Here is a 56,916-nt window from a genome sequence, read left to right as displayed (position 1 = left end):
GGACGAGGCCTTCGACGAGGACGAGATCGTGGTCACCGCACCGCGTCCGGCCGAAGCGGCGACCGAGCTGTCCGAGCGCTGACGCTCCCAAGGCTGCTGTAGGAGCGACGTCAGTCGCGACCGCACGCCATCCATCGCGGGGAAAGCCGGCCGTTCTCTTTCCCGGACGCGCTGCGGCGCGTTCACCCTCTCGCATACGGCGCCGCTATCGGGGCGCGCTCGCGACTCACGTCGCTCCCACAGGGGACGTTGCACAATCGCGCATCCTTCAGGCGGCCACCTGCCCATGAGCACACCTGCCCCACCCGACGCATCTGCGGTCCCCGCCCCGCCGCCACGCCCGCGCGCCTCCGCCCCGGTGCTGGTGCTGGCCACGCTTGCCGTGGGCTACACGCTGTGGGCCGCGCAGGACCTCCTGCTGCCGGTGCTGCTGGCGATGTTCTTCGCCCTGGTCGGCAACCCGATCATCCGCGTGCTGCGCCGGCTGTACGTGCCCCGCTTCCTGGGCGCACTGATCGTGCTGCTCGGCGGCATGGCCGTGACCGGGCTGCTGGCGCAGAAGATGCTGCCGTCGGCGATGGAATGGGCGCAGCAGGCGCCGCGCGAGATGCGCCAGCTGGCGCCCAAGCTGCGCGAGCTGACCAAGCCGGTGCAGGACGCGAACAAGGCCGCCGAGAACTTCGCCCGCGCCGCCGCCGGTACCCAGACGGGCCGGCAGCCGCAGGTGGTGCAGGCCACGCCGGACGACCCGTACGGCAAGCTGCTGGCCACGCCGCGCGTGCTGGCCTCGCTGCTGGCGGTGGTGCTGTTGACGTTCTTCTTCATGGTGTACGGCGAGAACCTGCAACGCAACGCCATCGCGCTGCTGCCTGGGCGGCAGCAGAAGAAGTTCACCGTGGAGATCCTGCACTCCATCGAGCGCGAGGTGTCGCGCTACGTGCTGACCATCAGCATCATCAACACGGTGGTGGGTCTGGTGTTCGCCTGCGTGCTGTACCTGCTGGGGCTGCCGCTGGCCGAGGCGCTGCTGTGGGGCACCATGGCGGCGCTGCTGAATTTCGCGCCGTACGTGGGGCCGCTGATCGGGATGGTGGCGATGCTGCTGGTGGGCTTCATCAGTTTCGAGGAGCCGTTGCAGTCGATGCTGCCGGCGATCGCCTACCTGGTACTGCACACGATCGAGGGGCAGATCGTCACCCCCATCATCCTGGGCCGGCGGATGGCGCTGTCGCCGCTGGTGCTGATCCTGGCGCTGATGCTGTTCGGATGGCTGTGGGGCATCATCGGATTGTTGCTGGCGGTGCCGCTGCTGGTGTGCGTGAAACTGGTGCTGGCGCGGGTGGAAGGGATGGAAGGCTGGGCGCGGTTGTTGGAGTGAGCGCGTCTTGAGCGCCTCCCTGCGCGGGAAGAAGCCCCTCTCCCTGCGACGACCGAAGGAAGTCCCTGTGGGAGAGAGGGGTTGGGGTGAGGGGCAACGAAGACCGCATCTTCGATCTGCCCTGCTGGCACAACATCCACGATCACGCTTTGGTTTCATGGCGCCTTGCGGGATGGATCTTCTTTTTCACACATGGCGCCGCTCGCCGCGGAGGCCCTACTTTTCTTTGCTTGTGCAAAGAAAAGTAGGCAAAAGAAACACCCCCCGGCGGTCCGCCCGCCGCTGCGCGGCGGGTGCGCAGTCCCGGTGGGAATTTTCGGACGGGGCATCCTGCCCCGGCCGAAAACGGCGCACATCCTTGTGCGCCGCCCTCCGGGTTTTACCCGCCGGGACTGCCGGACCTAAAGGGCCCCAAAAGCAAACGCGCCCGCGATCTGCATGTGCTGTTGCTCGCGCCTTCGGGCCCCATGAGGCACGGCGAGTGGGCCGGGTCAAACCCGAAGGGCGCCGCCCCGGATGGGCGGCGTTTTCGTATGGCACAGGGATGTGCCTTACGAAAATTCCCGGACCGCTCGCGAACCCGGAGCGCGCAGCGCGGAGGGCGTGCCGCCTGGGGTGTGCTTTCTTTGGTTACTTTCTTTGCACAAGCAAAGAAAGTGACGCCCCCGCGGCCAGCGGCGCCATGCCGGGGCCAAGCGGTCTATTCCGCAAGGCCATAAAGCGGACGGGGCGACAACATGGGAAGCCTGGAGACAGGGGCTTCGTTGCCCTCACCCCAACCCCTCTCTCCCACAGGGACTTCCTTCGGTCGCCGCAGGGAGAGGGGCCTCCTCCTGGGGCAGATGAAAGGGCCCCTGCCTGCCGGGTGTAAAATCGCCCCGATGAGCTTCCCCGTCCGCGCCATCACCCTCGACCTCGACGACACCCTCTGGCCGTTCGCCCCCATCGGCGCCCGGATCGAGCGCGTCCTCGACGACTGGCTGCGCCAGCACACCCCCGCCACCGCCGCCATGTTCCCGGTCGAGCGCATGCGCGCCGTGCGCGAGCAGGTGTTCGCCGCGCACCCGCAGCACAAGCACGACCTCAGCATCCTGCGCCGGATGACGCTGGAACACGCCCTGCGCGAGAGCGGCGCCGACATGGCCCTGCTGGAGCCGGCCTACGAGACCTTCTACGCCGCACGCAACCAGGTCGAGTACTACCCGGATACGCTCGACGCGCTGGAACGCATCGCCGCACGCGTGCCGGTGGCCGCCGTGACCAACGGCAACGCCGACCTGCAGCGGATCGGGCTGGGGCACCTGTTCGTGCACCAGATCCACTCGCGCGAACACGGCGCCGCCAAGCCTGAAGCCAGCATCTTCCTGGCCGCCTGCGAACGGCTGGGCGTACCGCCGGCCGAGGTGCTGCACGTGGGCGACCACATCGAGATGGACGTGCTGGGCGCCGCACGCGCCGGCCTGCGCAGCTGCTGGATCAACCGGCCGGAAGACCACGACGGCCACCCCCGCGCCTGGACGCACGAAACGCTGCGTCCGGACCTGGAATTCCATACCCTGACCGCGCTGGCCGACTGGCTGGACGCCCACCCCGACTTCGCCACGGAACACGCCGCCGCATGAGCGCCGCCCTCGCCTACACCGATAGCTCCACCGCCGCGCATGCGCTGCACGTGCTGGACCGCACGCAACTGGCCGCCTGGCGCACGAACCAGACCGCCGCGGTCAATGCATGGATCGACGCGCAGGGGTTCGCCGCCGGTGCGGGTTCGCTGCTGTTGCTGCCTGGCGAGGATGGGCTGGCGGGCGCGGTCATCGGCATCGGCGATCCGCTGGATCCCTACAGCTACGCACACGCACCGTTCGCTCTGCCGGCCGGCGACTGGCGCCTGGCCAGCGACCTGTCCGCCGACGCGCGCACCGCGCTGCAGCTGGGCTGGGGCCTGGGCAGCTACAGGTTCGACCGCTACAAGCAGCCTGCGCGCAGGCCCGCGCGCCTAGTGCTGGCGCAGGCCGACGCCGAAGCGCTCGACCTGCTGGCGGCCAGCCTGCAGGTGCGCGACCTGGTCAACACCCCCACCGAGCACATGGGGCCGGACGAGTTGGAGGCCGCAGTGCGCGAGCTTGCCACGACGCATGGCGCGCAGGTGGAGGTGATCGCCGGCGACGCGCTGCTGGCGCAGAACTTCCCGGCCATCCATGCCGTGGGCCGCGCCTCCCACCGCGCGCCGCGCCTGATCGCGCTGCGCTGGGGCGATGCGTCGCAGCCGCACGTGGCGCTGGTCGGCAAGGGGGTGTGCTTCGACACCGGCGGCCTGGACATCAAGCCGGCCGACGGCATGCGCAACATGAAGAAGGACATGGGCGGCGCGGCGCATGCGATCGCGCTGGCGCGCCTGGTGATGGCGCGCCGGCTACCGGTACGGCTGACCCTGCTGGTGCCGGCGGTGGAGAACAGCATCGGTCCCAACGCCTTCCGCCCGGGCGAGGTGATCGCCACCCGCAAGGGCGTCAGCGTGGAGATCGACAACACCGACGCCGAAGGCCGCGTGATCCTGTGCGATGCGCTGGCCTACGCAGGCGAGCAGTCGCCCGACCTGCTGCTGGACTTCGCCACGCTGACCGGCGCGGCGCGCATCGCGCTGGGTCCGGACCTGCCGGCGCTGTTCGCCAACGACGATGCGGTGGCCAACGACTGGATCGCCGCTGGCGAACGCATGCGCGACCCGGTGTGGCGCATGCCGCTGTGGCGCCCGTACCTGCGCTACCTGACCAGCGGCATCGCCGACCTGGCCAATGCCGGCTCGCGCATGGCCGGCGCGGTCACCGCCGCGCTGTACCTGGAGCGCTTCGTGCCGGACGGCATGAAGTGGGCGCACCTGGACGTGTACGCGTGGAACGACAGCGACCGCGCCGGCCGCCCCGCCGGTGGCGAAGCCCTGGCCCTGCGCAGCGCCTACGCGATGCTGAAGGCGCGTTACGGCGGTTGACGTTGCCCTGCGTAGGAGCGACGTAAGTCGCGACCGCACGCGATCAGCGCTCCTGTAGTCCCGGATCATCGGATAGTGGACACGCAACGATTGTTGCCTGTCGGATGGGGAGGCTGCGCAGTCTCGGGTCTGCGGTCGCGACTGACGTCGCTCCTACAGAAAGGCACGACTACGTGATTACAACCACCCGCGCTGCCGCGCCAGCCGGTAGGCTTCGATGCGGTTGCCCACGCCGAGCTTGCCGATGGCTTCGGACAGATAATTGCGCACGGTGCCCTGCGAAAGATTGAGCTGCCGGGCGATGTCGCCGGCGGACTGGCCCTCGCCGGCCAGCCGCAGCACCTGGCGTTCGCGGTCGTTGAGCGGATCGGCGTCGGACCAGGCTTCCAGTGCGAGTTGCGGATCGATCGCGCGACCGCCGCGGTGCACCTTGCGCAGCGCCTCGGCCAGATCCTCGGCGGGCGCGTCCTTCAGCAGATAGCCGGACACGCCGGCCTCCAGCGCGCGGCGCAGGAACCCGCTGCGGGCGAAGGTGGTGACGATGACCACCTTGCACGGCAGCTCGTGCCGCTGGATGCGCTGCGCGAGCTCCAGGCCACTCAGGCCGGGCATCTCGATATCGGTAACCAGCAGGTCGGGCTTGAGCCGCTGCAGTTCGCGCCAGGCGGTCTCGCCGTCGGCCGCGCTGCCAACCACCTCGATGTCGCTTTCCATGCCCAGCAGCGCGGTGAGTGCGCCACGCACCATGGCCTGGTCTTCGGCAAGCAGGACGCGGATCATCGGATCGTCAGGGTGGGAAGGTGGGGCGACACGCTAGCAAATCACGCTCGTGAAGTGGACTGCCCATTGCAGGAGTGGTGCAGGCAAGTCTGCACCGGTAAGTCGCGACCGCACGGGTGGCGCAGCCATAGAAGCGAGCGAGGCGGCCTGCATCCGCGCACGTATGTCGAGATGAGGATGCGTCCGGCCTTGCAGTCGCGACTTACGTCGCTCCTACAGGGGCTTTCTCTGGTGCCGTCACGACATCGCCCCCCGACGGCAACGGCAGCATGATCTCCACGCAGGTGCCCTGGCGCAGGGTGGAATCGATGCGCAGGCGGCCACCGCGCGATTCGACGCGCTCGCGCATGCCGGCCAGGCCATTGCCGGGCACGGCAGCGCTACCGACGCCGTTGTCGCGGATGCGCAGGGCGACGTGTCCGGGCGTGGACGACAAGGCGACCTCGGCGAGCGTGGCGCGCGCATGGCGCTGGATGTTGGTCACCGCCTCGCGCAGGCTCAGGGCGAGCACGGTTTCCAGGTCGGCGGGCAGCGCGACTTCCTGCGCGTCGTAGCGCAGGGTGACGCCGTCCGATTCCAGCAGCAGGCGCGCGGAGGCGAGCTCGGCGGCCAGGCCGGCCGCGCGGATGCCGGTCACCGCACGCCGCACCTGCGCCAGCGCATCGCGGGCCACACGGCTGACTTCGTTGATCTCGTTGCGGGCGGCCTGCGGATCGCGGTCGATCAGGCGCCCGGCCAGGTCGGACTTCAGCGCCACCAGCGACAGCGTGTGGCCGAGCAGGTCGTGCAGGTCGCGGCCGATGCGTTCGCGTTCGGCCAGCGCGGCCAGCCGGCGCACTTCCTCGTGCGAGAGCTTCAGCTCGGCGCGCTTGCGCACGGTCTCCGACTGGAAGTAGTTGCCGGTGAATACGGCCACCGAGATGATCGCGGTCAGCACCGGCACGAACACCGGGAACCCCAGCCACATCGACAGGCCGTGATAGGCCCCCAGCAGCGCCGCCAGCACCGCCAGCCGCACCCACAGGGCGCCCGGCAGCAGCGCCACGAACGCCGCCGCGTAGATGATGTAGGTGTTGGAGAAGGCGTTGTACGCCATCAGCCCGCAGCCGAGCGCGGCGATGCCCAGCGTGCACAGCACCCGCGTCATCGCACTGCCGCGGTAGGCCAGGAAATACATCGGCAGGAACGCTGCGATCGACGCCAGCGTGGGCCACAGGTGCCACTGCAGGTTGCTGCCCCAGTCGCTCCCGGACGGCACCAGCACCGGCATGAACAGGAACACCAGGTAGCCCAGCAGGAAGAGGGGCATCCAGCCCAAACCCAGCGCCTCCGGCACCAGGGCGTCGCGCAGGCGGGTCAGCCGACGCAGCAGCGGAGAGGAAGACAGGTTCATCGGGGGCTCCTTGCTCGGCGGTCCGGTCACTGCACCAGGCGGCGGCGCGCCAGCACGAAGAACACCGCGGTGATGGCGGCCAGCACGGCCAGGTGCAGCCCCAGCGGACGCCCGGCACCGACACCGACGGCCTGCTGCGCGACCTGCGCCAGATGATACGCCGGCCATGCCGGCGCCAGCGTCTGCAGGAGCTTGGGCAGCATCGTCAGCGGCACCCACAGCCCCGACAGGAACGCCATTGGCAGGTAGACCAGGTTGATCAGCGCCGGCGCGCCGCGACCGCCGACCAGCGTGCCCAGCCACAGCCCCAGCGCGCTGAAGGGCAGCACACCGATCAGGCAGGTCGCCGCCCAGGCGCCCCACTGCGCGGCCGACAGTCGCACGTGCGCCACACCGGCCGCCAGCGCGGCGAGCAGCAACAGGATGATCGCGGCGAACAGCAGCGCCATCGCCATCTTCGCGACCAGGTACGCACCCGGCGGCATCGGCTGCGCACGCTTGAGCGTCAGCAGGCCCTGTTCGCGATCCAGCGCGACGGTCACGCCGAAGCCGAACAGCGCCACGCCGATCACACCGAACACGCCATAACCGGCCAGCAGGTACTGCGCCGCGACCGGTCCGCCCTTGCCGCCCAGCAGCACCCCGAACAGCAGGTAGAACACCGGCGGGAACAGCAGGCATGGCAGCGAGAACGAGGGCGTGCGCAACAGGCGGAGGAATTCGTAGCGCGCTTCCAGCAGGTAGGCGCGCGTGGAGGAGAACGGCAGCGGGACAGGGGTGTCCATCAGGCGGCTTCCTTGTGCAGGTCGGGGGCGTCGGCGTCGCGGGTCAGCGCGAGGAAGGCGTCGGCCAGGCCGGCGCGCTGCACTTCCAGCTCGGTGAGCGCGGGGTCTTCGGCCAGCAGGCGGCGGACAATGGGCTCGGCGATGTCGACGACAAGGTCCAGGCGCTCGCCGTCATGCTGGGCCAGCTGCACGCCCGGCCAGCCCTGCACCAGCGCCGCCGGCAAGGTGGTGCTGCAGCGGATGCGCCGCTGGGCGACATGCGCGCGGATCTGCGCCACCGTGCCTTCGGCGACGACACGCCCGTGGTTGACCACGACGACGCGGTCGGCCAGCGCTTCGGCTTCTTCCAGGTAATGCGTGGTCAACAGCACCGCGTAGCCCTGCGCACCCAGTTCGCGGATCGCCTTCCACAGCGTCTGCCGCGCATCGATGTCCAGGCCGGTGGTGGGTTCGTCGAGGAACAGCAGCTCGGGACGGCCGCAGAGGGCCAGCGCGAACTGCACGCGCCGCTGCTGCCCGCCGGACAGCTGGCCGTAACGGCGGTCCATCAGCCCGTCCAGCCCGGCCAATGCCATGCAGTCGGCGACGCTGCGTGGGCGCGGGTAGTAGCTGCGCGTGAGGTCGATCAGCTCGCGCACCTTCAGTGTGTCCGGCACGGCCGCCGTCTGCAGCATCACGCCGATGCGGCGGCGCGCAGCCAGGTCCTGCGGCGGCAGGCCGAACAGGTCCGCCTGTCCCGCCTGCGGACGCTGCAGGCCCAGCAGCAGGCCGATCGCGGTGGTCTTGCCGGCGCCGTTGGGGCCGAGCAGCGCCAGCACCTGACCGGCAGGCAGCGCCAGATCCAGGCCATCGAGCGCCAGCACACGGCCATACCGGTGGCGCACGCCCCGCAACCGGGCCAGTGCGGGGGAAGAGAGGGTCGCCATGTCCATGCCAGGGGCCTTGTCGGAAGATGGACACAGCCTGCGCCGTCGCCCCGCCCGTGATCAGTGGCGCCCCTCAGGCGAATCAGGTGACAGGTGTCACTGGGATGCGCGCGCCGGACCCTCGATGATGCCCACCATCCCGGCCCGCTGCCGTCCCGGACCGGCCGGTTCCTGCATGAAGTGACTTCCGGCAACTAGGCTTCCGTTACCCTTGCTGGTCACACTTCCCCGCATTCACCGTCTGGATACGCATGAACACCTCTGCCGACCTGCTGAAGGAGCTCCGCATCGATCGCAAGGCACCGCCGCCCGAGCCCACGTCGCGCCGCGGCCTGTGGATCGCACTGGGTGTGGTCGCCGCACTGCTGGCGCTGGCCGCGGCCGGCTGGGCGTTGTTCGGGCGCGAGAAGCCGATCGAAGTACGCACCGCGCCGACGGTGGCGATGGGCGACGGCGGCGCGGCCGCCTCGGTGCTGGACGCCTCCGGCTACGTGGTCGCGCGGCGCATGGCCACGGTGTCGGCCAAGATCACCGGCAAGGTGCGCGAGGTGCTGATCGAGGAAGGCATGAAGGTGGAAGCCGGCCAGGTGATGGCCACGCTCGACCCGGTGGATGCCGACGCCAGCCGTGCGCTGTCGCAGGCGCAGGTCGAGGCCGCGCGCTCGCAGGTGGCGAACGTGCAGGCGCAGCTGACCGAGGCCGAGGCGAATGCCCGACGCCTGTCCTCGCTGGTGCAGCAGCAGCTGGTCGCCCGCTCGCAGTATGACCAGGCGGTCGCCGCGCGCGATGCCCTGCGTGCGCAGCTGCAGGCCGCGCAGCGCAACGTCACCGTGGCCAGCCGCAGCCTGGCCATCTCCGACAATGGCGTGGACAACACCATCGTCCGCGCGCCCTTCGCCGGCGTGGTGATCGCCAAGGCCGCGCAGCCGGGCGAGATCGTCTCGCCGCTGGCCACCGGCGGGTTCACCCGCACCGGCATCGGCACCATCGTCGACATGGACTCGCTGGAGGTGGAAGTGGAGGTCAACGAGTCCTTCATCGGCCGCGTGCAGCCGAAGATGCCGATCCAGGCCACGCTGAACGCCTATCCCGACTGGCAGATCCCCGGCGAGGTGATCGCCATCATCCCCACCGCCGACCGCAGCAAGGCCACGGTGAAGGTGCGCGTGGCACTGGCGGTGAAGGATCCGCGCATCGTGCCGGACATGGGCGTGCGGGTGAGCTTCCTGGAAGCGGCCAGGCCACAGCAGGCCGCGCAGCCCAAGGGCGTGCGCGCGCCGGGCGCCGCCGTGGTCGAGCGCGATGGCGCGCAGGTGGCCTTCGTCGTCGGCGACGAGGACACCGTGCAGCAGCGCGCGCTGAAGGTCGCCGGCAAGCTGGGCGATGACGTGCACGTCACCGAGGGACTGGACGCGGGCGAGACCGTCGTCCTGGACCCGCCCGCCGAACTGAAGAGCGGTGCCAAGGTCGTGCTGGCCGAAGACACCGAGTAAGCCTGCAAGGCGCCGCGTGAGGATGTCCTCGCGGCGGCGAACCACCGAATACCGGGCGCCGTTCCACCGGCGCCTGTCGATCCCGGGCGACGCCCTCCGTCGTCCCACGGGCGCCCCGTGTCCTTCGAGGACGGGATCCGCCCTGTTTGAACCGCAGCATCGCCGTTCGCCTTTCCGTCTCCTACAAGGATCCTGCCGATGTCTTCCCTGGTTTCCATCCGCAACGTCACCAAGACCTACCAGCGCGGCCCCGAGAAGGTGCAGGTGCTGCATGGCATCGACCTGGACATTCCGCACGGCGATTTCGTCGCGCTGATGGGTCCGTCCGGTTCGGGCAAGACCACCCTGCTGAACCTGATCGGCGGCCTGGACACTCCCACCGGCGGCGAGATCGAGATCGAAGGCCAGCGCATCGACCGCATGAACGACGGCCAGCTGGCGCACTGGCGCAGCACGAACGTCGGCTTCGTGTTCCAGTTCTACAACCTGATGCCTACGCTGACGGCGCAGCGCAACGTCGAGCTGCCGCTGCTGTTGACCAAGCTGGGCGCGGCGCAGCGCAAGCGCAACGCGGAGATCGCGCTGCAGCTGGTGGGCCTGGCCGACCGCAAGTCGCACCGTCCCAACGAACTGTCCGGCGGCCAGCAGCAGCGCGTGGCGATCGCCCGCGCCATCGTCTCCGACCCGACCTTCCTGATCTGCGACGAACCCACCGGCGACCTGGACCGCCATTCGGCCGAAGAGATCCTCAACCTGCTGAAGATGCTCAACCGCGAGCACGGCAAGACCATCATCATGGTCACGCACGACCCGAAGGCGGCCGAGTACGCCACCCACACCATCCACCTGGACAAGGGCGAACTGGTCGACGCCCCGGCCGCCGCGCACTGACCCGGAGGCGGACATGAAATATTTCTCGTTGATCTGGTCGGCGCTGTTCCGCAGCAAGACGCGGACGCTGCTGACACTGCTGTCGGTGGTCGCGGCGTTCCTGCTGTTCGGCCTGCTGGATTCGGTGCGCGTGGCGTTCAACTCCGGCGGCAGCGTCGCCGGCGCGGATCGCCTGGTGGTGGCCTCGCGCCTGTCGATCACGCAGATGCTGCCGTACAGCCTGCTGACGCGCATCGAATCCACGCCCGGCGTGAAGAAGGCCACGTACGCGGCCTGGTTCGGCGGCATCTACAAGGACCCGAAGAACTTCTTCCCCAATTTCTCCGTCGGCCCGGGCTACCTGGACATGTACCCGGAGTACATCGTCGATCCCGCGCAGGTGAAGGCCTGGGAGGCCGACCGCACCGGCGCCATCGTCGGCGAGAACCTGGCCAAGCGTTTCGGCTGGAAGGTCGGCGACACCATCCCGCTGCAGGCGACGATCTTCCCGCAGAAGGACGGCAGCAATGCCTGGCCGCTGACGCTGCGCGGCACGTTCAAGCTGGCCGATTCCAAGCGCAAGGGCGAGGAGAACCAGTTGATCTTCCACTGGAAGTACTTCGATGAAGCCAACCAGTACGTCAACGGCCAGGTCGGCTGGTACATGGTGAAGCTGGACAACGTGAACCACGCCACCCGCGTGGCGAAGGCCATCGACGCGATCTCGGAGAATTCGGCGCACGAGACCAAGACCCAGACCGAGCAGGCGTTCAACCAGTCCTTCGCCAAGCAGTTCGCCGACATCGGCCTGATCGTCACCGCGATCATGGCGGCGGTGTTCTTCACCCTGCTGCTGCTGACCGGCAACACCATGGCGCAGGCGGTGCGCGAGCGCGTCCCGGAACTGGCGGTACTGAAGACGCTGGGCTTCACCAACGGCACCGTGCTGGTGCTGGTGCTGGTGGAGTCGGTGCTGCTGATCGTGCTGGGCGGCGTGCTGGGCATGGGCCTGGCGTCGGTGATGATTCCGGTGGTCAGCGGCGCCAGCAACGGCATGATCGCCCTGCCCACCATTCCCGCACAGACCTGGGCGTTGGGGCTGTCGCTGATGGTCGCCATCGGCCTGATCGTCGGCGCGCTGCCAGCGACGCGGGCGATGCGCCTGAAGATCGTCGACGCCCTGGCCGGCCGCTGAGAGGAGACACGATATGAAAAAGCAATGGTTGGGCAATCTCATCTCCATCGTGCTGCTGGTCGTGGGTCTGGTGGCCTGGATCATGTCGCCGTGGTTCGTCGTCGCCGGCCTGGCGGTGCTGCTGGCGCTGTGGCTGTTCCTCACCCGCAGTGGCCGGCTGTCGCTGGAAGCGGCCAGGATCGGCATCGCCAGCCTGCCGCAGCGCTGGGGCGCCTCGTCGGTGATCGTGGTCGGCATCGCCGGCGTGGTCGGCGTGCTGGTGGCGATGCTGGCGATGGGCGAAGGCTTTTCGGCCACGCTCAAGCAGACCGGCAGCGACGACACCGCCATCGTGCTGCGTGGCGGTTCGCAGGCGGAGACCAATTCGGTCATCACCCGCGACCAGGTGCCGCTGATCTCGACGCTGGCCGGCATCGCCAAGGACAAGGACGGCCGCGCCCTGCTCTCGCCGGAACTGTCGCAGATCGTCAACCTGCCGACCGCCGGCAGCGGCGAAGACGCCAATGCGCAGTTCCGCGGCGTCAGCGGGGCGGCGTGGGCGATCCGTCCGCACATCAAACTGATCGAAGGCCGCAAGTTCAACATCGGTGTGCGCGAGATCGTGGTCGGCCAGGGTGCCAAGGGCCAGTACCGCGGTCTGGAGATCGGCAAGACACTGCGCCTGGGCAACCAGGACTGGACCGTGGTCGGCGTGTTCGCCGCCGGCGACGCGCACGACTCGGAACTGTGGACCGACATCGATACGCTGTCGTCGGCCTATGACCGCCGCGCGTACCAGTCGGTCACCGTGCGCACGGCCGGCAAGCCGGGGTTCGAGCAGTTCAAGACGGCGATGGAGAACGACCCGCGCCTGAAGCTGGACGTGCTGACCACGCGCGACTACTACACCAAGCAGTCCACCGGCCTCACCACGCTGATCAAGGTGCTGGGCACGGTGATCGGCGCCATCATGGCCATCGGCGCGGTGTTCGGTGCGCTCAACACCATGTACGCCGCCGTCGCCGGCCGTGCGCGCGAGATCGCCACCATGCGTGCGATCGGCTTCCGCGGCCTGCCGGTGGTGATGGCGGTGATGCTGGAGACCATGCTGCTGGCCTTGCTGGGCGGCCTGCTGGGCGGCCTGATCGCCTGGGTGGTGTTCAACGGCTACAGCGTGGCCACGCTGGGCAGCAACTTCAGCCAGGTGGTGTTCCAGTTCAAGGTCACGCCCGGACTGTTGTGGAGCGGATTGAAGTGGGCCCTCGGCATCGGCCTGGTCGGCGGCCTGTTCCCGGCCCTGCGTGCGGCGCGCCTGCCGATCACCCAGGCCCTGCGCGCGATCTGAAGGCCTTCACGACGGGCGCCGGCCATGCCGGCGCCCTTCATTCGTCAGGGTGGATCCAGCCACCCCTTCGCCACCGCGACGGCGATGTCTTCCGGCGTGTCGATGTCGACACCGAGATCCGGCGCATCGCAGGCGATGACGCCGGCACCAGCGGCATTCAGCACATCGCGCAGACCGCGATCTCCCTGTAAGTCCCGTGCGGCGCGCAGCATCGTCGGCGCCACGACAGCAGGCACCCCCACGCGATCGCCGAAACGCGTGGCGGCACAATCCGATGGCGCATGGCGCGCGGCTTCCAACAGTGCCTGGAGATGCGTGACCTGGAGCGCCGGCTGGTCGCACGTCAGCAGCAGCGTCGCGTAATCATGCGCAGCGAGCGCATCCACGGCGACGCGCACGCTTCCCGCCAAGCCCTCGTTCCATCGCGGGTTGCCCAGGCACTCGACCGGCAGGTCGCGCACCGCAGCCACGACGTCGTCCGCCTGCGCACCGACGATCACCCGCACGCGTGCGGCGCCAGTTGCCAACGCCAGCCGCGCGGCACGGTGCACCAGCGTCTCGCCGTCGCGCGTCAGCAATTGCTTCGGCCGGCCCAGGCGCGTGCTGCCCCCCGCCGCCAGTACCACCGCGACATGCGGCACGGTCATGGCGTTTCGCCGTGCCGCCAGGCCTGCAACTGGGCGGCGATGCTCAGCGCGATGGCCTCGGGGCCTTGCCCGCCCAACCTGAGCCCCACGGGCGAGCGCAGGCGCGGCACCAGCAGCGCATGCGTCGGCGCTGGCAGTACGCGCAACAGGTCCTCGCGGCGACGCACCGGCCCCAGCAGGCCGATGAACGGGATGCGGGTATGCGCCAGCGCCTCCAGCGCCTCGCGGTCGTGTTCGAAGTGGTGGTGCATGACCAGGGCGGCATCGGGCGCGGGCTGCAGTGCGCGCAGCGCCTCGTCTGGCGCCTGCATCAGCCACGCGTCGGCGATGTCGGTATCCGGAATCCAACGCGCGCGCCGCTCCACCACGCTGACATGCCAGCCCAGCGTGCGCAGCCCCTGCACCAGCGACGGGGTTTCCGGTCCCGCACCGAAGATCGCCACGCGCGCGGGAGGTGGCACGCTGACATCGCCGGCCAGACTGACCGTCGGTGCCTCGGCATGGCGCGCCAGCGTCCAGTGCAGGCTCACCTCGCCCACCCGCACGTGTACGTCGCCATCGGCCGACAAGCTCAACGTCAGCGCGCCGCGGCCCGCCCACCACGCCTGCACGGCCGTTGCCCAGCCGGGCATGCGATCCAGCGGCAGCAGCACCAGCCGCAGACCGCCGCGACACCCGACAGCGGAGCCGGCGAACAGGTCCTCATCGTCACGGGTGTCGATCTCCATCGCACCCGCGGCACCCACGGCGGCGGCATGCCGCGCACGCCTGGCGATCTCCGGCTCCAGGCAGCCGCCGCTCAGCCAACCCACCTGCGTCTGGTCCGGACCGAACAGCGCCATGGCCCCCGCACGGACATACGTCGAACCTTCGGTGGCCATGACGACGGCCAGTGCACGGCCATCGGTGTCCTCACCGGCGTGGGCGGACGCGAGCAGCACATGAGCGGATGCGGTCATGGCACCACGATGGCGCAAGCCGCGGGGCGAAGGCAACGCCCGGCGCGCCCGTCGGGGCATCGGGCAAGCATCCTGCAGGATCGTGCAAACATCGACCCATACCTTCACTGGCATGCAACGCGGGCGCGGAGTATCGTCGCCCGGTCCCACGCCGACGCCAGGAGACGCCATGAAGTTGAACGTCAACGGGGCCGAGCGCGAAGTCGACGCGCCGGACGACATGCCGCTGCTCTGGGTCCTGCGCGACCTGATGGGCCTGACCGGCACCAAGTTCGGCTGCGGCATCGCCCAGTGTGGCGCCTGCACGGTGCATGTCGACGGCGCCCCCTTGCGCGCCTGCGTCACGCCCGCGTCGGCCGTCGCCGGCAAGAAGATCACCACCATCGAAGGCCTGTCGGCCGACGGCTCGCATCCGGTGCAGAAAGCCTGGGCGGAACTGGACGTGGTCCAGTGCGGCTACTGCCAGTCCGGCCAGATCATGTCGGCCGCGGCGTTGCTGGCGAAGGTGCCTGCACCGACCGACACCGACATCGACCAGGCGCTGTCCGGCAACCTGTGCCGCTGCGGCACGTACCAGCGCATCCGCGCCGCGGTGCATCGCGCGGCCGACATCGGCAAGGCGTGAACCGGTGCGGCGACGCGGGTCGCCGCCTTCCCCCTCGTTCGACGGAGGCTGTTCCGTGAACCTCGAAACTTCTTCCCCGCGCCGCGACTTCCTGCGCGCCACCGCACTGGCCGGTGGCGGCCTGGTGATCGGCTTCCTCGTGCCCGGCGCGCGCCGCTTCGCCTTGGCCCAGGAGGCCACGGCGGCGCCCACGACCTTCGTGCCGAACGCGTTCCTCAGCATCGCGGCGGACGACACCATCACCGTGCAGCTCGCGCATGCCGAGATGGGCCAGGGCATCTGGACCACGCTGCCGATGCTGATCGCCGAAGAACTGGATGCCGACTGGTCGAAGATCCGCGTCGAACACGGTGCGGCGGACAAGGCCTACACCAGTCCGGTGTTCGGCATGCAGGGCACCGGCGGCTCGACCACCACCTGGTCCGAGTTCGACCGCTACCGGCAAGCCGGTGCGACCGCGCGGGCGATGCTGCTGCAGGCGGCGGCCGCGCGGCTGAAGGTTCCCGTGGATCAATTGCGCACCGAGAACGGTGCGGTGGTGTCCGGCACCACGCGCCTGCGCTACGGCGAACTCGCCAACGACGCCGGCCAGCAGACCCCGCCAGCACTCGATACGCTAAAGCTGCGCGACCCGAAGGACTGGAAGCTGATCGGCAAGCCGACCAAGCGGCTGGATACGCCGGAGAAGATCACCGGCAAGGCCAGGTTCGGCATGGACGTGCAGTTCGAAGGCCTGCTCACCGCGGTCGTGATGCGTTCGCCGGTGTTCGGCGGTACGGTCAAATCCTTCGACGCCACCAAGGCGCGCGCCGTGGCCGGCGTTCGCAACGTGGTGCAGGTGCCCAGCGGCGTGGCGGTGATCGCGGATCACTACTGGGCGGCCAAGCTCGGTCGCGACGCGCTGCAGGTGGTGTGGGAAGCGGGCGACGGCGCCAAGCTGGACAGCACCGCGCTGCGGCAGCAGTTCTCGCAGCTGGCCACCGAAGAGGGACCGACCGCAGTGCGCGCCGGTGACGTGACGACCGCACTCGGCAAGGCCGCCAAGACCGTCGAGGCCGAGTACGCGGTGCCCTACCTCGCCCATGCGGCGATGGAGCCGCTGAACTGCACGGTGCAGATCGGCGACGGCGAGTGCGACATCTGGTGCGGCACGCAGTTCCCCACCCTGGACCAGAACAGCGCCGCGCGCATCCTCGGCATTCCGCCGGAGAAGATCCGCATCCACACGCCGTTCCTCGGGGGGGGGTTCGGTCGGCGCGCCACGCCGTCGTCGGACGTGGTCTCCGAAGCGGTCGAGGTCGCCAAGGCCGCCAAGGCGCCGGTCAAAACGGTATGGACGCGCGAGGACGACACCCGTGGCGGGTACTACCGCTCGGCGTTCGTCGAGAGGGTCAAGGTCGGCCTGGGCGAGGACGGCCTGCCGATGGCCTGGCATCAGGTGATGGTGGGCCAGTCGATCATGGCCGGCACCTTCATGGAAGCGATGATGGTCAAGGACGGCATCGACGCCACCTCGACCGAGGGCGTGGCCAATTCGCCGTACGTCCTGGGCACGCCGGCGCACCGCGTGGACCTGCATTCGCCGAAGACCAGCATCCCCGTGTTGTGGTGGCGCTCGGTGGGTCACAGCGTCAACGGCTTCGTGATGGAAGGTTTCGTCGACGAACTGGCGCACGCGGCGGGCCAGGACCCGGTGGAGTACCGGCGCAGACTGCTGAAGGACCATCCGCGCCATCTCGCGGCGCTGAACCTGGCCGCCGAGAAGTTCGGCTGGGGCACGCCGCCGGCGCAGGGCCGCGGCCACGGCATCGCCGTGCACGAATCGTTCGGCAGTTACGTGGCGCAGGCCGCGGAAGTGTCGATCGAGGAGGGAAGGATCCGCGTGCACCGCGTGGTGTGCGCCATCGATTGCGGCGTGGCCGTCAATCCGGCGGGCGTACAGGCGCAGATGGAGTCCGGCATCGTGTACGGCCTGAGCGCCGCACTGCATTCGACGCTCACCCTCCGCGAAGGCCAGGTGCAGGAATCCAATTTCCACGACTACCCGGTGTTGCGGATGAACGAGATGCCGAAGGTGGAGGTGCACATCGTGCCCAGCACCGAGCGCATGGGCGGCGTGGGCGAACCCGGCACGCCGCCGATCGCGCCCGCGGTGGCTAACGCGGTATTCGCCCTGACCGGCCAGCGCCTGCGCGAACTGCCGCTGCGTCTGCCGACGTCCATCTCTTCGACGCCGACCGCCTGAGGCCCGCCATGCGCATCCTGATGATGTCCCTGACCGTGCTCCTGCTGGTGGCGTGCAAGCCGCGCATCAGCGAGGAACAGAAAGCCCAGGCGCTGACCGCGTTCGCCACGGTGGAGCAGGTGTTCCAGCATCCGCGTTGCAGCAACTGCCACATTCCGGGCGACGCGCCGCTGCAGTTCGATGCGCAGGCGCCGCATGCGATGAACGTGGTGCGTGGCCCGGACGGCAAGGGCGCGCCCGGCCTGCCCTGCTCCACCTGCCATGGCGAACAGAATTCGCCGGCCAGCTACGGCCCGCACGCACCACCGGGCGCACCGCACTGGCAGCTGCCGCCCCCCGACCAGAAGATGGCGTGGATCGGCCTGCCCGCGGACCAGCTGTGCGCGATGATCCAGGACAAGGACCGCAACGGCGGCCGCGACTTCGATGCGCTGCTCAAGCACGTGGCCGAAGACAAGCTGGTGCTGTGGGGCTGGAACCCCGGTGGCGAACGCGCACCGGTGCCGGTGCCGCACGACCGGTTCGTCGCCGCGTTCAAGACGTGGGCGGAGGCAGGCGGCCCTTGCCCCTCACCTGACGCCACCGCGGCGGGCGGCGCCGCGCGCTGAGCCTTATTTGCCTGCGGACGCCGCGACCAGCACGTCGCGGCGCCGTGCGCGCCACAGGCCGTCGCTGGCGAAGATCACCAGGCCGGCCCAGATGGCGGCAAAGCCGACCGCGCGCGTGGCATCGAAGGCTTCCTTGAACACCAGTACGCCAATCAGCAGCTGCAGGCTGGGCGCGACGTACTGCAGCAGGCCCACCACGGACAGCGGGATACGGCGCACCCCGTAGGCGAAGCCGATCAGCGGCACCGCACTGACCACGCCGCCGAGGACCAGCAGCAGGTCGTCGCGCCAGCCATAGCCGTCGATGAAACCGCCGCCATGGCCGAATTCGCCCCACACGACATAGGCCAGGCCGGGCACGAACAGGTACAGGCTTTCCACCCCCAACCCGGCGACGGCATCCACCGCCACGGTCTTGCGCACCAGGCCGTACAGGCCGAACGAGAACGCCAGGCCCAGCGCGATCCACGGCGGCGACCCGGCCTGCACCGTCAGCCAGGCCACCCCCACCAGCGCGAACGCGACCGCGATCCATTGCGCGCGCGACAGGCGCTCGCGCAGCACCAGCACTCCCAACACCACGTTGATCAGCGGATTGATGAAGTAGCCCAGGCTGGTCTCCACCACATGGCCCGCGTTCACCGCCCAGATGTACAAGCCCCAGTTGAACGCGATCAGCAGGCTGCTGACGCCCAGCAGCGGCACCGCGCGCGGCTGCGCGCGGACCTGCCGCCACCAGCCCAGGCCGTGCTTCAGCAGCAGCCAGCCCAGCACCAGCACCGCACTCCACACGATGCGGTGGGCGATGATCTGGAACGACGGCACCGCCTTGAGAAGGTGCCAGTACAGCGGCACCACGCCCCAGATCAGGAACGTGCCGACGGTGATCGCCAGCCCTTTGCGGTCGAGCGGTGGATGGGTCATTTCGACTGCCGCGCGCGCGCCAGCGTGATCACCACCACACCGGCCAGGATCACCGCCATGGCGCCCAGGTCGTGCGCGGTGAAGGTTTCGCCGGCGATGAAAGCGCCCAGCGCCACCGCGATGACCGGGTTGACGTAGGCATAGCTGCCGACCAGCACCGGACGCGCGTGATGCAGCAGCCACACGTACGCCGTGAACGCGACGATGGAGCCGAACACCGCCAGATAGGCGACGGCCAGCGCGCCGTCCAGCGTCCAGCCCGTCACATCGAAGCGTTCGCCATGCAGCAGGCCCGCGCCGACCAGCATCACGCCCGCCGCCAGCATCTGCGCCGCGGCCGTCATGAACGGCGAAGGCAGGTCGCGCCCGCGCGACCACACCGAACCGTAGGCCCAGGCGATCGGCGCGATCAGCAACAGCACCAGCCCCACCGGCGAACCGGTCAGCGAGCTGCCCGCATTGAGCCAGACCACACCCGCGAAGCCGACGACGATGCCCAGCCATTCGCCGCGCGTCGGGTGCTGTCCGCGCATGGCGCCGAACAGGCCCATCCACAACGGCATCGACGCCACCGCGACCGCGGCGAGCCCCGACGACACCGTCTGCTCGGCCAGCACCACCATGCCGTTGCCCATCAGCAGCAGCAATGCGCCCATCACCAGCAGGTTCTTCCACTGCGCGCGCGTGGGCGCGGCGACGCCGCGCCAGCGCAGGAACAGGAACATCACCAGGCCCGCCGCGACGAAACGGCTGCCCGACACCATCAGCAGCGGCGGGAATCCCCCTTCCAACGCGAAGCGGATGCCGAGATAGGTCGAGCCCCAGACCACGTACACGATGGCCAGGGCGGCAGCGACGGCAAGACCGCCACGCGCGGGCGCGGCGGCGGAAACAGAAGAACTCATGGGGGAAACCGTGGGGGAATGCGGTGTGAGGCAATTCTAGGCCAGACGCAGACCGGCGGCATGGCGATCCTGCCCTCGACCGTTTGAAACCTTTTCCGTCCGGCTTGAAAAGCGTTCAAGTCTTTCGCCGCGGGTACTTTGGTTGACGGGAGCGGTGCCCAGCGCCGCCAGGAGGCTCCCGCCTGCGCGCGGTCTTCCCGATCGCGCATTTCGACCTCCGGCCCCATCACGACCGACATCGTTGCCGCCGCGAAGGTAGCGGGTCAGCCGCGCTCGCGCGCGAGCAACTGCTGCTTGCGCGGCAATCCCCACCGGTAGCCGCCGAGCGAGCCATCGCCGCGGATCACGCGGTGGCAAGGCACCACCACGGCGATGCGGTTGTGCGCGCAGGCGCTGGCCACCGCGCGCGCGGCGCGCGGGGCGCCCAGCTGGCGCGCCAGGCCGGCATAGCTCACCGTCTCGCCCTCGGGCACTTTCATCAGCGCATCCCACACGCGCTGCTGGAAACCGGTCCCCAGCAGGTCGACCGGCACGTCCGCCTCACGACCGGCGAGGCGCTCGGCGACAGCCTGCAGGCGCGGAGCAAGGAAATCGTCACGGCCGGCTTCCACGCGTTCGAGCTGCGCATGCGGGAACTCATCGCGCAGTCGCCGCTCCAGTGCGGCATCGTCGTCGCCCAGTTCCACCGCGCAGATGCCGCGCTCGGTGGCGGCCACCAGCGTGCGGCCGAGCACGGTATCGACCAGCGTCCATCGGATCGCCACGCCGCGGCCACCGGCACGGTAGGTGGCCGGTGTCATGCCGAGTTTCGCCGCTCCCTGCTCGTACAGCCGCGAGGGCGAACCGTAGCCGGCATCGTAGAGCGCAGTGGTGACGTCGCGCCCCTCGCGCAGGGCCGCCTTCAGCGTGCCCAGCTTCTTCCTGGCCAGGTACTCGGCGGGACTCAGGCCGAAGCGCGCGCGGAAACGCCGCTGCAGATGCGAGGCACTGAGACCGGTGTGCGAAGCCAGGTCCGCCAAAGACGGCTCGCCCTCGTCGAGCAGGCGGCGCGCCCGTTCCAGCGGATCGGCAGCGACGGGGGTGGCGGACGGGGTGGGAAGGGATCGGCGCGGCATGGTGTCCATGCGCCCAGACTAGGGCGCGCGCGACGGTGGGACTATCCGGATCTTGCGCTTGTAACGAGCAGTGAGTGCGGAGGCGTGAGGAGCGAACAGGAGCGCGTGCCTACGCTCACTCCTCACTCCTCATCGCTCACCACTGCCTCATTCCGCCCAGCGACCGGGACCGGGCGAATCCGGCAGCACCTGCGCGGACAGCTTGCGGTCCTGACCCAGGATTTCGATGGCATCGCCCAGGATCGCCGCCGATTCGCGCAGCAGCGGATCCGGACGCTTGTCGGCCAGTTTCTCGCGCTGCGCGTCCTTCACGATGTCGCGCTCGGAAGCGCCCAGGCCGTCATCGGCCAGGTCCTCGGCCAGCGGGTCCAGCGCCAGCCCCAGCGCCTTGCGCTCGGCCTGGCGCTGCTTGCGCTGCGTCTCCTGGCGGTCGCGCTCCGCGCGGCGTTCGGCCTCGTTGAGCGAGACGTACTTCTTGGCGGCCTCGGCGCGGAACTGGGCCACGTCTTCCGACCACCACTGGAACTCCTTGTCCTTCGCCGAGCGCGCGGCGTGCAGCGCCTGCAGACGCGGCAACAGCGGTGCGAAGTTGCCGTACTGCAGGTGCGGCACGGCGGCGATGCGCGTCCACGGCAAGGCGTTGTCGTAGGTGCTTTCGCCGTACTCGCTGGCGTCCACGCTCACCGGGAACGCGATGTCGGGCACCACGCCCTTGTGCTGCGTGCTGCCGCCGGCCACGCGGAAGAACTGCGCGATGGTCAGCTTCACCGAGCCGAAGCGCGGGGCCTCGTTGGCGGGCCAGCGGTCCAGGTCCACCATGTTCTGCACGGTGCCCTTGCCGAAGCTGGTCTCGCCGATCACCAGGCCGCGTCCGTAATCCTGGATGGCGCCGGCGAAGATCTCCGATGCAGAGGCCGATCCGCGGTTGATCAGCACGGCGAGCGGACCATCCCACGCCACGCCCGTCTTGCGGTCGCTGTTGACGGTGACGCGACCGCCGGATTCGCGTACCTGCACCACCGGGCCCTTGTCGATGAACAGGCCGGTCAGTTCCACCGCCTCGTCCAGCGAGCCGCCGCCGTTGTTGCGCAGGTCCATCACCACGCCGTCCACGCCCTGCGCCTTGAACTGCGCGAGCAGCTTGGCGATGTCGCGCGTGGCCGAGTTGAAATCGTTCGGGTTGCGGCGACGGCCCTCGAAGTCCTGATAGAAAGCGGGCAGCTTGATCACGCCGATGCGCCGTGCGGGCTCGCCCGCGCTGGCGGGCAGCGTGATGGTCTCGGCCTTGGCCGCCTGCTCTTCCAGCTTGACTTTCTGCCGGGTGATGGTGACCTGCGCGTGCTTGCCATCGATGCCGGCTTCCACCGGGATGTATTCGATGCGGACCTGGGTGTCCTTCTTGCCGCGGATCTGCGCCACCACATCGTCGATGCGCCAGCCGATCACATCGGTCATCGGCCCGGACTTGCCCTGCCCCACCGCCACGATGCGGTCGCCGACCTTCAGCTTGCCGCTCAGGTCGGCCGGGCCGCCGGGCACGATCTCGCGGATCGCGACCAGATCGTCCTGACGCTGCAGTACGGCGCCAATGCCTTCCAGCGACAGCGACATCGACTGGTTGAAGTTCTCGGCCGTGCGCGGCGTGAAGTAATCCGTATGCGGATCGATCGCGCTGGTATAGGCGTTGAGGAAGGTCTGGAAGACATCCTCGGTCTTGAGCTCGTTGATGCTGCGCTGGAGGTTGGCGTAGCGCTTGTCCAGCGTCTTGCGGATGTCGTCGGCCTTCTTGCCGGCCAGCTTCAGGCGTAGCCAGTCGTTCATCACCGACTTCTTCCAGAGGGCATCCAGTTCCTTGCCGTCGGCCGCCCACGGCGCATCCTCACGGTCGTATTCCCAACGCTGGCTACCGGTGAAGTCGAAGTCCTGCTTCAGCAGCGCGCGCGCGTACGCCACGCGCTGACCCACGCGCTGCTTGTACACGGCGAAGATCTCGTAGGCCGGCGCCAGGTCGCCGCTGCGGATCGCGTCGTCCATCTTCGTCCTGTACGGGGCGAAGCGCGCCACGTCGGCGGCGGTGAAGAACTGCTTGCCGCCATCCAGCGCCTCGAAATAGCGCTTGAAGACCTCCTGCGACAGGGCGTCGTCCAGCGGGCGCGGCCGGTAGGCATAGCGGCTGTCCGACAGCAGGCCGTACACCAGCTTCGAGGTGTTGGACTGGTCCGCGTTGGGCGCCACCGCAACCGCATCGCCGTCGCCGCGCGCCAACAGCGCCAGCGGGGTCGACAGGGCCAGGGCCAGCAGCAGGAAGGGGGCTTTCTTCAGTGTCATTGCGTACTCGTGGCCCGGAGGCCCGTCAGGCTGGAACGGATGGCGGATTCGACAGTCCGACAGTGCACAAAGTTGCGCGCCTTGTCATCTGCCTTTCGGCAGCCTAATGGCCGGGGCGTAGGAAAAGGTGAACCGTGGCCGTGCCGCGCGCGGCGTCGGCGTACCGACGCTGCGCCGGGGCGACCGTCGCGGAACGCGGCGTCAGCCCGCCTGGCGGGCGGCGTGGGCGGCCTGCGCCGCCTGCTGGTCGGCATGGTACGAGGAACGCACCAGCGGGCCCGACGCGACATGGCTGAAGCCCAGCGCCATGCCGTAGTCCTCCAGCGCCTTGAACTCCTCGGGCGTCCAGTACCGCAGCACCGGGTGGTGGTGCGGGGTGGGCTGGAGGTACTGGCCGATGGTGACCATGTCCACATCGTGCGCGCGCAGGTCGCGCAGCGTGTCCTGTACCTGCTCCATGGTCTCGCCCAGGCCCAACATGATGCCGCTCTTGGTCGGCAGGTGCGGATGCTGCGCCTTGAAGCGCTGCAGCAGGGTCAGCGACCACTGGTAGTCGGCGCCGGGACGCACGTTGGGGTATAGCGCCGGCACGGTCTCGATGTTGTGGTTGAACACATCCGGCGGATTGACCGCCAGGATCTCCAGCGCGCGGTCCATGCGTCCCTTGCCGCGGAAGTCCGGGGTGAGGATCTCGATGCGGGTGGCCGGCGAATGCTCGCGGATGGCCGCGATGCAGTCGACGAAATGCTGGGCGCCGCCGTCGCGCAGATCGTCGCGGTCCACACTGGTCACCACGACGTACTTCAGGCCCATGTCGGCCACGGTGTTGGCCAGGCTCAGGGGCTCGGAGGGGTCCGGCGGCTTGGGGCGTCCATGGGCGACATCGCAGAACGAGCAACGACGCGTGCACACCTCGCCCAGGATCATGAAGGTGGCGGTGCCATGGCCGAAACATTCATGGATGTTCGGGCAGCTGGCCTCTTCGCACACGGTGACCAGGCGGTTCTCGCGCAGCTTGGCCTTGAGCCTGGCCACCGAGCCATCGGAGGGAATACGCACGCGGATCCAGGACGGCTTGCGCAACACGGGTGCGTCGGCGAACTGGACCGGCGAGCGCGCGATCTTGTCGCCCCCCAGTTGCTTGGCGCCGGCCTCGAGCGGGGCGGACGAGGAACTGACGACCTCAAGGGGGATCACGCGTGCGGGAGTGTCGGCCATGGCGGCAATTCTAACGCTTCGCCGGTCGCCTCTGGCCGGCACCGCACGGGAAGGCGGTCGGGGGCGGCGCCCCTTGAGTCGGGGGACGCGGCGAAGCCGCGGGGTGTGGTGGCGCCGTTCGGGGCCCCAGGTTTGCGCGGCAAAGCCTGGGTTTTCATGCCTGCGGAGCAGAAATAAAAAAGCCCGCAAAGGCTGGGCCAATTGCGGGCTTGCTCCCTCCCCCACGTCGGGATGCGGGGCCATCGTGAAGGGTGTGTTACGGGTGTTGCACGCTGCACTGCAAAACAAAATCCAGGGAATCGCGACTTGGCGATGTGATGTCACAAAGATGAATGCGAGCAAAACCCTTGTCCTGCCAGCATGTTACCGATATCAGACCAATTCCTGCGCCGCTTATCAGAATATTGATTACGTTCTTCACTGCGTTTACCTGAACAGGGAGGGCCCGAGGCGCGCATGGGGCGCTATCTCAGGTAGTGAGGCCGCCGGTCATACCAGGTCTTCGCACCCACCAGATGGAACCTGCGCTGGGTCCCGCTCATCTCCACTCCAAGGCTCAGCGCGCGCCAGCGGGCGTACAGGTCGCCGTGCCGCCGGGCGCCCTGCAGGCGCAGCCGGGCCAGGACTTCATAGCGGTCGTTGACCGCCCGCATCCGGTCCAGCACCAGCGTGTCTCCCCGCCAGTGGACACGGCCCCGCACCTGCGCCTGGCCGGCATCGACCAGCCTGTATACCCAGGCCGGATACTCCTTCTGCCGCGAGAACAGCGCCAGCAGGAAGCCGACATCGCGCATGGTCACGTCGGCCCCGCCACCGGCACTGACGGGCGAGCCGACATCCAGCCTGGCCCGGTCCAGCCGGATCCGCGCCCACCAGCCGCGACGCGACTCGCCGCCCGGCTCGGTGAAACCGATGTTCCCCAGCCGCAGGGTGCTGCCATCGGCAACGAACGCACGCTGCTTCAGATTGGCGCGCCGCAGTTTCAGGTCCAGGTCGATGTCGCCACGCAACTGCATGCCGGCCAGGTGCATGCGCGCGCCACGACCGGCCACGCGCAGGGTGCCGTGGCCCACCTCGCCGGCGGCGTCCAGCGACAGGTCGCCGCTCAGCGTGCCGGCACCCCCGTCGAAGCGCATCTGCGCGCTCGGCAGCAAGGCGTTGTAGACGCGCAAGTCGGGCACGCGGGCCCCGGCGAACGTGACGCGCGCTTCCAGCGTGTCGCGCAGCCGCGCATGATCGCCCGCCGCATTCACCGACAGCCGCAGGTCGTGCCCCTGCACGTAGACCGCGGCCGGCGCCTTCGAAGAGGCCACCTCGAAGTGCTCCATCACCACCTGCAGGCGCGGCACCCGTTGGTCCTGCGCACCGGCGTCCAGTTGCAGCTCCGCGCGCCCGCGCCCACGAACGCGGTGGCCCATCACGTGGGCGACGGCATCCACGGCCGGCACGGCGATGCGGCTGCCCGCGGCCAAGCGTCCGCCGACGACCCTTACATCGGCGTGCACGTCGCCCGCGCCATCGAACGACAACCAACCGGCCTGGGCGACCATGTCCGAGAGCCAGCGCAGCGAACTGAAATGCCAGTCGCCCACGACATGGCCCGAGGCACGCGGCAGCAGGCTGGCCAATCGGCGCAACGGCACGTCGTTGCCGCGCAGAATGAGGTCGGCGTCCAGCGATATCCGACCGTCGTCCCGGCGCGGCATCGTGGCCTTCACCACGATGTCGCGATCGACCGCCAGCGCCAGGCCCAGCGCATCACGACGCGCCGTCCCCGTGGCGTCATGTCCTCCGAGCGGCATGCTCCATCCCAGACGGCTGCCGGGCGTCAGCCGTCCGCGCGCGAACACCACGTCGAGATCGGCCGTCCCGGTGCCTGGCACCAGTCTCAACCCCGCCGCGCCATCCGGACCGACGGCGATATCCACCCCCGAGGTCTTGCCCTTCAGCGCCACGGCCAGTTCCGTCTTCAGCAGCTTGTCGATCCCGGCCGCTTCCTCGGGCCGGTGCCGGTCCATGGCGAAGCGCACCTGCGCATCGGCCTCGCGCACCAGCTCCGCCCCACCGTAGGCAAGCCTGGCCTGGCGGAAACGGGCGATGGAGGGCATCAGCGCCATCGGCCCGCCGCGCAGCTGTTTGTAGAACCCCACCTGGACCGCACCGTCGCCCTCCAGTACCAGGCCATCGAAGTAGGTCCGCCGCACCGACCGGCTGGCGATACGGTCGAACTGCAATTCCCAGCCGCCCGCGCGGGCCGGCGGCGCGGCCAGGTCCTGCGCCACACGGCGCACCCCGCCCTCGACCTCGTCCGCCTCCACACCGATCACGTGCAGTCGCCTGGACAGCAGGGGCCACAGCGCGATACGGCCTTCCAGCCGCGTCGCTCGCGCCTCCCAGGCCAGGCGCCGTGCCTGGCCCTGGAAGGCGACATCGCGCAGGCTCAGCTGCCCCGGCCACCAGGTAAAGCCGGACGACCAGTGCATCTGGAAACGTTCCGGCTTGGCGTTCAACGCGCGCGCGCCCAATGGCGTGTTGAGGAAGGCGTTGCCGGCCACCAGATAGAGCGCGTACGTCGCGAACAGGGTGATCAGCGCGCGTCGCAGCCAGCGCATGCCCGTATTGCGGTGGGATCTCCATTCCATCCCCACAGGATGCCGCATCCGGTGATCCGCACAAGCCGGCGATCCGGGTCGCTCATGCGGCCGGGCCGACGCACGCAGGCCATGGGCAGGTGCGCGCCCGCATCCCGCACCCCGGCCGGACCTCAGGCGCGTCCGGACCCGTCCGCCTCGTCCATGATCGCTTCGATGGGGCGCGGCCGGCCGAACAGGTAGCCCTGCAGCAGCGTGCAACCCAGCGAGCGCAGTAGGTCCCGTTGCTCCTCGACTTCCACCCCTTCGGCGATGACGGTCAGGTGCATCGAGCGTGCCAGCTGCACCACCGAGGCGATGATCGAACGCGTCATCTCGCGTGCGCTTTCCTGCAACAGCGCGGCTGCGAACGACTGGTCCAGCTTGAGACTGTCGAACGGCAACTCGCGCAGCTGCGCCATCGAGGAATAACCCACGCCGAAATCGTCTATCGCGATGCGTACCCCGGCCGCGCGCAGGCGCTGCAGCATGGCGCGGGCGGCGGCCGGGTCGCGCGCCAGGACAGATTCGGTGATCTCCAGTTCCAGCCGGTGCGGCGGCAGCCCCACGCGCTGCAGGACGTCCATCACCGAGTCCACCAGCGACGGCGATGCCAGCTGTATCGGCGAGACGTTCACGGCCAGACGGGTATCCGGCGCCCAGGCCAGCGCATCGCGGCACGCCCGCTCCAGCACCCACAGGCCGATCGGCACGATCAGCCCCGACTCCTCCGCCACCGGGATGAAGTCCATCGGCGGTATGGGCCCGTGCAACGGGTGCCGCCAACGCAGCAACGCTTCGTAGCCACGTACGCGCAAGTCTTCGGCCGTGCGCAGCGGCATGTACACGAGCTCGAACTGACGGGTGCCCACCGCCGCGGCAAGGTCGCTGACCAGCGCCAGTCGCGCGCGTGCCGCTTCGCTCATGGCGGGTTCGTACAGCTGCACGGTGTCGCGCCCGGAACTCTTGGCGGCATAGAGCGCCGTGTCGGCCTGCCTGAGCAGTTCGTCCTGGTCCTCGGGCTGCTCCGAGAACACGGTGGCGCCGACGCTCGCACGGACATCGATATGGAAACCGTCGATCCACTCGGGTTCCCGCAGCACGTCCAGCACCCTCTGCAAACGGCGCAGCACTTCCTGTTCCGCATCCTCGACGGGCAGATCGCGCAACAGCAGGGCGAACTCGTCCCCGCCCAGGCGCGCGAGCGCATCCCCGGCGCGACACACCCGCTGCAACCGATGCGCGACCAGCCGCAGCACCCGGTCCCCCACGGGATGCCCCAGGCTGTCGTTGATGTTCTTGAAATGGTCCAGATCGATCAATGCCATGGCCGCGAACGCGCCCGGCACGGACCCTTCGGCGCGTTGCTGCAGGAAGCTGCGCCGGTTGGGCAGGCCGGTCAGCGCATCGTGGTGCGCCATATGGTGCAGCTTGCGCTCGCGGACCAGCGCCTCCGCTTCACGCAGGCGGGCATCGGACACCTCGCATCCAACGCCGCGCCAACCCACCCACTCGCCCGTGGGCGCATGCAGCGGTTTGGCGCTGAGCGACCAGCTGCGCGGTTGCTGGTCCACCATCGCTTCCATCACCACGCCGCTGAAGGGCACCCCGCCGCCCAGGCGCTTCCGCAACGCGACCGGCCCCACCGCAGTCTCACCCCCCAGGGCGAGAAGCGCGTGCCGGGCGAACAGGGTATCCAGCCGCTTGCCGACCAGATCCGCATGCAGTCCCAGCATCTGCGCCAGGCGACTGGCCGGGCGGGTCAGGACCCCGTCACGATCGCTTTCCCATAACCAGTCGTTGGCCTTGCTTTCGAAATCGCGCAACAGCAGGCCCACTATCTGGCGCTGCCGGTCCGCCGCCAGTTCGGCCTCGATGCGCCGGACGAACAGATGCGAGGCGAACAGCAGGGCCGAAGAAAGCATCACCGCATAACAGCACAGCAGTGCCACCGTCATGCCTTGGGCCAGGAAATCCAGCCTTGCCACCATCAGGCATGCCGAGACCGTCAGGATCGCCAGCCAGGTGAAGGACACCAGCGGCGTGGTGATCCCGACCAGCACGCCGGTGGCGATCAGCCCGGGCGTGTAGGCGCTGAGCAGAAGGCGGCTGGCATCGCTGGCGGCGAGCGGCGCCCCCAGGTAGATGCCGACACCCGCGGCCAGGGCACACAGGGCGCACCAGAACATGGAAGCGTGCAGGTCGCCATGTCGCAGTGACTGTTCGCCCTGGCGTTGCTGCCTGCGCGTGCAGCGGACTGCGTGCCAACCCCAGGCCAGATGGACAATCACCAGGCATGCGAGCCAGGCCCATGCGAGCGTGGCGTCGAGGAAGGGCCACATGACCAGCAGCACGCCGCCACCCGTGTAGCAGTTGGAGGCGGCATACCAAGGTACGACGCGGAACAGATTGCGCAACTGCCGGTTCAGCAGCAACGTGCGCACATCCTCGCTGGCGTCGGGCAAGGTCCAGCACCGGCGCAGACGCTCCCATGCCCCCCGCATTGCCCATCTCCTGTCAGGCGCAGCCTCTTAATGCGAGAAAAGTCACGTTAATCAGAGGCTTGCAATGGGGATATTAACCATTGAAGGGCCACGCTTCACAAGCATCGATCATGCCTGGGGCTTTGGCATTGCAGTGATTGGGGATGCGGGGCGTTTTCGTTCTTCAAGCCGCCTGTTCCATCCCGGCTCCTCGCGCACGCCGCATGCGCACAGCCGCGGCCAAACGCTCGAGCACCTGACCGCTCGCCTCCCATCCCAGGCAACCGTCGGTGATGCTCTGCCCGTAACGAAGAGGCTGGCCGTCGACCAGATCCTGGCGCCCGCCCACCAGGTGGCTTTCCACCATCACGCCGACGATGCGGCGCTCCCCCGCCTCGAGTTGTGCTGCGATGTCGTCGATCACGGCGGGCTGGTTGTCCGGATTCTTGCCGCTGTTGGCATGGCTGGCATCGACCATCAGGCGTGCCGGCAATCCCGCCTTGGCCAGTACCTGGCTGGCCGCCTGGATGCTGGCCGCATCGTAGTTGGGCGTCTTGCCGCCACGCAGGATCACATGGCAGTCCGGATTGCCCGCCGTGGCGGCGATCGCCGAGCGGCCTTCCTTCGTGACCGCCAGGAAATGATGCGGGTGCGAGGCCGCACCCACCGCGTCCACGGCGATCTTCACGTTGCCATCGGTGCCGTTCTTGAAGCCCACCGGGCAGGACAGGCCGCTGGCCATCTCGCGGTGCACCTGACTCTCGGTGGTGCGCGCGCCGATCGCGCCCCATGCCACCAGGTCGCTGATGTACTGCGGCGAGATGGTGTCCAGGTACTCGCAGCCGGCCGGCAGGCCCAGCGCGTTGATGTCGCGCAACAGGCCGCGCGCCAGGCGCAGGCCGCGGTTGATGTCGAAGCTGCCGTCCAGCGCGGGATCGTTGATCAGGCCCTTCCAGCCCACCGTCGTGCGCGGCTTCTCGAAGTAGACGCGCATGACGATCTCGAGCTCGCCGGCCAGCGCATCGCGCAGCGGCTTCAGGCGTGCGGCGTACTCCATCGCCGAAGCGGGATCGTGGATCGAGCATGGACCGATCACCACCACCAGGCGGTCGTCGTGCCCGTGCAGGATGTCGTGCAGCGCATTGCGCGCTTCGGACACCGTCTGCGAAATCGCGTCGTCGCAGGGCAGTTCGCCGATGATCGCGGCGGGCGTGACCAGCTCATCGAGCTTCCTGATGCGCAGGTCGTCGGTATGCGGGGGCATGGGGGTTTCTCCGGAGTCAATAAAAAAACCGCCAGGTTCGCTGGCGGCTTCAAGGGGATTCTTCTGGTGTCTACCTAGAATGAACGCAGCCTCGCCACCGCCGTGGGATCGCGGTAATACCAAAACCAGAAGCGGGCGCGGGTCGGGTTCATCGGGGCGTAGTGATATCACGCCTTTCCCGGACGCGCGAATGTTTCATCTGCAACGTGCAACAGCGGATCCAGGATCCAGCATGCACATCCATGCAACGTCGCTTGCGCGCAGCAGCGCAAGCAACCGCCCGACGGTGGCCGTGGGTAGTGCATCCTCCCGTTGGCGAGGTTGTCGCATCCCGCGACGCCACCGGTACCGGTGCACCATGGCCCTGTCCCGCCGACACCTGCTCGCCGCGCCGGCCACCCTCGCCGCCACGGCCCTGCTGCCCGGCCCGCTGCTCGCCGCCGTGGCCGCGCAGACCTCCACCCTGCCCGACCTGTCCGACTGGGAGGCGGTACGCGCGCAGTTCGCACTTGATCCGGCCTACCTGCACTTCGCCTCGTTCTTCATCGCCAGCCACCCGACGCCGGTGCGCGAAGCGCTCGAGGGCTATCGACGCGCGATGGATGCGAACCCGTTCCTGGTGGTCGAACGGGCGATGTTCGAGGACGACGCGCACAACCTGCCGTTACAGGTCTGCACCGAGGCGGCGGACTACCTGGGTGGAGAGGCAGTGGAGGTCTCCCTGACGCGGAGCACGACCGAAGGTCTCGCGCTGGTCTACCACGGCCTGCCGCTGAAGGCCGGCGATGAGGTGCTGACTACGGTCCACGACCACTATTCGCACCACGAATCCATCCGCCTGGCGACCACGCGCGCTAACGCATCGATGCGGAAGATCGCGCTGTTCGCATCCTCCGCCACGGCCAGCGTCGATGAGATCGTCGGCAACCTGAAGGCGGCGATACGGCCCGCCACGCGCGTGGTCGGTATCACCTGGGTGCATTCCAGCACCGGCATCCGCCTGCCGATCCGCGAGATCGCGGCGATGCTGCGCGGCCTGCCTTCACCGCCACTGCTCGTGGTCGATGGCGTGCATGGCCTGGGCGCCACGGACGAGACGGTTGCCACGATGGGCGCGGACTATTTCTGCGCCGGCACACACAAGTGGATGTTCGCGCCGCGCGGCACCGGCCTGGTATGGGCGAATGCGGCGAACTGGGCGCGCCTGCAGCCGCTGGTGCCCAACTTCACCGAACTGGAAAGCTACAAGGCCTGGGCAGAAGATCGTCCGCCTTCGGGTCCCGCCAATGCGGCGCGGATGACGCCCGGCGGCTTCCATGCCTTTGAGCACCAGTGGGCGATGGCGGCAGCTTTCCGCATGCATCGGCAGATGCAGCGCCCGCGCGTGGCGGCGCGCATCACTGCGATGAACGATCAACTGAAGCAGGGCCTGGCCCGTCTGCCGAAGGTGAAGATGCATACGCCGCGCGCCGCCGCGTTGTCCGCAGGATTGGTGGCGTTCGAGATCGACGGCGTATCGCCCACCGACATCGTGAAGCAGCTGCTCGCACGCCGCATCGTCGCCAGCACCAGTCCGTATGCCGTCAGCTACGCGCGGCTGGCGCCCAGCCTGGTGAACACGCCCGCTGAGGTCGATGAGGCCTTGCGCGCGGTGCGTGAGATCGCGGGGAACGGATAACGAAAAGCCCCGCATCGCTGCGGGGCCCTTCTTGGAACGGTGACGCGGGAAGCGGACTTAGAAGTCCATGCCGCCCATGCCGCCCATGCCACCGCCGGCCGGCATCGCCGGCTCGTCCTTCTTCGGGGCCTCGGCCACCATCGCTTCGGTGGTGATCATCAGGCCCGCGATCGAGGCGGCGTTCTGCAGCGCGGAGCGCGTGACCTTGGTCGGGTCCAGGATGCCGAACTCGATCATGTCGCCGAACTCGCCGTTGGCGGCGTTGTAGCCGAAGTTGCCCGAACCTTCCTTGACGCGGTTGACGATCACCGACGGCTCTTCGCCGGCATTGGTGACGATCTCGCGCAGCGGGGCTTCCATCGCGCGCAGGGCGATCTGGATGCCGTGGTTCTGGTCTTCGTTGGCGCCCTTCAGGGTGCCGATGCTCTGCAGCGCGCGGATCAGGGCGACGCCGCCGCCCGGGACCACGCCTTCCTCGACGGCCGCACGCGTGGCGTGCAGGGCGTCTTCGACGCGGGCCTTCTTTTCCTTCATTTCGATTTCGGTCGAGGCACCGACCTTGATCACGGCCACGCCGCCGGCCAGCTTGGCCACGCGTTCCTGCAGCTTCTCGCGGTCGTAGTCGGAGGAGGTCTCCTCGATCTGCGCCTTGATCTGCTTGATGCGCGACTGGATGCGCTCGGCATCGCCGGCGCCGTCGATGATGGTGGTGTTCTCCTTCGAGACCACGACCTTCTTCGCACGACCCAGGTCGTTGATGGTGGCCTTCTCCAGCTGCAGGCCGACTTCCTCGGAGATCACCGTGCCGTTGGTCAGCGTGGCGATGTCTTCCAGGATGGCCTTGCGGCGGTCACCGAAGCCCGGCGCCTTGACGGCGGCGACCTTGACGATGCCGCGGATGGTGTTGACCACCAGGGTGGCCAGGGCTTCGCCTTCCACTTCCTCGGCCACGATCAGCAGCGGCTTGCCGGCCTTGGCGACGCCTTCCAGCACCGGCAGCAGTTCGCGGACGTTGGAGACCTTCTTGTCGTGGATCAGGATGAAGGGGTCGTCGAATTCGACCTGCTGCGACTGCTGGTTGTTGATGAAGTAAGGCGACAGGTAGCCGCGGTCGAACTGCATGCCCTCGACCACGTCCAGCTCGTTCTCCAGGCCCGAGCCTTCCTCGACGGTGATCACGCCTTCCTTGCCGACCTTCTTCATGGCCTCGGCGATGATGTCGCCGATGTTGCTGTCGGAGTTGGCCGAGATGGTGCCGACCTGGGCGATCGCCTTGTCGTCGGCGGTCGGCTTGGAGAGCTTCTTCAGCTCTTCGACGGCAGCCTTCACGGCCTGGTCGATACCGCGCTTGAGGTCCATCGGGTTCATGCCGGCGGCGACGGCCTTGGAGCCTTCGCGGATGAACGCCTGCGCCAGCACGGTGGCGGTGGTGGTGCCGTCACCGGCGTTGTCGGAAGTCTTGGAAGCGACTTCCTTCACCATCTGCGCGCCCATGTTCTCGAACTTGTCGGCCAGTTCGATTTCCTTGGCGACGGACACGCCGTCCTTGGTGATGGTCGGGGCGCCGAAGCTCTTCTCGAGCACGACATTGCGGCCCTTCGGGCCGAGGGTGGCCTTGACGGCATTGGCGAGGATGTTCACGCCGCGCACCATGCGCGTACGGGCGTCTTCACCGAAACGGATATCTTTTGCAGCCATTGTCTGAAACTCCGGGAATGGGGAATTGAGAATCGGGAATCGTCGAAAGCGAGCGCGTCGTCTGGGGATCGGAGGCGGGGACCAGGGAGAACCGCTTCAACGATTCCCCATTCCCGCCTCCCGATTCCCGCGCACTCAGCCGAGGATCGCGAGGACGTCGTCTTCCTTGATGATCTTGTACTCGACGCCGTCCTGCTTGTAGGCCGAACCGGAGTACTGACCGTAGATCACCTTGTCGCCCACCTTCACCTTCGGGGCGCGCACGCCACCGGTGGCGTCGATGAACTTGCCCTCGCCGACGGCGATGACTTCACCCTTGGTGGGCTTTTCCTTGGCGGCGTCGGGGATGATGATGCCGCCGAGCGAGGTTTCTTCGGCTTCGATCGGCTTGACCACCAGGCGGTCGTACAGCGGCTTGATGTTGCTCATGTCAATCCTCTTAAGTGATTGATTGGACTAGGAAAGGGGCGGCGATGTTAGCAGTCTCCACCGGAGACTGCCAACGACGCGGACGCAAAAACCCGGCAACGCCGGATGCCGTCCGATGTTGGGCGGGGCGCGACCGCTTTCAAGCCCCTCCGGGAAAATTTTTTTGCCCGGGGGCGGCTCCGGCGGGTCTGCGATAATCGGCGGCCCATGCCCGTCTTCCTCATCCTGTCCACCTGCCCGGACGCCGACACCGCCCAGCGGCTGGCGCGGATCCTGGTGGAGGAGCGCCTGGCGGCCTGCGTCAGCCTGTTGCCCGCCGGGGTGTCGACCTACCGCTGGCAGGGCCGGGTGGAACAGGCGACCGAGGTCCAGCTGCTGGCCAAGACCCCGGCCGACCGGCGCGACGCCCTGATGGCCCGGCTGGCCGAACTGCATCCGTATGAACTGCCGGAGATCCTGGCGGTCGAAACCGCCGCCGGCCTGCCCGCCTATCTGGACTGGGTGACCGCGGAAACCCGCACCGACGCCTCACCCGAGTGACCCGATGACGCCGATCCGCACCCTGCCCGCCTTCCTGCTGCTGTTCCTGGCCTCGCTGCTGGCACCCGCCGCCTCGGCCGCGATCACCCAGGACGACCTGCTGCCGGTGGACGAAGCTTTCGTGCTGACGGCCAGCGCACCGACGCGCGACCGCATCGAGGTGCGTTGGAAGATCACCGACGGCTACTACCTGTACCGGCACCGCACCGGCGTGGAGGCCGACGCGGGCTTCGCCGCGCAGCCGCTGCAACTGCCCAAGGGCAAGGCGTACCGCGACGAGTTCTTCGGCGATGTGGAAACCTATCGCGGCGAACTGGTCGCCCCCCTGCCCGGCCGACCCGCATCGGGCACCGACAGCGTCAGCCTGAAGATCAAGTACCAGGGCTGCGCGGATGCCGGCATCTGCTATCCGCCGCAGACGCGCACGCTGAAGGTGGCGCTGCCGCCCGCGGCAGGCGACGCCTTCGTCCCGCTGCGCGGCGGCGCGCTTGCCGGCAACCTGCTGGGCCAGACGCCGCAGGCCGGCATGGACGCATTGCCGTTGCCAGAGGACCAGGCATTCGCCTTCGAGGCCATCGCCTTCGACGGTAACCAGTTGCTGCTGCGCTTCACCCCCGCGCGCGGCTATTACGTCTACCGCGACCGCACCTCGATGGCGTTGGAGGGCGCGCAGGGCGTCTCGCTGCAGGCGCCGCGCTGGCCGAAAGGCAAGGCGCACCGCGATGAGCATTTCGGCGACGTCGTCGTCTACTTCGACCAGGCCGAAGTGCCGGTGCCGCTGAAGCGCGACCGGGCCGACGCGGTGACCGCGACGCTGCGGGTGACGTTCCAGGGCTGCCAGACCGACGGCATCTGCTATCCGCCGATGACGCGGCGGGTGAAGCTGGCGATTCCGTCCGGGACGGTCACGCCCGCCAGCATGCCTGACACGCCCGCGCCCGCCACCGTGGCGCCGCTGCCGACCGCGACGACTCCGGTCGACGACGCCGCGCCGGATACGACCACGTCGGCAGCCTCCCTCGCGCCCGATGTCGAACGCACGCGCCCGCCCGAAGAGGTGCTGGCCCGCAACCCGCGCGGCACCTCCTCGCTGCTCGTCGCGCTGGCACTTGCGTTGATCGGAGGCCTGATCCTCAACCTGATGCCCTGCGTGTTGCCGATCCTGTCGCTGAAGGCGCTGTCGCTGGCCGAAAGCGGGCGCGAGGGCGGCGATGCGCGTCGGCGCGCGCTCTGGTACACGGCCGGCGTGCTGGTCAGTTTCGTCGCCGTCGGCGCGTTGGCCATCGCACTGCGGGCGGCGGGCCAGGCGCTGGGCTGGGGTTTCCAGCTGCAGCAGCCGTGGGTGGTCGGGCTGCTCGCGTACGTGATGTTCGCGGTGGGCTTGAGCCTGTCGGGCGTGTTCGCGATCGGGCATCGACTGGCGGGAACCGGTCATGGGCTGGCATCGCGTCGCGGCCCGGTCGGCGACTTCTTCACCGGCGTGCTGGCGGTGGTCGTGGCCAGCCCGTGCACGGCGCCCTTCATGGGCGTGGCGCTGGCGTATGCGTTCACCGCGCCCACGCCGCTGGCGCTGCTGGTGTTTGCGGTACTCGGCCTGGGGCTCGCCCTGCCGTTCCTGCTGATCGGTTTCGTGCCGGCGCTGGCGAGCCGCCTGCCGCGTCCCGGTGCATGGATGGCCACGCTGAAGCAGGCGCTGGCCTTCCCCATGTACCTGACGGCGGTCTGGCTGCTGTGGGTGCTGGGCAAGCAGCGCGGCATCGACGCCGTGGGGTTGGCGCTGGTGGGCCTGGTGCTGCTGGCGCTGGGGCTTTGGTGGTTCCAGCGCGCGCGCTTCGTCGCTGCGCCGTGGCAGCGCGCGCTGGCGCTGGCACTGGCGGTCGCCGCGCTGGTGCCGCTGGCGATGCTGCATCGACTGCCGAAGGAGATCGCGGCGGCCCCGACGTCCGAAGGCCACGTGGCCTATTCGGCCGAACGGCTGGCGGCGTTGCGTGCGGAGGGTCGCATCGTGTTCGTCGACATGACCGCCGACTGGTGCGTCACCTGCAAGGCCAACGAAAAGGCCGTACTCGATACGCCGGCCTTCCGCGAACTGCTGGCGTCCCATGACGCGGTGATGATGACCGGCGACTGGACCAACGTGGACCCTGCGATCACCGCCTTCCTCGAGGCGCACGGTGCGGTCGGCGTGCCGCTGTACGTGATGTACCCGCGCGGCGGTGGCGCCGGGGAAGTACTGCCGACCGTCCTCACGCAGGACGGCATGCGTCGGGCCTTCGAGCGCGCCGCGCGATGAAGGCGACGACCTCGCGCGTGCTGCTGGTGGCGGTGGCCGCCGGCGGCCTGGGCCTGCTGGCCAGCCTGTGGCTCAACGGCAATCCCTTCTGGCGCACGCGAGTCGGCGAGCGCGCCCTGCACGCGGCCACGAACGCCAGCGCGCCCGCGCCCCCGCCCGGCGTCACGCCCGCCGGCATCGGCGACCCCATGCCGGCCATCGCGCTTCCCGGATTGGACGGCGCCATCGTCGACCTGCGCACGCGCTACGCCGGCAGGCGGCTGCTGATCAACGTGTGGGCGAGCTGGTGCGGACCGTGCATCGAGGAGATGCCCGAGCTGGACCGTTTCGCGGCGACCCAGGGCCGCGAGGGCGTGCAGGTGATCGGTCTTGCGCTGGATACGCCGGACGGCGTACGTGATTTCATCGCCAGGGTGCCGGTGCGCTATCCGATCCTGCTGGATGCACCCGGCCCCGCCGATGCGAGCGTCTGGCTGGGCAATGCCAAGGGCGTATTGCCCTACACCGTGCTGGTGGATGCCGATGGACGTATCGCGCGGCAGAAGATCGGCCCCTTCAAGCCCGGCGAGATCAGCGGCTGGGTGGAGTAGCCATCTCCGTCCAACCGCGCGCACGCGCCGATCCCCCTCTCCCTGATCGACGGATCCGCGCCACCACGGCAGATCCCGATGGCCACCACAGGCCACAAAATCAAACAATCGCTTAAAACGAAGCAAACTTCGGCGAACTGGACAGCATCGCCGGGTTCAAGCAGACTGCCGCCCTTCCGCTGGAGACGCCAATGGCGAAGCTGCTGGTCCTGCATGGCCCCAACCTCAATCTGCTCGGCACCCGCGAGCCGGAGGTCTATGGCCAGGCGACGCTGGCGGACATCGACCGGTCCCTGGCGGCACAGGCCCAGGCCGCCGGCCACCAGCTGGACAGCTTCCAGTCCAATGCCGAGCACGCCCTGGTCGACCGCATCCAGGCCGCCCGCACCGACGGCACGGCCTTCATCCTGATCAACCCGGCCGCCTTCACCCACACCTCGGTCGCCATCCGCGACGCACTGGCCGGCGTGGCGTTGCCCTTCATCGAAATCCACCTGTCCAACCCGCACAGCCGGGAGCCGTTCCGCCACACCAGCTATTTCAGCGACAAGGCGGTCGGCGTGGTGTGCGGCTTCGGCGCCGACAGCTACCGCTACGCACTGGACGCCGCCCTGCAACGGCTGCCCGCTTGACCCCTCCCTTTTGTCTTGTTCCGCATGCGGAACACCGTTCAACCACGAGGCTCCCATGGATCTCCGCAAAATCAAGAAACTGATCGACCTGCTGGAAGAGTCGAACCTGGCCGAAATCGAGATCAAGGAGGGCGAAGAGTCCGTGCGCCTGGCGCGCACGCCGAAGGGTGGCTATGCGGCGCCCGCGGCACCGGTCGCGTATGCCGAGCCGCGCCCGGCCGCGCCAATGCCGATGAGCTCGCCCACCGAAGCCTCCACCGGCGGCAGCGCCAAACCCGGCAACGCCCTGCCCGACGGCCACGTGGTGCGCGCGCCGATGGTCGGCACGTTCTACGCCTCGCCGGCACCGGACAAGCCGGCCTTCGTCAGCGTCGGCCAAGCGGTGAAGGCCGGCGAGACGCTGGCCATCATCGAGGCGATGAAGATGTTCAACCCCATCGAAGCCGACGTGTCCGGCACGGTGCTGTCGATCCTGGCCGAGAGCGGCCAGCCGATCGAGTTCGATCAGCCTCTGTTCGTGATCGGCTGAGGTCCGCACCATGCTGGACAAGGTCGTTATCGCCAACCGGGGTGAGATCGCGCTGCGCATCCTGCGCGCCTGCCACACCCTCGGCATCCGCACGGTCGCGGTGCACTCCACCGTCGACCGCAACCTCAAGCACGTGGCCATGGCCGACGAGTCGGTCTGCATCGGCCCGGCTGCGTCCAAGGACAGCTACCTCAACATCCCGGCGATCATCGCCGCGGCCGAGGTCACCGACGCCCAGGCCATCCATCCCGGCTACGGCTTCCTGTCGGAGAACGCCGACTTCGCCGAGCGCGTGGAACAGTCCGGCTTCATCTTCATCGGCCCCAAGGCCGACACCATCCGCATGATGGGCGACAAGGTGGAGGCGATCCGCGCCATGCAGGCCGCCGGCGTGCCGTGCGTGCCCGGCAGCGGTGGTCCGCTGGGCGACGATATCGTCGCCAATACCAAGATCGCGCGCGAGATCGGCTACCCGGTGATCATCAAGGCCGCAGGCGGTGGCGGTGGCCGCGGCATGCGCGTGGTGCATGTCGAAGGCGCGCTGAAGGCGGCCATCGAGACCACCAAGTCCGAGGCCAAGGCGGCATTCGGCAACGGCGAGGTCTACATGGAGAAGTTCCTGGAGAATCCGCGCCACGTGGAGATCCAGGTGCTGGCCGACGGCCAGGGTAACGCCATCCACCTGGGCGAACGCGACTGCTCGATGCAGCGCCGCCACCAGAAGGTGGTGGAGGAAGCGCCGGCACCCGGCATCACCGAGGAGCTGCGCAACGAGATAGGCAAGGTCTGCGTGGAAGCGTGCATCCGCATCGGTTATCGCGGTGCGGGCACCTTCGAGTTCCTGTTCGAGGACGGCCGCTTCTACTTCATCGAGATGAACACCCGCATCCAGGTGGAGCATCCGGTCACCGAACGCATCACCGGCATCGACCTGGTCTGCGAACAGCTGCGCATCGCGGCCGGCCACAAGCTGAGCATCAAGCAGTCCGACATCGTGCTGCGCGGCCACGCGATCGAGTGCCGCATCAACGCCGAAGACCCGGATACCTTCATGCCGCACCCGGGCCTGATCCAGCACTTCCATCCGCCGGGCGGACCGGGCGTGCGCGTGGACACGCACATCTACGAAGGCTACCGCGTGCCGCCGAACTACGATTCGATGATCGCCAAGCTGATCGTGCACGGACCCGACCGCGAAACGGCGATCGCGCGCATGCGCGTGGCGCTCAGCGAAATGGTCATCGACGGCATCAAGACCAACATCCCGCTGCAGCAGCGCATCATGCGCGACCAGGGCTTCCAGGCCGGCGGCCAGAACATCCACTACCTGGAAAAGCGTCTGGCCGAGCGCAAGAACAAGGCGATCTCGCTGGTCTGATACGCCACGGCCCCGCGTCCGCCGCGGGGCCGCCTGTGTCGAAAGCTGGGCGGGGCGCGTGTCCGGCGGGGCACCGCTCCGGCGTTGGAGGAAGCGGACCCCCGACGAGAACGCACGATGCGTCCCCTGCCCCGCCCCCTGTTTCTGGCCCTCGCCACCGTCATCGCGGCCGCCCCCGCCGCCAGTGCCCCCTCCGCCGGTCCGCCCACGCAGGTCTGGATCGACGTGGCCACCCATCACATGGCCGGCATGCCCGACCTCGGCCCGCTCGGCGGCATGGCCTCGCGCATGACGGGTGGCGGTGCGCAGCAGGCGCACTACGGACAGACGCGGATGCCGATGATGACGGGACAATACCTCGACATCGCGCTGTACAACCGCCCCCATCCCGGCAAGCAAGCCGAACAGCGCATTCCCGCCGGGTTGCGCCTGGGCGCATCGCTGCCGTTGGTGCCGCCGGTGCGCACGCCCGCACCGCCCGAGCGCCGCGGCGAGTACGCACCGCCCGAGGGCCAGGCCCGCCTGCTGGTCTACTGGGGGTGCAGCAGCACCGTGCGCCCGGGGCAGCCGAAGATCATCAGCATCAGCGCCAGTGGCGGCAAGGTGGAGGTGAGCGGGTCGATGCAGGGCCGCTACGCGCCGGATCGCGACATAGAAGCCGACCCCGCCTACGCCCTGTGGCCGAATCCGAAGTCCGGCAAGCGCGTGCCCGATGGCGCATCGCTGCAGGGCGCGCACCGGATCACCGGGCCGGGCATACCCGAATCGCTGGCGTTCGAGCTGAAGCAGGTCGCCGACTTCATGCCGAAGATCGACCTGCAGAGCACCGGTTCACTCGCCGACGGACAGACGTGGCGCTGGGCGCCCGTCGATCGCGCACAGGCGTACTTCCTCCATGCGGTCGGCACCCAGGGCAAGGACGTGGTGTTGTGGAGCAGCGCGGACGTGCCCGATGCAGGACAGGGCATCTTCGACTACCTGACCGGCTCGCTGATCGAACGCTGGACGAAGGAAAAGGTACTGCTGCCCCGCACCGCCACCCAGTGCGCCATACCGAAGGGCATCTTCGCCGGCCCCGGTGAAGCGGGGCGCGAGGGCGGCGGCGGACTGCTCAGCATCATCGCCTACGGTCCCGAGAGCCACATCGCCTGGCCGCCCAGGCCGTCGGACCCCAAGCAACCGTGGAATCCGGAATGGAACGTGCGCGTGCGCACCAAATCCACGGGCAGCGCGATGCTGGGCATGGACCTGTCGCGGATGCAGGAGATGGAGGACGACAGCCAAGCGCAGCCACAGGAACAGAAGAAGCCGTTGCGCAGCCTGCTGAAGGGTTTGATCGGCGGCTGACACCGACCCATCGCGGCGGAAACGACAAGGGGCTGGAGTGCGCCTCCCGGCCCCTGCGTGTTCCCGCCCTGTGCGTGCTGCGCGTCGCGCGCTATTGCGGCGCCTGCTGGGTGCCCGGCACCGGCTCCACGCCCAGCGGCGAAGACGGGTCGGTGATGCGCACCGTCTCGGCCGAACCGTCGGGCCATACCACCTTGATGGTGCTGCCGGGCGAGAGCGTGGAGAACGGCGTGCCGCTGCGCGCGCGGTACAGCGCGGCGACCTGCGCGGCCCCCAGGCGGCGGGCGTCTTCCGGGGCGTGGACCGTCATGTGCCCGATCCGCGACAGATCGCGGTACTCGGGGTCCCGCGTTTCGATGACGAGGGTGGCCGCCGCAGCCGCGTAGGCCACCGCCACCAGGCTCCAGACCAGCAGATTGCTCCCCGGTCGCGTGCGCTTGTATTTCATCCTTCGACTCCCGTGCGGGACAGCAAGGTCCCCACCATCTCTTCCACGTTGTCCTCGCCCTGGCGGGGAATGCCGGCGTCCCGTGCGAAGCTGCTGAAATCATGCGATGCGTCCTGCGAGCAGATGCCCCCGTTGACGCAATAGTTCGTCATCATCGATCCATCCGGGCTGCAGTCCATGCCCAGCCTGCACGAGGCAATGCGCCACGCGATCTCGCTCAACTCGCTGCCGGAGACTTCGCCCAGCGTGTCGCGATACGCACCGCCCGCGCTGCCCATCGCGGGCGCGATGGCGACGAAGGCGAACGGATCGCCGGAATCGAGCACCCGCTGCACCAGGTCGCGGCGGTAGTCGTCGCCGTCTTCCAGCGGATGCTGCATCGCCAGCAGCGCGGCCTCGGCGGCCAGGCTGCCCGCGCGCGCCGCCTGCGTACGCTGGTGGACGATCATCGGCAACGAGAAACCATCCTGCGGCACGAAACGTGCGCAGCGCTGCTGCACGCGCTGGCGCGCGGACAGCATGGCCGCACCGCCGGACAGACCGAGACGCTGGATCACGCGCGTGTCCTGCGCGTAGCCGGCCGGATCTGCCGCATAGCCGGCACAATAGTCGTGCACCAGGCTGAGCAGCCACATGGCATCGGCATCGCCGGCCGAAGCCAGCACCATCAGCTCGCGCGAGTAGGCGAACAGGTCGGCGCTTTCTTCGAACGCGCGCCTCAGCGGGGACAGCGCAGGCGTCGCGCGCAGGGCGAGAGGACGCCGCCTCACCTCGGCGACAGGCGGCGCATCGGCGGCAACCCCGCTATCGGCCGCGGCAGCGGGCGCGGTGGAGAATGCCGACGGCAACGGGCCCGCCTGGCGCAGCGGCATCCACGCCAGCGCGCCCAGCAGGCCCACCAGCATCATCGGCATCAGCAGCTTCCGGGGCACAAAGCCATTATCCCGGCAGGGTCCAGGCCTTTCAACGCGCCGCGCGCACGCCTGCGCGCCCCATCCCGCCTTTCGTCGCCCCGGGTGCGGAAGGCGCATGAGACAATCGCCGCCTGTCCACGTCTTTCGTACCCCGCATGCCCTATCTGGAACTCTCCCTGCGCTGCACCGAAGTCGAGCAGCCGCGCTACGAGACCGCCCTGGAGGATGTCGGTGCGCTGTCGGTCACGCTGCTGGATGCCGATGCCGACACCGGCAACGAGCGCGCCATCCTGGAGCCGGGCGTGGGTGAGACGCCGCTGTGGAAAGCGCTGGTACTGACCGCCCTGTTCGACGCCGACGCCGATGCCTTGACCCTGCTCGCCGCGCTGGAGGCCTTCGACCCGGGCCTGGACTGGACGCAGGTCGGTTTCCGCAAGGTCGAGGACGAGGATTGGGAACGCGCATGGCTGGATCAGTTCCAGCCCATGCGCTTCGGTGCGCGTACTTTCATCGTGCCGTGGAATCACGACGTGCCCTCCGATGCCGGCGACGATGCGGCCATCGTGCGGCTGGACCCCGGACTGGCATTCGGTTCCGGCACGCATCCGACCACCGCGCTGTGCCTGCGCTGGCTGGATGCACTGGCCGCCGATGGCCTGCTGCAGGGCCGGCACGTACTGGATTTCGGCTGCGGCTCCGGCATCCTGGCGCTGGCCGCACTCAAGCTGGGCGCAGCCAAGGCGGTGGGCGTGGACAACGACCCGCAGGCCTTGCTGGCCAGCGCGGACAACGCGCAGCGCAACGCGGTGGACGCGGATTTCAGCGTGTATCTGCCCGACGACGAACCGGTAACGACCTATCCGGTGGTGGTGGCGAACATCCTGGCCTCGGCCCTCGATGCATTGGCGGAACGGCTTGCCGCACGCGTCGCGCCCGGCGGCCGCATTGCCCTGTCCGGCATCCTGAAGGGACAGGAAGACGAATTGCTCGTGCGCTATGCGCCCTGGTTCGATGAACTCTCCGCCGCTCGCGAGGGCGACTGGATGCGCATCGACGGCGTCCGTCGCTGAGGTGCGGGCGGGCCACGCCCAGCGTCGCAACACGCCCCTGCGCGCGCATGGTTGAATAGGCCCATGCCGATCTCCTGCCCGCAGTGCCAACGCCCTGTCGATCCGGAACCCCAGCACGATGCATCGCCCGCGCCGTGCCCGCACTGTGGCGCCACCCTGACCGCCGACGCCCCCGCCGGTGGCCGATCGCCCAGTCTGGCGGTCTTCCTCCACCCGGTGGCAACCAGCCCGCCGCCGCGACAGGAGGACGCATCCGGCGCGGCGGACCCACCGCCCGCGGATGCGGACGTCGCGCCGAGGGATATCCCGGAAGCAGTGCCGCAGGTCGACGACACCACGTCAGGCGAGGACAGCGTGCGTGCCGGTGCACATCCGGCCGCGACGGCGGACATCACGCCTCAGCCGGCGCCCGGTCCTGCGCGCAGGACCACCGCCCCCCGCTTCCTGCACGCTGCGCGCACCACGTCGGTGCAGACGCGAAAGGCACGCCGGCAATGGGCAGCGGTCATCGCGCTGACCGTGTTGCTGTGCGTGCAGATCGTGCTGGCCGACCGTGCGCGACTGGCGACGCAGGCGACCTGGCGCCCCCTGGTGATGGCGCTGTGCGGTGCGTTCCGCTGCGATGTGCCCACCTGGCGCGAACCGACCGCCTTCACCATGCTCAGTCGCGACGTGCGCCCGATCCTGGGCCAGCCCGGCACGCTGCAGGCGCAGGCCACGTTCCGCAACGATGCACGCTGGGCGCAGGCCTGGCCGGTGATCCTGCTGACGCTCAAGGACGCCGATGGCCGCACGCTGGGCGCACGTGCGCTGCAACCGGACGATTACCTGCCGCGCGACGAGCGGCCGGTCCCGATCGGCCCGGGGCAGAGCGCGCAGATGGCGGTGCGCATCCGCGAACCCAGCGCGAACGTCGTCGCGTTCTCCTTCGACTTCCGTTAAGGCCCCCGATTCATCAAAAAGCGGATGCGCGCACCGCGATCAGGCGCTAGACTCCTCCCCCCGCCGCATACCCACAAGCACATGGCGGACATCTGCTTCTGTTGCGCCAGGGGATCCGATTGAACGCTGCCTCCACCCGCCAGGACACGCCACGCGCCACTGCGCGTCCACCGCTGCGCGAGCATGTCGCCCAGTCGGTGCGACGCTACCTGCGCGATCTCGACGGCTGCGAAGCCGATGACGTCTACGAGATCGTGTTGCGCGAGATGGAGATCCCGCTGTTCGTGGAAGTGCTGAACCACTGCGACGGCAACCAGAGCCGCGCCGCGGCCATGCTGGGCATCCACCGCGCCACGCTGCGCAAGAAGCTCAAGGACTACGGGCTGGCCTGAAGGTCCCCGGGACCGGTTGCTGCGGCGCGTTATAATCCGCGCCCCGCTCCGCACCACCCCGCTCATGACCCTCGATCTCCTGCCCGTGCGACGGGCGCTGCTGTCCGTTTCCGACAAGACCGGCCTGCTCGACCTGGCCCACGCGCTGGCGCGCCATGGCGTGGAACTGCTGTCCACGGGCGGTACCGCCAAGACATTGCGTGACGCCGGCCTGGCCGTGCGCGATGTCGCCGAGGTCACGGGATTCCCGGAAATGATGGACGGGCGCGTCAAGACGCTGCACCCGAAGGTGCACGGGGGCCTTCTGGGCCGCGCCGGCGTGGACGATGCGGTCATGGCCGAGCATGGCATCGGCGCGATCGACCTGCTGGTGCTGAACCTGTATCCGTTCGAAGCCGTCACGGCCAAGGCCGGCTGCACCCTGGCCGATGCGGTGGAGAACATCGACATCGGCGGGCCGGCGATGCTGCGCTCGGCCGCGAAGAATTTCGCGCGCGTGGCGGTGGCCACCGATCCCTCGCAGTACGCGGACCTGGTGGCCCAGCTCGACGCGAACGGCGGCGCGCTGACGGCGGCCACGCGTTTCGCGCTGTCGGTGGCCGCGTTCAACCGCGTGGCCCAATACGACGCGGCGATCAGCACCTATCTGTCCTCCGTCACCGACCCCTCGGGCGACGTACCGGCGCGCGCCGCGTTCGCCGCGCAGGCCAACGGCAACTTCGTCAAGGTGATGGACCTGCGCTACGGCGAAAACCCGCATCAGCAGGCCGCGTTCTACCGCGACCTGTATCCCGCGCCAGGATCGCTGGCCACGTTCACCCAGCTGCAGGGGAAGGAGCTGAGCTACAACAACATCGCCGACAGCGATGCGGCCTGGGAATGCGTGCGCCAGTTCGATGCGCCGGCCTGCGTGATCGTCAAGCACGCCAATCCCTGCGGCGTGGCCGTCGGCGTGGCCTGCGGCGACGCTTACGAACTGGCCTACGCCACCGACCCGACCAGCGCCTTCGGCGGCATCATCGCCTTCAACCGCACGCTGGACGCGGCCACGGCGAAGGTCGTCCTGGACCGTCAGTTCGTCGAGGTGCTGATCGCGCCGGATTACGAACCGGCCGCGCTCGATTACGCCGCCAAGAAGGCCAACGTGCGCGTGCTGCGCATCCCGCTCGCCCCGGCCTCGCGCGGCTTCATCGACACCAAGCGCGTGGGCTCGGGCATGCTGATGCAGACCGCCGACGACCGCGTGGTGACGCGCGACGAACTGAAGGTGGTGACCAAGCTCGCGCCGACGCAGGCGCAGTTCGACGACTTGCTGTTCGCATGGAAGGTGGCCAAGTTCGTGAAGTCCAACGCCATCGTCTACGCGAAGGACCACCGTACCATCGGCGTCGGCGCAGGCCAGATGAGCCGCGTGTACTCGGCGCGCATCGCCGGCATCAAGGCCGCCGACGCGAACCTGGTGGTGGAAGGCTCGGTGATGGCCAGCGACGCGTTCTTCCCGTTCCGCGACGGCATCGATGCCGCCGCCGCGGCCGGCATCAAGGCCGTCATCCAGCCGGGCGGCTCCATGCGCGACAGCGAAGTGATCGCCGCCGCCGACGAACACGGCATCGCCATGGTGTTCACCGGCGTGCGCCACTTCCGCCACTGACCGACCGCCATGCGGATCCGCGCCGAGACCCGCAACGACCATGACGCGATCCGTCGCGCCACCGACGCGGCGGTCGCCTGCCACGACGCATTCACTATCGTCCGATCCTTGCCGGAGCACGCATGCCCATGACGAAGCGACGGTATCCCGCCCTGCTGGTGCTGCTGGCCAGCCTGTCCGCAATGACCGGCTGTCAGGACACGCGGCGCGCCCTGCAGCAGGCACGCGACACCCTTGCACGCACCCTGCCCGCGCCCTACTTCGAGGATCTGGTGACCGAATCGGTGTCGGTCGAAGGCAACCGTCTGGTGCTGCTGGTCCGCAGCCCCACGGGCAGTGCGGACAAGACCCGCCAAGCGCCTGGATTCGACGCCCTGCGTCAGAGCGAGCAGCAGCAGATGGCATCGCTGTGCGAACTGCCGGCCATCCAGCCGCTGCGGGGCACCGACGCGGTGCTGGTGCGACGCTTCGTCGACCGCCACGACACGCTGTTCTTCGAAACCGAACTTCCCGTAAGCGAGTGCCCGGCGCCGCCGGCGTGATCGCGCCATCCCTGCATGAGGAATGCCCCTTGAAAGTCCTGGTCATCGGTTCCGGCGGTCGCGAACACGCCCTGGCATGGAAACTGGCGCAGTCGCCGCGCGTGGACGAGGTGATCGTCGCGCCCGGCAATGCGGGCACGGCGACGGAGACGAAATGCCGCAACGTCGCGATCAAGGTCACTGATATCGAGGGCTTGCTGGCGCTGGCGCAGGATGAGGGCGTGGGCCTGACCGTGGTCGGTCCGGAAGTGCCGCTGGTGGCCGGCGTGGTGGACTGTTTCCGCCTGGCGGGCCAGCGCATCTTCGGCCCCACCGCCGCTGCCGCGCAGCTGGAGGGCAGCAAGGCCTTCGCCAAGGACTTCCTGGCACGCCATGGTATTCCCACCGCCTTCTATGCCGTGCATACCGAGGTCGACGCGGCGCTGGCCTACATCCGCGAGAAAGGCGCGCCGATCGTCGTGAAGGCCGATGGCCTGGCGGCGGGCAAGGGCGTGATCGTGGCGATGACGCTGGGCGAAGCCGAGGCCGCCGTGCGCGACATGCTGTCGGGCAACGCCTTCGGCGATGCCGGCGCGCGCGTGGTGATCGAGGAGTTCCTCGAAGGCGAGGAAGCGAGCTTCATCAGCATGGTCGATGGCGCCACCGCGCTGCCGATGGCCACCAGCCAGGACCACAAGCGCGTCGGCGACGGCGACACCGGCCCCAACACCGGCGGCATGGGCGCTTACTCGCCCGCGCCGGTGGTGACGCCCGAGGTGCACGCCCGCGTGATGCGCGAGGTGGTGAACCCCACCGTGCAGGGCATGATCGCCGACGGCGTGCCATTCACCGGCTTCCTGTATGCCGGCCTGATGATCGATGCCCGCGGTGCGCCGAAGGTCATCGAGTTCAACGTGCGCTTCGGCGATCCGGAAACGCAGCCGGTGATGCTGCGCCTGCAGTCCGACCTGGTGGATCTGGTGGAGGCGGCGATCGACGGCAGGCTCGACACGATCCAGGCGCAGTGGGACCCGCGCCCGTCGCTGGGCGTGGTGATGGCCGCCGCGCCGTACCCGGACACGCCGCGCACCGGCGACGTGATCGTCGGGCTGGATGACGTGCCGACGACGGCCAAGGTCTTCCATGCCGGCACGGCACTGGATGCGGAGGGCCGCGTCGTCAGCGCCGGCGGGCGCGTGCTGTGCGTGGCCGCGCTGGGCGAATCGGTCTCCGATGCGCAGCGCAATGCGTACGCGGGCGTCGCGCAGGTGCGGTGGACGAATGAGTTCCACCGCACCGACATCGGCTGGCGCGCGATCGCGCGCGAACGCGCGGGCGCCTGAACCTTACTGGGCCTGCACGAAGCTCGCCGCGTGCTCGCGCGGCGCGCTGCGCAGGTACTGCGGCGCGATGGCGATCCGCTCGCCCAGCGCGGCCGCGGCATGCCATGGCCAGCGCGGGTCGTAGAGGATGCCGCGGGCGATGCCGATCGCATCGGCCTGCGACTGCTGCAGGATGCCTTCCGCCTGCTGCGGCGTAGTGATCAGGCCGACGGCGATCACCGGCGTATCCACCTCGCGCTTGATCGCCTCGGCGAACGGCACCTGGTAGCCGGGCGCCAGTTCGATCTTCTGCGCGGGATGCAGGCCGCCGCTGGACACGTGGATGAAGTGGCTGCCGCGCACCTCCAGCGCCTTCGCCAGCACGAGGCTCTGCGCCAGATCCCAGCCGCCGTCGACCCAGTCGGTGGCGGAGATGCGCACGCCGACCGCCATCGAGGCGGGCACCGCGGCCTTCACCGCATCGAACACCTGCAGCAGCAGGCGCATGCGGTTCTCCAGCGAACCGCCGTAGGCGTCGTCGCGCTGGTTGCTCAACGGCGACAGGAACTGGTGCAGCAGATAGCCGTGCGCGGCATGGATCTCGATCAGGTCCAGGCCCAGGCGTGCCGCGCGGCGCGCGCTCGCGGCGAAGGCGGCGATGACGGCGTCGATACCGGCCTGGTCCAGCGCGAGCGGCGGATGCTGGCCTGCGCTGTAGGGAAGCGGCGATACCGACACCGTCTGCCAGCCATGCGGCGCTTCCGGCGCGATCTGCGTGCCGCCGTGTTCCCACGGACGATGCGAGGACGCCTTGCGCCCCGCGTGCGCCAGCTGCACGCCCAGCGGCATCGTCGAATAGCGGCGCGTCGCCGCCAGCGCGCGGGCGAACGCGGCCTCGGTGGCGTCGTCCCACAGGCCCAGATCCGCCCAGCTGATGCGGCCCTCCGGCAACACCGCGGTGGCCTCGACGATCGTCAGCCCGGCGCCGGACTGGGCGAGATTGGGCCAGTGGAAGGCGTGCCAGTCGGTGGCCCGCCCCTCCTCCGCGGAGTACTGGCACATCGGCGCGATGACGATGCGGTTGGACAGGCGCAGCGGCCCGAGATCGAGCGGCGAGAACAGCAGGCTCATGGCAGGGACATCAAGACGTGGGGGGCGCCACTATCCGCCCGCCACCGGGCGGCATCAACGCCGCAAACGGAACACTGTCGGGCGCGCCGGCTGGCAGCGTCACCGCGATTTGCTAGGCTGCGCGCAACCCACGGAGGGCGCATGTCCGGCTACAGCCAGTTCTCGCTGCTGACACAACGGCGGTTCCTGCCTTACTTCACCGTCCAGGCCCTGGGCGCCTTCAACGACAACGTGTACCGGCAAGCCATCATCGGCCTGCTGATCTTCCTGGGCGCGAGCACCGAGGACCGCGCGCTGTACGCCATCGTGGCGCCCGCCATCTTCATCCTGCCGTACTTCCTGTTCTCCGCCATCGCCGGCCAGATCGCCGAGAAGCTGGAGAAGCAGCGGCTGATCGTGATCACCACCACCATGGAGATCGTGATCATGTCGCTGGCGGCCGTGGGCTTCCTGCTGCAGAACCTGCCTGTGTTGCTGGTGGCGCTGTTCTGCACCGGCGTGCAGTCCACGCTGTTCGGGCCGGTGAAATATTCGGTGCTGCCGGCGATCCTCAAGCCGGAGGAACTGACCGGCGGCAACGGCCTGGTCGAGATGGGCACCTCCATTTCGATCCTGTGCGGCATGATCGCCGGCGGCATGATCTTCCAGGTGGCCGGCGCGCATGGCCCGCAGGCCGCCGCCATTGCCATCGTGCTGCTCGCGGTGCTGGGCAACGTGCTGTCGCGGATGATCCCGCGCATGGACGCGGGCGCGCCCGACCTGAAGGTGCACTGGAATCCGATCCCCGAGTCGCTGGCCGTGCTGCGCATGGCCAAGCAGCAACTGGCCGTGCGCAACGCAATCCTGGGCGTGTCGTGGTTCTGGTTCTTCGGCACCCTGCTGACCTCGCAGCTGCCGACCTACGCACAGCTCCACCTGGGCGGGCCGGCCGATTCGGCCACGCTGTACGTGTTCGCGCTGGCACTGTTCTCCATCGGCACCGGCGTGGGTTCGCTGCTGTGCGAAAAGCTGTCCGGCCGCACGGTCGAGATCGGTCTGGTGCCGGTGGGCGCGTTCGGCATGAGCGCGTTTCTGCTGGACCTTTACTTCGCGCGACCCGGCCTGGCGCCCGCGGACGGGCTGGACCTGGCGCAGTTCCTGCGCCAGCCCGGCAGCGCGCGCCTCATCGTGGATCTGCTGGGGATCGGCCTGTTCACCGGCATCTTCGTGGTGCCGCTGTTCGCGTTGATCCAGAGCCGCACGCACCCCTCGCAGATGGCGCGTGTGTTCGCCGCGCTGAACATCCAGAACTCGGGCTTCATCGTGCTGGCCGCGCTGGCCGGCCTGGCCCTGCAGCGCGGGCTGGGCTGGAGCAGCCCGCAGATGTTCCTGGCGCTGGCGATCGCCAACGCTGTGGTGGCGATCTGGATCTTCACGATCGTGCCCGAGTTCCTGATGCGCTTCCTCAGCTGGCTGCTGGTGCGCACGCTGTACCGGCTGCGCCTGCACGGCATCGAGAAGAACGTACCGGACGAGGGCCCGGCGCTGATCGTGTGCAACCACGTCAGCTACATGGACGCGCTGATCCTGGCCGCCACCATCCCGCGTCCGGTGCGATTCGTCATGTACTACAGGATCTTCAACATCCCGGTGATGAGCTGGATCTTCCGCACCGCCAAGGCGATTCCCATCGCCGGCGCGAAGGAGGATCCGGCGCTGATGCGCCGCGCGTTCGAGGAGATCGACGCGGCGCTGGCGGCGGGCGAGATCGTGGGCATCTTCCCCGAAGGCGCGCTGACGAAGGACGGCGAGATCGCCGCGTTCAAGTCCGGCGTGGAGAAGATCCTGGAACGCCGCCCGGTGCCGGTGGTGCCGATGGCTCTCAAGGGGATGTGGACCAGCATGTGGAGCCGGCGCGATACGCGCCTGGGCCGCATGCGCGTGCCGCGCCGCTTCCGTGCACACGTGGAGGTGATGGCGGGCGAGCCGATGGACGGCGCGACGGCCACCGCCGATGTGCTGGAGGCCCGCGTGCGTGCGCTGCGCGGCGACGCGGCCTGATGCTTCCACCCGGCCGCCATCCCGGCTAGGCTGTCCGCGGGGATCCTCGTTCGCAACACGTGCCTGCCGCCTGCGGTGGACGTCCCCGTCCGTCTTCCCGCCGCAAGAGAACCGTCATGAGCGCAGTCCCGCCCGTCACGCCAGGCCCCTACGTTCCCAACCATCTGGTGTGGGCCATCCTCAGCACGCTGTTCTGCTGCCTTCCGCTGGGCATCGTCTCCATCGTGTTCGCCGCGCAGGTGGATGGCAAGCGCGCCGCAGGCGATCTGGCCGGCGCACAGGAGGCCTCGCGCAAGGCGTTGAACTGGGCCATCGCCTCGGCGCTGATCGCCCCCATCCTGATCGCGCTGTGGTTCTTTTTATTCGGCGGTCTGGCACTATTGGGCGGCCTGAGCGGCGTGTAAGCCGGCTCGCACGATCTCTCCACTCCTTACAAGGAACGCCTGCATGAGCGCCGTACCTCCCATGCCTCCGACCACCGCACCGGGCAACGTGCCCAATCACCTGGCGTGGGCCATCGTGTCCACGGTGCTGGCCACCTGCCTGTGCTGTCCGCTCGGCCTGATCGGCATCGTCGCCATCGTGTTCTCCACGCAGGTCAACAGCAAGCTCAACCAGGGCGACCTGGAAGGCGCGCAGCGCGCGTCGGCCAATGCCAAGACCTGGTGCTGGGTCGCCACGGCGTTCGCCATCATCGGCCTGCTGATCAACATCGCCATGTTCGCCACCGGCGGCATGGAGCAGTACATGATGATGATGGAACAGATCCAGCAGTCGCAGTGATCGCACTGCGCACTCCGCACTATCTGGCACTGACGGCGGCGGCCCTTGCGGCCGCCGTCGGCGTCTGGCTGTTGCGGGAATTCGATCCGAACGCGGCCCACAGCCCGTTCCCCGGCTGCATGTTCCGCGCGCTGACCGGCTATTTCTGCGTCGGCTGCGGGCTGACCCGCGCGCTGCATGCGCTGGTCCATGGCGATCTGGCGCGCGCGTTCGCGATGAATCCGCTCGCCATGCTGCTGCTGCCGGCCATCCCCATGATGATCGCGCACGGACAGGGCTGGCGCCCGCGCACGCTGGAGCCCGTGATGCGCATCCTGCTGGCACCGCGGTTCTGGCTGATCCTGCTGCCGGCGTACTGGATCGCGCGCAACCTGCCCTGGTTCCCCTTCTCGATGCTGGCCCCGGGCTGAGCAGCGCGCGGCGCCCCCCCTCTTCCTTCCACTCCATCCACCCGGAGAACCTTCGCTTGAACACCACCTCGTCCTACGTGCCCAACAATCTTGTGTGGGCGATCCTGTCCACGCTGTTCTGCTGCCTACCGCTGGGCATCGTCTCGATCGTGTTCGCCGCGCAGGTCAACGGCAAGCTGGCCGCCGGCGACGTCGCGGGCGCGCAGGAAGCCTCCGACAAGGCGAAGAAGTGGGCCATGTGGTCGGCGATCGCCGGCGTGTCCCTGGTCGTGCTCTACATCATCTTCATCTTCGCGATGGGCGGCATGGCGGCGCTCTCGCAGTAACCGGGCAGCACAGCCTGCGATGGAAAGGCCCGCTCCGGCGGGCTTTTTCATACCCCGGATCAGCCGACCCAGCCGCCGATCACGAACACCGCCAGCACCGCCAGCCACAGCAGCAGGATGCGCCACACCAGGCTCATCGCGTCGCGCAGTTCGGGCAGTTCGCGCATGGCCTGCACCATCCCCTCCTCGGCGTATTCCTCGGCTTCTTCCGCCAGCTCGCCGCGTACGCTGGCGCGTGCGGCGCTTCCCAGAAAGCCGGTATCCAGACGGAACCGCGTGCCGCCCGCTTCGCGCCAGGCCGAGAACACGGTGTCGAAGTTGCCCACCAGCGCCATCGCCAGCGTCATCAGCTGGGCCACGGGCCAGTCCAGCGCAGTGACCAGTGCGCGTGCGCCCACGCGGGTCTGTTCCGGCAGTCCGGTCGCCGACTCGCCGTCGACAGCCAGCGCGGACAGGCGATAGAGCAGGGCCCCCACCGGACCCAGCAGCAGGAACCAGAACAGCACCCCGAACCAGCGGCGCAAGGCATTGGCGAACACCGCTTCGACCAGCGCCGGACCGTCCAGCGCCGCCGCTTCGCCGGTCAGGCCCAGCCGCGCGATGGCGGCGCGCCGCGTGGGCGCATCGTGCGCGTCGATGATCGCTTCCACATCCACGTCGAGATCGCGCGGACCCCAGGCATACACCAGCACCACCACATCGAACAGCAGGCCCGGCAGCCCGTACAGCGGCCCGTCCAGCAGCCATTGCAGCAGCGCGACCACCAGCAGCACCGGCGCCAGCGCCAGCGCGATGCCGTAACGGCCGCTCCAGAATCCGGCACCGTCGCGCGCGCCCTCGCCCCACCAGCGCAGCCACGCGTCGTACCAGCCGTACTGGCGGAACGCCGCGACCAGCGACGGGGCGACGTGGCCCAGCACCAGCGCGAGCACGACAGCGACAAGCGTGATCGACATGCGGTTCCTCCGGCAGGGGGATTCTAGTCCCGCCGCCCGTTAATGCCCGGTCTCGGCGAGCGTCGGCGCATCCACGCCGCGCGTCCGCATGCCGGCATGCCAATGTTCGATGAGGGCGCGCGCGATGGAGATGGAAGGCGACAGCAGCAGGCCGGCCCCGTCGTCGTTGCCGTCTCGGGCCAGCGCCGCGTCGATCTCCTCGAAGGTGAACCAGCGCGCGTCCTCCAGCTCGCCATCGACCTGCGGCGGGTCGGGCTCGGCGACCGCGCTGAAGCCGAGCATCAGCGCGCCGGGGAACGGCCAGGGTTGCGAACCGAGATAGCGGCAATGCCGCACGCGCACCTGGGTCTCTTCCAGCACCTCGCGCGCCACGGTCTGCTCCAGCGTCTCGCCGGGCTCGACGAAACCGGCGACCACCGAGTAGCGCCTGGGCGGCCATGCCGCCTGGCGGCCCAGCAGCAGGCGCTCACCATCGCTGACGGCGACGATCACGGCCGGATCCACGCGGGGATAGTGGTCCTTGCCGCAGTGCGTGCAATGGGCGATGTAGCCCGCGCGCCGGAACGTGATGGCCCCGCCGCAGGCGCTGCAGAAGCGCGTGGCGGACTGCCAGTGCAGCAGCGCGCGCGCCATGGCGAACACGCCGGCATCGAAGGCGGGCCATGCCGCCGCCGCGCGGCGCAGGTCGATCCTGGAAGGCGCATCCACCGGATGGCGCCGCGCGTCGGCGGCGAACCAGGCCTCCCCGTCCTTCAGGCCGAGGAACAGGCTGGCGCCCGGGCCGCCGCCCAGCGTCGCGCCCGACATCGCGGACAACATGCCCGCCCCGTCCGCCAGCGCACGCCCCTCCTCGTCGAGCAGCATCACGCGCGCGGACGGCCACAGGCGCGCCAACGCCTCAGCATCGTCACGCAGCGCATCGGCGCGGTCCAGCGTATCGCCCGCAAAGGCGAAGCCGGCCAACGGAACGGGAGGAGCGGTCGGACCTGTCACGGAACGCGGCAGGCCGGGGGTCACATGCTGAAACTGCTGCCGCAGCCGCAGGTGGTCTTGGCGTTCGGGTTGCGGATCACGAACTGCGCGCCCTGCAGGCTTTCGCTGTAGTCCACTTCCGCGCCCATCAGGTACTGCAGGCTCAGCGGGTCCACCAGTAGCGAGACGCCATCGGTATCGACGGCCACATCGTCCTCGGCGCGGTTCTCGTCGAACTCGAACCCGTACTGGAAGCCCGAACAGCCGCCGCCCTGGATGTAGACGCGCAGCGCCAGGCTGTCGCTGCCTTCTTCGCGGATCAGTTCGCGCACCTTCGCCGCCGCGGCGGGCGTGAAGTTCAGCGGCCGGTCGATCGACTGGTAGTCGGGCGCGGCGGGCGCGGAGGGCAGTGAGACGACGGTGGTCATGGCGGAAGGATGGGGGCTGGCGGAAGTCAGTTCAAGCTCAGTGCGTGTCGGCCCCTTGGCCCGCGCCTTCCTTCGCCGCGGCCTGCGCCCACGGGAACGACTGTTCCACGGCGGCGCCGCTCTGCGGTACGACGCGCGCGATCACGCGGACCGGCTTGAAGCCAGGCGGCAGCAGCAGGTCGCCTTCGACCTGCTGGAAGTACTTGAACGAGTACGGCACGCCCGGCGCATTGGGCTGCTGGCGCAGGTCGGACCAGGCCAGGCGGCGCAGCTTGCCGGCCTCGGTGCCTTCCACCGACACCAGCAGGCGGCCGGCGTTCACAGCGCCGCGATTGAGGTTCTGGGTGAGCGTGGCGGTGAAATGCCAGGCCTGTTCGTCCTGCGGCTGCAGGGTCAACTCATGCACGGCCAG

The 56,916-nt window shown here is 68.9% G+C and carries 53 protein-coding genes (2 of these 53 cut by a window edge); 30 read left to right on the top strand and 23 right to left on the bottom strand.

Translation table 11 applies throughout. The features are described from left to right. The 4 genes from V8246_RS07585 to V8246_RS07570 form a co-directional block, all read left to right on the top strand. Positions 1–82, top strand: partial view of a protein sip-5 gene (locus V8246_RS07585; protein ID WP_336188626.1) — the 3' portion only. Its footprint begins 347 nt before the window's first position; only the last 82 of its 429 coding nucleotides appear in the window; the start codon falls outside the window, past its left edge; the stop codon is at positions 80–82. Between the two features lie 204 nt (positions 83–286). Beyond that, a complete protein-coding gene (locus tag V8246_RS07580; RefSeq protein WP_336188625.1) occupies positions 287–1,378 on the top strand; it encodes an AI-2E family transporter in 1,092 nt (363 codons plus the stop codon). Positions 1,379–2,259: 881 nt separating this feature from the next. Then, the gene (locus tag V8246_RS07575; RefSeq protein WP_336188624.1) at positions 2,260–3,000 is read left to right on the top strand and encodes an HAD-IA family hydrolase; all 741 of its coding nucleotides are present in this window, start codon (positions 2,260–2,262) and stop codon (positions 2,998–3,000) included. Continuing rightward, entirely contained in the window at positions 2,997–4,367 is a 1,371-nt protein-coding gene (locus V8246_RS07570) for a leucyl aminopeptidase family protein (RefSeq protein WP_336188623.1), read from the top strand. The genes V8246_RS07575 and V8246_RS07570 overlap by 4 nt, the downstream gene beginning before the upstream one ends. A gap of 177 nt (positions 4,368–4,544) precedes the next feature. Here V8246_RS07570 and V8246_RS07565 read toward each other — a convergent pair whose 3' ends face one another. From V8246_RS07565 to V8246_RS07550, 4 genes are all read right to left on the bottom strand, one after another. Then, positions 4,545–5,147 carry a response regulator transcription factor gene (locus V8246_RS07565; protein ID WP_245125677.1) on the bottom strand — a complete coding sequence of 201 codons (603 nt, stop codon included), beginning with the start codon at positions 5,145–5,147 and terminating at the stop codon, positions 4,545–4,547. A gap of 202 nt (positions 5,148–5,349) precedes the next feature. Continuing rightward, positions 5,350–6,540 (bottom strand): sensor histidine kinase, encoded by a 1,191-nt coding sequence (locus tag V8246_RS07560; protein ID WP_336188622.1) that lies wholly within the window; start codon positions 6,538–6,540, stop codon positions 5,350–5,352. A gap of 26 nt (positions 6,541–6,566) precedes the next feature. Next, positions 6,567–7,325: an ABC transporter permease gene (locus tag V8246_RS07555; protein ID WP_336188621.1), complete on the bottom strand. Its 759-nt coding sequence runs from the start codon at positions 7,323–7,325 to the stop codon at positions 6,567–6,569. Continuing rightward, positions 7,325–8,251, bottom strand: coding sequence for an ABC transporter ATP-binding protein (locus V8246_RS07550; protein ID WP_336189068.1), 927 nt, complete (start codon positions 8,249–8,251; stop codon positions 7,325–7,327). Before V8246_RS07550 ends, V8246_RS07555 begins: the two co-directional genes overlap by 1 nt. 251 nt (positions 8,252–8,502) lie before the next feature. On the opposite strand from V8246_RS07550, the gene V8246_RS07545 reads away from it, so the two are divergent. From V8246_RS07545 to V8246_RS07530, 4 genes are all read left to right on the top strand, one after another. Further along, positions 8,503–9,744, top strand: coding sequence for an efflux RND transporter periplasmic adaptor subunit (locus V8246_RS07545; RefSeq protein WP_336188620.1), 1,242 nt, complete (start codon positions 8,503–8,505; stop codon positions 9,742–9,744). Between the two features lie 198 nt (positions 9,745–9,942). Beyond that, positions 9,943–10,635 carry an ABC transporter ATP-binding protein gene (locus tag V8246_RS07540; protein ID WP_162111121.1) on the top strand — a complete coding sequence of 231 codons (693 nt, stop codon included), beginning with the start codon at positions 9,943–9,945 and terminating at the stop codon, positions 10,633–10,635. Between the two features lie 13 nt (positions 10,636–10,648). Continuing rightward, on the top strand, positions 10,649–11,809 hold the full coding sequence (locus V8246_RS07535; RefSeq protein WP_336188619.1) for an FtsX-like permease family protein: 1,161 nt from the start codon (positions 10,649–10,651) through the stop codon (positions 11,807–11,809). A gap of 13 nt (positions 11,810–11,822) precedes the next feature. Then, the gene (locus tag V8246_RS07530; protein WP_336188618.1) at positions 11,823–13,133 is read left to right on the top strand and encodes an ABC transporter permease; all 1,311 of its coding nucleotides are present in this window, start codon (positions 11,823–11,825) and stop codon (positions 13,131–13,133) included. A gap of 44 nt (positions 13,134–13,177) precedes the next feature. On the opposite strand, the gene V8246_RS07525 is transcribed toward V8246_RS07530, so the two are convergent. Continuing rightward, positions 13,178–13,780: a nucleotidyltransferase family protein gene (locus tag V8246_RS07525; protein ID WP_336188617.1), complete on the bottom strand. Its 603-nt coding sequence runs from the start codon at positions 13,778–13,780 to the stop codon at positions 13,178–13,180. Beyond that, positions 13,777–14,739: an XdhC family protein gene (locus V8246_RS07520; protein WP_336188616.1), complete on the bottom strand. Its 963-nt coding sequence runs from the start codon at positions 14,737–14,739 to the stop codon at positions 13,777–13,779. Before V8246_RS07520 ends, V8246_RS07525 begins: the two co-directional genes overlap by 4 nt. Before the next feature lie 169 nt (positions 14,740–14,908). On the opposite strand from V8246_RS07520, the gene V8246_RS07515 reads away from it, so the two are divergent. From V8246_RS07515 to V8246_RS07505, 3 genes are read left to right on the top strand one after another with little or no spacing between them, the layout of a single operon-like run. Beyond that, positions 14,909–15,364: a (2Fe-2S)-binding protein gene (locus tag V8246_RS07515; protein WP_336188615.1), complete on the top strand. Its 456-nt coding sequence runs from the start codon at positions 14,909–14,911 to the stop codon at positions 15,362–15,364. A gap of 55 nt (positions 15,365–15,419) precedes the next feature. After that, a complete protein-coding gene (locus tag V8246_RS07510; RefSeq protein ID WP_336188614.1) occupies positions 15,420–17,609 on the top strand; it encodes a xanthine dehydrogenase family protein molybdopterin-binding subunit in 2,190 nt (729 codons plus the stop codon). A 20-nt stretch (positions 17,610–17,629) separates the two neighbouring features. Further along, on the top strand, positions 17,630–18,217 hold the full coding sequence (locus tag V8246_RS07505; protein WP_336188613.1) for a hypothetical protein: 588 nt from the start codon (positions 17,630–17,632) through the stop codon (positions 18,215–18,217). Between the two features lie 3 nt (positions 18,218–18,220). Here the strand turns inward: V8246_RS07505 and rarD are convergent, their stop codons facing one another. The 8 genes from rarD to V8246_RS07465 all read right to left on the bottom strand — a co-directional run bounded on the left by rarD (position 18,221) and on the right by V8246_RS07465 (position 31,084). Further along, positions 18,221–19,141, bottom strand: coding sequence for an EamA family transporter RarD (gene rarD / locus V8246_RS07500; protein ID WP_336188612.1), 921 nt, complete (start codon positions 19,139–19,141; stop codon positions 18,221–18,223). Then, positions 19,138–20,046, bottom strand: a complete 909-nt coding sequence (yedA, locus tag V8246_RS07495) for a drug/metabolite exporter YedA (protein ID WP_336188611.1) — start codon at positions 20,044–20,046, stop codon at positions 19,138–19,140. Before yedA ends, rarD begins: the two co-directional genes overlap by 4 nt. Before the next feature lie 263 nt (positions 20,047–20,309). Beyond that, complete coding sequence (locus V8246_RS07490) at positions 20,310–21,161, bottom strand: methylated-DNA--[protein]-cysteine S-methyltransferase (RefSeq protein WP_336188610.1); 852 nt, start codon at positions 21,159–21,161, stop codon at positions 20,310–20,312. Between the two features lie 147 nt (positions 21,162–21,308). Then, positions 21,309–23,489 carry a carboxy terminal-processing peptidase gene (locus tag V8246_RS07485; RefSeq protein WP_336188609.1) on the bottom strand — a complete coding sequence of 727 codons (2,181 nt, stop codon included), beginning with the start codon at positions 23,487–23,489 and terminating at the stop codon, positions 21,309–21,311. Between the two features lie 201 nt (positions 23,490–23,690). Beyond that, on the bottom strand, positions 23,691–24,707 hold the full coding sequence (lipA, locus tag V8246_RS07480) for a lipoyl synthase (protein WP_336188608.1): 1,017 nt from the start codon (positions 24,705–24,707) through the stop codon (positions 23,691–23,693). A gap of 464 nt (positions 24,708–25,171) precedes the next feature. Further along, positions 25,172–27,349: a hypothetical protein gene (locus tag V8246_RS07475; protein ID WP_336188607.1), complete on the bottom strand. Its 2,178-nt coding sequence runs from the start codon at positions 27,347–27,349 to the stop codon at positions 25,172–25,174. A gap of 122 nt (positions 27,350–27,471) precedes the next feature. Then, positions 27,472–29,841, bottom strand: coding sequence for an EAL domain-containing protein (locus V8246_RS07470; protein WP_336188606.1), 2,370 nt, complete (start codon positions 29,839–29,841; stop codon positions 27,472–27,474). Positions 29,842–30,004: 163 nt separating this feature from the next. Continuing rightward, positions 30,005–31,084, bottom strand: coding sequence for a 3-deoxy-7-phosphoheptulonate synthase (locus V8246_RS07465; protein ID WP_336188605.1), 1,080 nt, complete (start codon positions 31,082–31,084; stop codon positions 30,005–30,007). Positions 31,085–31,442: 358 nt separating this feature from the next. Here V8246_RS07465 and V8246_RS07460 point away from each other — a divergent pair, with 358 nt between their 5' ends. Next, positions 31,443–32,762, top strand: a complete 1,320-nt coding sequence (locus V8246_RS07460) for an aminotransferase class V-fold PLP-dependent enzyme (RefSeq protein ID WP_336188604.1) — start codon at positions 31,443–31,445, stop codon at positions 32,760–32,762. 57 nt (positions 32,763–32,819) lie between these two features. On the opposite strand, the gene groL is transcribed toward V8246_RS07460, so the two are convergent. Continuing rightward, positions 32,820–34,460, bottom strand: a complete 1,641-nt coding sequence (gene groL, locus V8246_RS07455) for a chaperonin GroEL (protein ID WP_162111161.1) — start codon at positions 34,458–34,460, stop codon at positions 32,820–32,822. A gap of 135 nt (positions 34,461–34,595) precedes the next feature. Then, complete coding sequence (locus V8246_RS07450) at positions 34,596–34,889, bottom strand: co-chaperone GroES (RefSeq protein WP_094868220.1); 294 nt, start codon at positions 34,887–34,889, stop codon at positions 34,596–34,598. A 207-nt stretch (positions 34,890–35,096) separates the two neighbouring features. Here V8246_RS07450 and cutA point away from each other — a divergent pair, with 207 nt between their 5' ends. From cutA to V8246_RS07415, 7 genes are all read left to right on the top strand, one after another. Then, positions 35,097–35,429: a divalent-cation tolerance protein CutA gene (gene cutA, locus V8246_RS07445; RefSeq protein ID WP_336188603.1), complete on the top strand. Its 333-nt coding sequence runs from the start codon at positions 35,097–35,099 to the stop codon at positions 35,427–35,429. Positions 35,430–35,433: 4 nt separating this feature from the next. Beyond that, positions 35,434–37,722 (top strand): protein-disulfide reductase DsbD, encoded by a 2,289-nt coding sequence (locus V8246_RS07440; protein ID WP_336188602.1) that lies wholly within the window; start codon positions 35,434–35,436, stop codon positions 37,720–37,722. Further along, on the top strand, positions 37,719–38,312 hold the full coding sequence (locus V8246_RS07435) for a TlpA disulfide reductase family protein (RefSeq protein ID WP_336188601.1): 594 nt from the start codon (positions 37,719–37,721) through the stop codon (positions 38,310–38,312). Before V8246_RS07440 ends, V8246_RS07435 begins: the two co-directional genes overlap by 4 nt. A 191-nt stretch (positions 38,313–38,503) precedes the next feature. Next, complete coding sequence (aroQ, locus tag V8246_RS07430) at positions 38,504–38,944, top strand: type II 3-dehydroquinate dehydratase (RefSeq protein ID WP_336188600.1); 441 nt, start codon at positions 38,504–38,506, stop codon at positions 38,942–38,944. 55 nt (positions 38,945–38,999) lie between these two features. Further along, complete coding sequence (gene accB / locus V8246_RS07425; protein WP_336188599.1) at positions 39,000–39,473, top strand: acetyl-CoA carboxylase biotin carboxyl carrier protein; 474 nt, start codon at positions 39,000–39,002, stop codon at positions 39,471–39,473. Positions 39,474–39,483: 10 nt separating this feature from the next. Next, complete coding sequence (accC, locus tag V8246_RS07420; protein ID WP_245125725.1) at positions 39,484–40,851, top strand: acetyl-CoA carboxylase biotin carboxylase subunit; 1,368 nt, start codon at positions 39,484–39,486, stop codon at positions 40,849–40,851. A 117-nt stretch (positions 40,852–40,968) separates the two neighbouring features. Next, complete coding sequence (locus tag V8246_RS07415; RefSeq protein WP_336188598.1) at positions 40,969–42,198, top strand: hypothetical protein; 1,230 nt, start codon at positions 40,969–40,971, stop codon at positions 42,196–42,198. Positions 42,199–42,289: 91 nt separating this feature from the next. Here V8246_RS07415 and V8246_RS07410 read toward each other — a convergent pair whose 3' ends face one another. Next, positions 42,290–42,646, bottom strand: coding sequence for a hypothetical protein (locus tag V8246_RS07410; protein ID WP_336188597.1), 357 nt, complete (start codon positions 42,644–42,646; stop codon positions 42,290–42,292). After that, positions 42,643–43,578: a hypothetical protein gene (locus tag V8246_RS07405; protein ID WP_336188596.1), complete on the bottom strand. Its 936-nt coding sequence runs from the start codon at positions 43,576–43,578 to the stop codon at positions 42,643–42,645. The genes V8246_RS07410 and V8246_RS07405 overlap by 4 nt, the downstream gene beginning before the upstream one ends. A 137-nt stretch (positions 43,579–43,715) precedes the next feature. Between V8246_RS07405 and prmA the strand changes: the two genes are divergently transcribed. The 6 genes from prmA (at position 43,716) to purD (ending at position 49,479) form a co-directional block, all read left to right on the top strand. Continuing rightward, complete coding sequence (gene prmA, locus V8246_RS07400) at positions 43,716–44,630, top strand: 50S ribosomal protein L11 methyltransferase (RefSeq protein ID WP_336188595.1); 915 nt, start codon at positions 43,716–43,718, stop codon at positions 44,628–44,630. A 315-nt stretch (positions 44,631–44,945) separates the two neighbouring features. Beyond that, a complete protein-coding gene (locus V8246_RS07395; protein WP_336188594.1) occupies positions 44,946–45,572 on the top strand; it encodes a DUF3426 domain-containing protein in 627 nt (208 codons plus the stop codon). A 119-nt stretch (positions 45,573–45,691) separates the two neighbouring features. Next, entirely contained in the window at positions 45,692–45,964 is a 273-nt protein-coding gene (gene fis / locus V8246_RS07390; RefSeq protein ID WP_336188593.1) for a DNA-binding transcriptional regulator Fis, read from the top strand. Positions 45,965–46,028: 64 nt separating this feature from the next. Beyond that, complete coding sequence (gene purH, locus V8246_RS07385) at positions 46,029–47,615, top strand: bifunctional phosphoribosylaminoimidazolecarboxamide formyltransferase/IMP cyclohydrolase (protein ID WP_336188592.1); 1,587 nt, start codon at positions 46,029–46,031, stop codon at positions 47,613–47,615. A gap of 122 nt (positions 47,616–47,737) precedes the next feature. Beyond that, positions 47,738–48,157 (top strand): hypothetical protein, encoded by a 420-nt coding sequence (locus V8246_RS07380; RefSeq protein ID WP_336188591.1) that lies wholly within the window; start codon positions 47,738–47,740, stop codon positions 48,155–48,157. Positions 48,158–48,186: 29 nt separating this feature from the next. Further along, entirely contained in the window at positions 48,187–49,479 is a 1,293-nt protein-coding gene (purD, locus tag V8246_RS07375; RefSeq protein WP_336188590.1) for a phosphoribosylamine--glycine ligase, read from the top strand. 3 nt (positions 49,480–49,482) lie between these two features. Here the strand turns inward: purD and V8246_RS07370 are convergent, their stop codons facing one another. After that, the gene (locus V8246_RS07370; RefSeq protein ID WP_336188589.1) at positions 49,483–50,589 is read right to left on the bottom strand and encodes an NADH:flavin oxidoreductase/NADH oxidase; all 1,107 of its coding nucleotides are present in this window, start codon (positions 50,587–50,589) and stop codon (positions 49,483–49,485) included. A gap of 141 nt (positions 50,590–50,730) precedes the next feature. Here V8246_RS07370 and V8246_RS07365 point away from each other — a divergent pair, with 141 nt between their 5' ends. From V8246_RS07365 to V8246_RS07345, 5 genes are all read left to right on the top strand, one after another. After that, complete coding sequence (locus V8246_RS07365; protein WP_336188588.1) at positions 50,731–52,629, top strand: MFS transporter; 1,899 nt, start codon at positions 50,731–50,733, stop codon at positions 52,627–52,629. 116 nt (positions 52,630–52,745) lie between these two features. Then, positions 52,746–53,033, top strand: a complete 288-nt coding sequence (locus tag V8246_RS07360) for a CD225/dispanin family protein (protein WP_336188587.1) — start codon at positions 52,746–52,748, stop codon at positions 53,031–53,033. A gap of 43 nt (positions 53,034–53,076) precedes the next feature. Further along, positions 53,077–53,412, top strand: coding sequence for a CD225/dispanin family protein (locus V8246_RS07355; protein WP_336188586.1), 336 nt, complete (start codon positions 53,077–53,079; stop codon positions 53,410–53,412). Next, entirely contained in the window at positions 53,412–53,822 is a 411-nt protein-coding gene (locus V8246_RS07350; protein WP_336189067.1) for a DUF2752 domain-containing protein, read from the top strand. The genes V8246_RS07355 and V8246_RS07350 overlap by 1 nt, the downstream gene beginning before the upstream one ends. Before the next feature lie 56 nt (positions 53,823–53,878). After that, positions 53,879–54,148: a CD225/dispanin family protein gene (locus V8246_RS07345; protein ID WP_162111173.1), complete on the top strand. Its 270-nt coding sequence runs from the start codon at positions 53,879–53,881 to the stop codon at positions 54,146–54,148. Positions 54,149–54,207: 59 nt separating this feature from the next. Here the strand turns inward: V8246_RS07345 and V8246_RS07340 are convergent, their stop codons facing one another. The 4 genes in view from V8246_RS07340 to V8246_RS07325 are tightly spaced (at most 39 nt apart) and all read right to left on the bottom strand, a layout consistent with a single transcriptional unit that may run on beyond the window. Then, positions 54,208–55,104, bottom strand: a complete 897-nt coding sequence (locus tag V8246_RS07340) for a hypothetical protein (protein ID WP_336188585.1) — start codon at positions 55,102–55,104, stop codon at positions 54,208–54,210. 39 nt (positions 55,105–55,143) lie between these two features. After that, complete coding sequence (nudC, locus tag V8246_RS07335) at positions 55,144–56,097, bottom strand: NAD(+) diphosphatase (protein WP_336188584.1); 954 nt, start codon at positions 56,095–56,097, stop codon at positions 55,144–55,146. Positions 56,098–56,117: 20 nt separating this feature from the next. Next, the gene (gene erpA, locus V8246_RS07330) at positions 56,118–56,504 is read right to left on the bottom strand and encodes an iron-sulfur cluster insertion protein ErpA (protein WP_336188583.1); all 387 of its coding nucleotides are present in this window, start codon (positions 56,502–56,504) and stop codon (positions 56,118–56,120) included. Positions 56,505–56,541: 37 nt separating this feature from the next. Beyond that, positions 56,542–56,916: the 3' portion of a DUF6776 family protein gene (locus tag V8246_RS07325; protein ID WP_336188582.1), read on the bottom strand. Its footprint extends 354 nt past the window's final position; 375 of the gene's 729 nt are visible here — the last part of the coding sequence; the start codon falls outside the window, past its right edge — the gene reads right to left on this strand; its stop codon occupies positions 56,542–56,544.

This window comes from Pseudoxanthomonas sp. F11 (genome assembly GCF_037046485.1).
In the GTDB taxonomy this organism is placed as follows: Bacteria; Pseudomonadota; Gammaproteobacteria; order Xanthomonadales; family Xanthomonadaceae; genus Pseudoxanthomonas_A.
The sequence above is the reverse complement of the archived record's forward strand: the minus strand, read 5'-3'. Positions and strand labels throughout refer to the sequence as shown.

Bases quoted from the DNA above. Each gene is read 5' to 3' on its own strand.
- V8246_RS07580 (WP_336188625.1), top strand. From the start codon at position 287: ATGAGCACACCTGCCCCACCCGACGCATCTGCGGTCCCCGCCCCGCCG.
- V8246_RS07575 (WP_336188624.1), top strand. From the start codon at position 2,260: ATGAGCTTCCCCGTCCGCGCCATCACCCTCGACCTCGACGACACCCTC.
- V8246_RS07570 (WP_336188623.1), top strand. From the start codon at position 2,997: ATGAGCGCCGCCCTCGCCTACACCGATAGCTCCACCGCCGCGCATGCG.
- V8246_RS07565 (WP_245125677.1), bottom strand. From the start codon at position 5,147: ATGATCCGCGTCCTGCTTGCCGAAGACCAGGCCATGGTGCGTGGCGCA.
- V8246_RS07560 (WP_336188622.1), bottom strand. From the start codon at position 6,540: ATGAACCTGTCTTCCTCTCCGCTGCTGCGTCGGCTGACCCGCCTGCGC.
- V8246_RS07555 (WP_336188621.1), bottom strand. From the start codon at position 7,325: ATGGACACCCCTGTCCCGCTGCCGTTCTCCTCCACGCGCGCCTACCTG.
- V8246_RS07550 (WP_336189068.1), bottom strand. From the start codon at position 8,251: ATGGCGACCCTCTCTTCCCCCGCACTGGCCCGGTTGCGGGGCGTGCGC.
- V8246_RS07545 (WP_336188620.1), top strand. From the start codon at position 8,503: ATGAACACCTCTGCCGACCTGCTGAAGGAGCTCCGCATCGATCGCAAG.
- V8246_RS07540 (WP_162111121.1), top strand. From the start codon at position 9,943: ATGTCTTCCCTGGTTTCCATCCGCAACGTCACCAAGACCTACCAGCGC.
- V8246_RS07535 (WP_336188619.1), top strand. From the start codon at position 10,649: ATGAAATATTTCTCGTTGATCTGGTCGGCGCTGTTCCGCAGCAAGACG.
- V8246_RS07530 (WP_336188618.1), top strand. From the start codon at position 11,823: ATGAAAAAGCAATGGTTGGGCAATCTCATCTCCATCGTGCTGCTGGTC.
- V8246_RS07525 (WP_336188617.1), bottom strand. From the start codon at position 13,780: ATGACCGTGCCGCATGTCGCGGTGGTACTGGCGGCGGGGGGCAGCACG.
- V8246_RS07520 (WP_336188616.1), bottom strand. From the start codon at position 14,739: ATGACCGCATCCGCTCATGTGCTGCTCGCGTCCGCCCACGCCGGTGAG.
- V8246_RS07515 (WP_336188615.1), top strand. From the start codon at position 14,909: ATGAAGTTGAACGTCAACGGGGCCGAGCGCGAAGTCGACGCGCCGGAC.
- V8246_RS07505 (WP_336188613.1), top strand. From the start codon at position 17,630: ATGATGTCCCTGACCGTGCTCCTGCTGGTGGCGTGCAAGCCGCGCATC.
- rarD (WP_336188612.1), bottom strand. From the start codon at position 19,141: ATGACCCATCCACCGCTCGACCGCAAAGGGCTGGCGATCACCGTCGGC.
- yedA (WP_336188611.1), bottom strand. From the start codon at position 20,046: ATGAGTTCTTCTGTTTCCGCCGCCGCGCCCGCGCGTGGCGGTCTTGCC.
- V8246_RS07490 (WP_336188610.1), bottom strand. From the start codon at position 21,161: ATGCCGCGCCGATCCCTTCCCACCCCGTCCGCCACCCCCGTCGCTGCC.
- V8246_RS07485 (WP_336188609.1), bottom strand. From the start codon at position 23,489: ATGACACTGAAGAAAGCCCCCTTCCTGCTGCTGGCCCTGGCCCTGTCG.
- lipA (WP_336188608.1), bottom strand. From the start codon at position 24,707: ATGGCCGACACTCCCGCACGCGTGATCCCCCTTGAGGTCGTCAGTTCC.
- V8246_RS07475 (WP_336188607.1), bottom strand. From the start codon at position 27,349: ATGGAATGGAGATCCCACCGCAATACGGGCATGCGCTGGCTGCGACGC.
- V8246_RS07470 (WP_336188606.1), bottom strand. From the start codon at position 29,841: ATGCGGGGGGCATGGGAGCGTCTGCGCCGGTGCTGGACCTTGCCCGAC.
- V8246_RS07465 (WP_336188605.1), bottom strand. From the start codon at position 31,084: ATGCCCCCGCATACCGACGACCTGCGCATCAGGAAGCTCGATGAGCTG.
- V8246_RS07460 (WP_336188604.1), top strand. From the start codon at position 31,443: ATGGCCCTGTCCCGCCGACACCTGCTCGCCGCGCCGGCCACCCTCGCC.
- groL (WP_162111161.1), bottom strand. From the start codon at position 34,460: ATGGCTGCAAAAGATATCCGTTTCGGTGAAGACGCCCGTACGCGCATG.
- V8246_RS07450 (WP_094868220.1), bottom strand. From the start codon at position 34,889: ATGAGCAACATCAAGCCGCTGTACGACCGCCTGGTGGTCAAGCCGATC.
- cutA (WP_336188603.1), top strand. From the start codon at position 35,097: ATGCCCGTCTTCCTCATCCTGTCCACCTGCCCGGACGCCGACACCGCC.
- V8246_RS07440 (WP_336188602.1), top strand. From the start codon at position 35,434: ATGACGCCGATCCGCACCCTGCCCGCCTTCCTGCTGCTGTTCCTGGCC.
- V8246_RS07435 (WP_336188601.1), top strand. From the start codon at position 37,719: ATGAAGGCGACGACCTCGCGCGTGCTGCTGGTGGCGGTGGCCGCCGGC.
- aroQ (WP_336188600.1), top strand. From the start codon at position 38,504: ATGGCGAAGCTGCTGGTCCTGCATGGCCCCAACCTCAATCTGCTCGGC.
- accB (WP_336188599.1), top strand. From the start codon at position 39,000: ATGGATCTCCGCAAAATCAAGAAACTGATCGACCTGCTGGAAGAGTCG.
- accC (WP_245125725.1), top strand. From the start codon at position 39,484: ATGCTGGACAAGGTCGTTATCGCCAACCGGGGTGAGATCGCGCTGCGC.
- V8246_RS07415 (WP_336188598.1), top strand. From the start codon at position 40,969: ATGCGTCCCCTGCCCCGCCCCCTGTTTCTGGCCCTCGCCACCGTCATC.
- V8246_RS07410 (WP_336188597.1), bottom strand. From the start codon at position 42,646: ATGAAATACAAGCGCACGCGACCGGGGAGCAATCTGCTGGTCTGGAGC.
- prmA (WP_336188595.1), top strand. From the start codon at position 43,716: ATGCCCTATCTGGAACTCTCCCTGCGCTGCACCGAAGTCGAGCAGCCG.
- purH (WP_336188592.1), top strand. From the start codon at position 46,029: ATGACCCTCGATCTCCTGCCCGTGCGACGGGCGCTGCTGTCCGTTTCC.
- V8246_RS07380 (WP_336188591.1), top strand. From the start codon at position 47,738: ATGCCCATGACGAAGCGACGGTATCCCGCCCTGCTGGTGCTGCTGGCC.
- V8246_RS07370 (WP_336188589.1), bottom strand. From the start codon at position 50,589: ATGAGCCTGCTGTTCTCGCCGCTCGATCTCGGGCCGCTGCGCCTGTCC.
- V8246_RS07365 (WP_336188588.1), top strand. From the start codon at position 50,731: ATGTCCGGCTACAGCCAGTTCTCGCTGCTGACACAACGGCGGTTCCTG.
- V8246_RS07360 (WP_336188587.1), top strand. From the start codon at position 52,746: ATGAGCGCAGTCCCGCCCGTCACGCCAGGCCCCTACGTTCCCAACCAT.
- V8246_RS07355 (WP_336188586.1), top strand. From the start codon at position 53,077: ATGAGCGCCGTACCTCCCATGCCTCCGACCACCGCACCGGGCAACGTG.
- V8246_RS07340 (WP_336188585.1), bottom strand. From the start codon at position 55,104: ATGTCGATCACGCTTGTCGCTGTCGTGCTCGCGCTGGTGCTGGGCCAC.
- erpA (WP_336188583.1), bottom strand. From the start codon at position 56,504: ATGACCACCGTCGTCTCACTGCCCTCCGCGCCCGCCGCGCCCGACTAC.